At 39.2% G+C, this 57,671-nt stretch carries 49 protein-coding genes and 8 pseudogenes (2 of these 57 only partly in view); 29 read left to right on the top strand and 28 right to left on the bottom strand.

Going from position 1 to position 57,671, the window contains the following annotated elements; genetic code table 11:
- Positions 1 to 266: the 5' portion of a phospholipase D family protein gene (locus AMD27_RS08115; RefSeq protein ID WP_416202816.1), read on the bottom strand. It extends 1,249 nt beyond the left edge of the window; only the first 266 of its 1,515 coding nucleotides appear in the window; its start codon is at positions 264 to 266; the stop codon falls past the left edge of the window.
- Between the two features lie 163 nt (positions 267 to 429).
- Between AMD27_RS08115 and AMD27_RS08110 the strand changes: the two genes are divergently transcribed.
- Positions 430 to 1,539, top strand: coding sequence for an S-(hydroxymethyl)glutathione dehydrogenase/class III alcohol dehydrogenase (locus tag AMD27_RS08110; protein ID WP_067658771.1), 1,110 nt, complete (start codon positions 430 to 432; stop codon positions 1,537 to 1,539).
- Between the two features lie 116 nt (positions 1,540 to 1,655).
- Here AMD27_RS08110 and AMD27_RS08105 read toward each other — a convergent pair whose 3' ends face one another.
- On the bottom strand, positions 1,656 to 2,861 hold the full coding sequence (locus AMD27_RS08105; protein WP_067658768.1) for an aromatic amino acid transaminase: 1,206 nt from the start codon (positions 2,859 to 2,861) through the stop codon (positions 1,656 to 1,658).
- A 287-nt stretch (positions 2,862 to 3,148) separates the two neighbouring features.
- On the opposite strand from AMD27_RS08105, the gene AMD27_RS08100 reads away from it, so the two are divergent.
- From AMD27_RS08100 to AMD27_RS08065, 8 genes and pseudogenes are all read left to right on the top strand, one after another.
- Positions 3,149 to 3,916, top strand: coding sequence for an alpha/beta fold hydrolase (locus AMD27_RS08100; protein WP_067658765.1), 768 nt, complete (start codon positions 3,149 to 3,151; stop codon positions 3,914 to 3,916).
- A gap of 530 nt (positions 3,917 to 4,446) precedes the next feature.
- Positions 4,447 to 6,570 (top strand): bifunctional diguanylate cyclase/phosphodiesterase, encoded by a 2,124-nt coding sequence (locus tag AMD27_RS08095; protein ID WP_067658762.1) that lies wholly within the window; start codon positions 4,447 to 4,449, stop codon positions 6,568 to 6,570.
- Positions 6,571 to 7,086: 516 nt separating this feature from the next.
- Entirely contained in the window at positions 7,087 to 8,160 is a 1,074-nt protein-coding gene (locus AMD27_RS08090; RefSeq protein ID WP_067658759.1) for a 3-deoxy-7-phosphoheptulonate synthase, read from the top strand.
- 311 nt (positions 8,161 to 8,471) lie between these two features.
- Positions 8,472 to 9,123, top strand: a pseudogene (locus AMD27_RS08085) (ATPase, T2SS/T4P/T4SS family); the annotation flags it as partial.
- Positions 9,118 to 9,648: pseudogene (locus tag AMD27_RS18715) on the top strand (hypothetical protein); the annotation flags it as partial. The pseudogenes AMD27_RS08085 and AMD27_RS18715, both read left to right, overlap by 6 nt.
- 35 nt (positions 9,649 to 9,683) lie before the next feature.
- Positions 9,684 to 10,634, top strand: a complete 951-nt coding sequence (locus AMD27_RS19135; RefSeq protein ID WP_228140746.1) for an RHS repeat domain-containing protein — start codon at positions 9,684 to 9,686, stop codon at positions 10,632 to 10,634.
- A 2-nt stretch (positions 10,635 to 10,636) separates the two neighbouring features.
- Positions 10,637 to 11,008, top strand: a complete 372-nt coding sequence (locus AMD27_RS08070; RefSeq protein WP_067658756.1) for a hypothetical protein — start codon at positions 10,637 to 10,639, stop codon at positions 11,006 to 11,008.
- A gap of 194 nt (positions 11,009 to 11,202) precedes the next feature.
- Positions 11,203 to 11,529 carry a hypothetical protein gene (locus AMD27_RS08065; protein ID WP_067658747.1) on the top strand — a complete coding sequence of 109 codons (327 nt, stop codon included), beginning with the start codon at positions 11,203 to 11,205 and terminating at the stop codon, positions 11,527 to 11,529.
- Between the two features lie 81 nt (positions 11,530 to 11,610).
- On the opposite strand, the pseudogene AMD27_RS18115 reads toward AMD27_RS08065, so the two are convergent.
- Positions 11,611 to 11,817: pseudogene (locus tag AMD27_RS18115) on the bottom strand (helix-turn-helix domain-containing protein).
- A gap of 371 nt (positions 11,818 to 12,188) precedes the next feature.
- Here AMD27_RS18115 and AMD27_RS08060 point away from each other — a divergent pair.
- Complete coding sequence (locus AMD27_RS08060) at positions 12,189 to 12,389, top strand: hypothetical protein (protein WP_067658744.1); 201 nt, start codon at positions 12,189 to 12,191, stop codon at positions 12,387 to 12,389.
- A gap of 72 nt (positions 12,390 to 12,461) precedes the next feature.
- Positions 12,462 to 13,409, top strand: a complete 948-nt coding sequence (locus AMD27_RS08055; RefSeq protein ID WP_081406010.1) for an IS5 family transposase — start codon at positions 12,462 to 12,464, stop codon at positions 13,407 to 13,409.
- A gap of 276 nt (positions 13,410 to 13,685) precedes the next feature.
- Here AMD27_RS08055 and gcvH read toward each other — a convergent pair whose 3' ends face one another.
- The 14 genes and pseudogenes from gcvH to AMD27_RS07985 all read right to left on the bottom strand — a co-directional run bounded on the left by gcvH (position 13,686) and on the right by AMD27_RS07985 (position 27,329).
- Positions 13,686 to 14,060 carry a glycine cleavage system protein GcvH gene (gene gcvH, locus AMD27_RS08050; RefSeq protein WP_067658741.1) on the bottom strand — a complete coding sequence of 125 codons (375 nt, stop codon included), beginning with the start codon at positions 14,058 to 14,060 and terminating at the stop codon, positions 13,686 to 13,688.
- An 87-nt stretch (positions 14,061 to 14,147) separates the two neighbouring features.
- Entirely contained in the window at positions 14,148 to 15,179 is a 1,032-nt protein-coding gene (locus tag AMD27_RS08045) for a helix-turn-helix transcriptional regulator (protein ID WP_067658738.1), read from the bottom strand.
- 131 nt (positions 15,180 to 15,310) lie between these two features.
- Positions 15,311 to 15,748 carry a MaoC family dehydratase gene (locus AMD27_RS08040; protein ID WP_067658735.1) on the bottom strand — a complete coding sequence of 146 codons (438 nt, stop codon included), beginning with the start codon at positions 15,746 to 15,748 and terminating at the stop codon, positions 15,311 to 15,313.
- A gap of 1 nt (position 15,749) precedes the next feature.
- Entirely contained in the window at positions 15,750 to 17,612 is a 1,863-nt protein-coding gene (locus AMD27_RS08035) for an ABC transporter ATP-binding protein (RefSeq protein WP_067658732.1), read from the bottom strand.
- A 43-nt stretch (positions 17,613 to 17,655) separates the two neighbouring features.
- Positions 17,656 to 18,882, bottom strand: coding sequence for a mechanosensitive ion channel family protein (locus AMD27_RS08030; protein WP_067658729.1), 1,227 nt, complete (start codon positions 18,880 to 18,882; stop codon positions 17,656 to 17,658).
- A 194-nt stretch (positions 18,883 to 19,076) separates the two neighbouring features.
- Complete coding sequence (locus AMD27_RS08025; RefSeq protein ID WP_067658726.1) at positions 19,077 to 19,613, bottom strand: DUF2058 domain-containing protein; 537 nt, start codon at positions 19,611 to 19,613, stop codon at positions 19,077 to 19,079.
- A gap of 12 nt (positions 19,614 to 19,625) precedes the next feature.
- Positions 19,626 to 20,303 (bottom strand): YoaK family protein, encoded by a 678-nt coding sequence (locus AMD27_RS08020; RefSeq protein WP_067658723.1) that lies wholly within the window; start codon positions 20,301 to 20,303, stop codon positions 19,626 to 19,628.
- A gap of 40 nt (positions 20,304 to 20,343) precedes the next feature.
- Positions 20,344 to 21,546: a serine/threonine transporter SstT gene (sstT, locus tag AMD27_RS08015; protein WP_067658720.1), complete on the bottom strand. Its 1,203-nt coding sequence runs from the start codon at positions 21,544 to 21,546 to the stop codon at positions 20,344 to 20,346.
- Positions 21,547 to 21,725: 179 nt separating this feature from the next.
- Positions 21,726 to 23,453, bottom strand: coding sequence for a SulP family inorganic anion transporter (locus AMD27_RS08010; RefSeq protein WP_067658716.1), 1,728 nt, complete (start codon positions 23,451 to 23,453; stop codon positions 21,726 to 21,728).
- Positions 23,454 to 24,143: 690 nt separating this feature from the next.
- Entirely contained in the window at positions 24,144 to 24,527 is a 384-nt protein-coding gene (locus tag AMD27_RS08005; protein ID WP_081405951.1) for a hypothetical protein, read from the bottom strand.
- A 4-nt stretch (positions 24,528 to 24,531) separates the two neighbouring features.
- A pseudogene (locus AMD27_RS08000) lies at positions 24,532 to 24,781 on the bottom strand (hypothetical protein).
- A 199-nt stretch (positions 24,782 to 24,980) separates the two neighbouring features.
- The gene (locus AMD27_RS07995; protein ID WP_067658713.1) at positions 24,981 to 25,928 is read right to left on the bottom strand and encodes an IS5 family transposase; all 948 of its coding nucleotides are present in this window, start codon (positions 25,926 to 25,928) and stop codon (positions 24,981 to 24,983) included.
- A 58-nt stretch (positions 25,929 to 25,986) separates the two neighbouring features.
- Positions 25,987 to 26,307, bottom strand: a pseudogene (locus AMD27_RS07990) (contractile injection system protein, VgrG/Pvc8 family); the annotation flags it as partial.
- Positions 26,308 to 26,393: 86 nt separating this feature from the next.
- Complete coding sequence (locus AMD27_RS07985) at positions 26,394 to 27,329, bottom strand: hypothetical protein (RefSeq protein ID WP_067658707.1); 936 nt, start codon at positions 27,327 to 27,329, stop codon at positions 26,394 to 26,396.
- A 483-nt stretch (positions 27,330 to 27,812) separates the two neighbouring features.
- Between AMD27_RS07985 and AMD27_RS07980 the strand changes: the two are divergent.
- Positions 27,813 to 28,759: pseudogene (locus AMD27_RS07980) on the top strand (IS5 family transposase).
- Between the two features lie 135 nt (positions 28,760 to 28,894).
- Here the strand turns inward: AMD27_RS07980 and AMD27_RS07975 are convergent.
- The 3 genes from AMD27_RS07975 to arsC form a co-directional block, all read right to left on the bottom strand.
- Positions 28,895 to 29,446, bottom strand: a complete 552-nt coding sequence (locus tag AMD27_RS07975; RefSeq protein WP_067658704.1) for a hypothetical protein — start codon at positions 29,444 to 29,446, stop codon at positions 28,895 to 28,897.
- Positions 29,447 to 29,896: 450 nt separating this feature from the next.
- Entirely contained in the window at positions 29,897 to 31,015 is a 1,119-nt protein-coding gene (locus tag AMD27_RS07970; protein ID WP_067658701.1) for a Fic family protein, read from the bottom strand.
- A 193-nt stretch (positions 31,016 to 31,208) separates the two neighbouring features.
- Positions 31,209 to 31,637, bottom strand: coding sequence for an arsenate reductase (glutaredoxin) (gene arsC, locus AMD27_RS07965; RefSeq protein ID WP_067658697.1), 429 nt, complete (start codon positions 31,635 to 31,637; stop codon positions 31,209 to 31,211).
- A gap of 84 nt (positions 31,638 to 31,721) precedes the next feature.
- On the opposite strand from arsC, the gene AMD27_RS07960 reads away from it, so the two are divergent.
- Genes AMD27_RS07960 through arsH form a run of 4 tightly spaced genes read left to right on the top strand, consistent with a single transcriptional unit; the run spans position 31,722 to position 34,278 of the window.
- Positions 31,722 to 32,051 (top strand): metalloregulator ArsR/SmtB family transcription factor, encoded by a 330-nt coding sequence (locus tag AMD27_RS07960; protein WP_067662895.1) that lies wholly within the window; start codon positions 31,722 to 31,724, stop codon positions 32,049 to 32,051.
- On the top strand, positions 32,051 to 32,524 hold the full coding sequence (locus AMD27_RS07955; RefSeq protein WP_067658692.1) for an arsenate reductase ArsC: 474 nt from the start codon (positions 32,051 to 32,053) through the stop codon (positions 32,522 to 32,524). Before AMD27_RS07960 ends, AMD27_RS07955 begins: the two co-directional genes overlap by 1 nt.
- A 4-nt stretch (positions 32,525 to 32,528) precedes the next feature.
- Positions 32,529 to 33,569 carry an ACR3 family arsenite efflux transporter gene (gene arsB, locus AMD27_RS07950; RefSeq protein WP_067658689.1) on the top strand — a complete coding sequence of 347 codons (1,041 nt, stop codon included), beginning with the start codon at positions 32,529 to 32,531 and terminating at the stop codon, positions 33,567 to 33,569.
- A 4-nt stretch (positions 33,570 to 33,573) separates the two neighbouring features.
- Positions 33,574 to 34,278, top strand: a complete 705-nt coding sequence (gene arsH / locus AMD27_RS07945) for an arsenical resistance protein ArsH (protein WP_067658686.1) — start codon at positions 33,574 to 33,576, stop codon at positions 34,276 to 34,278.
- Positions 34,279 to 34,775: 497 nt separating this feature from the next.
- Here the strand turns inward: arsH and AMD27_RS07940 are convergent, their stop codons facing one another.
- Complete coding sequence (locus AMD27_RS07940) at positions 34,776 to 35,336, bottom strand: lipocalin family protein (RefSeq protein WP_067658684.1); 561 nt, start codon at positions 35,334 to 35,336, stop codon at positions 34,776 to 34,778.
- A gap of 207 nt (positions 35,337 to 35,543) precedes the next feature.
- Between AMD27_RS07940 and AMD27_RS19385 the strand changes: the two are divergent.
- Positions 35,544 to 35,778 (top strand): annotated as a pseudogene (locus AMD27_RS19385) (TIGR03643 family protein).
- Positions 35,779 to 35,875: 97 nt separating this feature from the next.
- Here the strand turns inward: AMD27_RS19385 and AMD27_RS07930 are convergent.
- Positions 35,876 to 36,778: a LysR substrate-binding domain-containing protein gene (locus AMD27_RS07930; RefSeq protein WP_067658682.1), complete on the bottom strand. Its 903-nt coding sequence runs from the start codon at positions 36,776 to 36,778 to the stop codon at positions 35,876 to 35,878.
- A 129-nt stretch (positions 36,779 to 36,907) separates the two neighbouring features.
- Between AMD27_RS07930 and AMD27_RS07925 the strand changes: the two genes are divergently transcribed.
- The 4 genes from AMD27_RS07925 to AMD27_RS07910 all read left to right on the top strand — a co-directional run bounded on the left by AMD27_RS07925 (position 36,908) and on the right by AMD27_RS07910 (position 40,187).
- Positions 36,908 to 37,810 carry an NADP-dependent oxidoreductase gene (locus tag AMD27_RS07925; protein WP_067658680.1) on the top strand — a complete coding sequence of 301 codons (903 nt, stop codon included), beginning with the start codon at positions 36,908 to 36,910 and terminating at the stop codon, positions 37,808 to 37,810.
- 26 nt (positions 37,811 to 37,836) lie between these two features.
- Positions 37,837 to 38,751 carry an SMP-30/gluconolactonase/LRE family protein gene (locus tag AMD27_RS07920; RefSeq protein ID WP_067658677.1) on the top strand — a complete coding sequence of 305 codons (915 nt, stop codon included), beginning with the start codon at positions 37,837 to 37,839 and terminating at the stop codon, positions 38,749 to 38,751.
- Positions 38,752 to 38,859: 108 nt separating this feature from the next.
- Positions 38,860 to 39,669, top strand: coding sequence for an SDR family NAD(P)-dependent oxidoreductase (locus AMD27_RS07915; protein WP_067658674.1), 810 nt, complete (start codon positions 38,860 to 38,862; stop codon positions 39,667 to 39,669).
- A 41-nt stretch (positions 39,670 to 39,710) separates the two neighbouring features.
- A complete protein-coding gene (locus tag AMD27_RS07910) occupies positions 39,711 to 40,187 on the top strand; it encodes a hypothetical protein (protein WP_067658665.1) in 477 nt (158 codons plus the stop codon).
- 137 nt (positions 40,188 to 40,324) lie between these two features.
- Here the strand turns inward: AMD27_RS07910 and AMD27_RS07905 are convergent, their stop codons facing one another.
- The 6 genes and pseudogenes from AMD27_RS07905 to AMD27_RS07880 all read right to left on the bottom strand — a co-directional run bounded on the left by AMD27_RS07905 (position 40,325) and on the right by AMD27_RS07880 (position 50,184).
- Positions 40,325 to 42,529, bottom strand: coding sequence for an OsmC domain/YcaO domain-containing protein (locus AMD27_RS07905; protein WP_067658662.1), 2,205 nt, complete (start codon positions 42,527 to 42,529; stop codon positions 40,325 to 40,327).
- A 313-nt stretch (positions 42,530 to 42,842) separates the two neighbouring features.
- Positions 42,843 to 44,210 carry an amino acid permease gene (locus AMD27_RS07900; RefSeq protein ID WP_067658659.1) on the bottom strand — a complete coding sequence of 456 codons (1,368 nt, stop codon included), beginning with the start codon at positions 44,208 to 44,210 and terminating at the stop codon, positions 42,843 to 42,845.
- Between the two features lie 244 nt (positions 44,211 to 44,454).
- Positions 44,455 to 45,261, bottom strand: coding sequence for a thioesterase family protein (locus tag AMD27_RS07895; protein ID WP_067658656.1), 807 nt, complete (start codon positions 45,259 to 45,261; stop codon positions 44,455 to 44,457).
- A 703-nt stretch (positions 45,262 to 45,964) separates the two neighbouring features.
- Positions 45,965 to 47,260 carry a DcaP family trimeric outer membrane transporter gene (locus AMD27_RS07890; RefSeq protein WP_067658653.1) on the bottom strand — a complete coding sequence of 432 codons (1,296 nt, stop codon included), beginning with the start codon at positions 47,258 to 47,260 and terminating at the stop codon, positions 45,965 to 45,967.
- Between the two features lie 245 nt (positions 47,261 to 47,505).
- A pseudogene (locus AMD27_RS07885) lies at positions 47,506 to 48,875 on the bottom strand (MFS transporter).
- 394 nt (positions 48,876 to 49,269) lie between these two features.
- The gene (locus tag AMD27_RS07880) at positions 49,270 to 50,184 is read right to left on the bottom strand and encodes a LysR family transcriptional regulator (RefSeq protein ID WP_067658650.1); all 915 of its coding nucleotides are present in this window, start codon (positions 50,182 to 50,184) and stop codon (positions 49,270 to 49,272) included.
- A gap of 115 nt (positions 50,185 to 50,299) precedes the next feature.
- On the opposite strand from AMD27_RS07880, the gene AMD27_RS07875 reads away from it, so the two are divergent.
- The 8 genes from AMD27_RS07875 to benE form a co-directional block, all read left to right on the top strand.
- Positions 50,300 to 51,409, top strand: a complete 1,110-nt coding sequence (locus AMD27_RS07875) for a muconate/chloromuconate family cycloisomerase (RefSeq protein ID WP_067658647.1) — start codon at positions 50,300 to 50,302, stop codon at positions 51,407 to 51,409.
- 40 nt (positions 51,410 to 51,449) lie between these two features.
- The gene (gene catC / locus AMD27_RS07870; protein WP_067658644.1) at positions 51,450 to 51,740 is read left to right on the top strand and encodes a muconolactone Delta-isomerase; all 291 of its coding nucleotides are present in this window, start codon (positions 51,450 to 51,452) and stop codon (positions 51,738 to 51,740) included.
- Positions 51,741 to 51,942: 202 nt separating this feature from the next.
- Entirely contained in the window at positions 51,943 to 52,863 is a 921-nt protein-coding gene (gene catA, locus AMD27_RS07865) for a catechol 1,2-dioxygenase (RefSeq protein ID WP_067658641.1), read from the top strand.
- 81 nt (positions 52,864 to 52,944) lie between these two features.
- Positions 52,945 to 54,342, top strand: coding sequence for a benzoate 1,2-dioxygenase large subunit (gene benA, locus AMD27_RS07860; RefSeq protein ID WP_067658638.1), 1,398 nt, complete (start codon positions 52,945 to 52,947; stop codon positions 54,340 to 54,342).
- The gene (benB, locus tag AMD27_RS07855) at positions 54,339 to 54,848 is read left to right on the top strand and encodes a benzoate 1,2-dioxygenase small subunit (protein WP_067658629.1); all 510 of its coding nucleotides are present in this window, start codon (positions 54,339 to 54,341) and stop codon (positions 54,846 to 54,848) included. The genes benA and benB overlap by 4 nt, the downstream gene beginning before the upstream one ends.
- A 131-nt stretch (positions 54,849 to 54,979) precedes the next feature.
- Positions 54,980 to 55,996, top strand: a complete 1,017-nt coding sequence (gene benC, locus AMD27_RS07850) for a benzoate 1,2-dioxygenase electron transfer component BenC (protein WP_067658626.1) — start codon at positions 54,980 to 54,982, stop codon at positions 55,994 to 55,996.
- A 36-nt stretch (positions 55,997 to 56,032) separates the two neighbouring features.
- On the top strand, positions 56,033 to 56,818 hold the full coding sequence (gene benD / locus AMD27_RS07845; protein ID WP_067658623.1) for a benzoate diol dehydrogenase BenD: 786 nt from the start codon (positions 56,033 to 56,035) through the stop codon (positions 56,816 to 56,818).
- A 56-nt stretch (positions 56,819 to 56,874) separates the two neighbouring features.
- Positions 56,875 to 57,671 carry the 5' portion of a benzoate/H(+) symporter BenE gene (gene benE, locus AMD27_RS07840; protein WP_067658619.1) on the top strand. 433 nt of this gene lie beyond the right edge of the window, so the window shows 797 of its 1,230 coding nt (coding positions 1-797); it begins with the start codon at positions 56,875 to 56,877; its stop codon lies off the right edge, out of view.

Raw genomic sequence — 57,671 nt, 5'->3', positions numbered from 1 at the left:
TCATGCAGCAGCATATGCCCAATAAAATCATCTTTCCAAATATAATATTGTAAATCAACACTGTGTTTTGCATTTCTAATCAGATGAATACGACTGGCGATACTCATAAAAGCATCATCCAATGGTAAATAAGCGGTCAAACCTAGTTTTAACTGGGAGCTTGAGAGCGTGTCTTGTAACCAATGTGCTGCATGTTCAGATGAAATACGATCTGGAGGGGATTGATTCATCGGCAAGCTACATCCTGTCAACGTGATGATGGTCATATATAAAGCAATACGTTGATATTTTTTCACAGGCATCATTTTTTGAGATCAACCGAATTTTTATATATCTCTATAAATAGCATGTTAATGGTTGAATCTGTGAATAAAAAGAGGTTACTGTAATCTATCTTTAAAATTGAACTTGCAAAAGGACGTTCTACACATGAAATCACGTGCGGCGGTAGCATTTGGTCCAGGACAACCACTAAAAATTGTCGAATTAGATGTTGCTCCACCAAAAGCGGGTGAAGTGTTGGTGAGAATTACCCATACAGGTGTATGCCATACAGATGCTTTTACCTTGTCTGGTGATGATCCCGAAGGTGTGTTTCCAGCGGTACTGGGTCATGAAGGTGCAGGCATTGTTGTGCAAGTCGGTGAAGGCGTCACCAGCGTTGCCGTAGGCGATCATGTGATTCCACTGTATACAGCAGAATGTGGTGAATGCTTGTTCTGTAAATCGGACAAAACCAATCTTTGTGTTGCCGTTCGTGCAACCCAAGGTAAGGGTGTGATGCCAGATGGTACAACACGTTTTTCATATAAGGGCGAGCCAATTTATCATTACATGGGCTGTTCTACTTTTAGTGAATATACCGTGGTTGCTGAGGTGTCTTTGGCCAAAATTAATCCAGATGCCAATCCTGAGCATGTATGTTTATTGGGCTGCGGCGTCACCACAGGTATTGGGGCTGTTCATAACACTGCAAAGGTTCAAACGGGTGACACGGTTGCGGTATTTGGTTTAGGCGGCATCGGACTGGCTGTCGTCCAAGGGGCTAAACAGGCCAAAGCGAGCCGTATCATTGTGATTGACACCAATCCTGAAAAATTCAAATTGGCAGAAGATTTTGGCGCAACAGATTTCTTAAATCCAAAAGATTATGATCAACCGATTCAGCAAGTGATTGTAGAAATGACCGGTTGGGGTGTCGATCATTCATTTGAATGTATTGGCAATACCAATGTGATGCGTTCAGCTTTAGAGTGTGCACATCGTGGTTGGGGACAGTCTGTCATTATTGGCGTGGCAGGTGCAGGTCAAGAAATCTCGACGCGTCCATTTCAACTCGTGACAGGTCGCTCTTGGAAAGGCTCAGCATTTGGCGGGGTGAAAGGTCGTAGCCAACTGCCTAAAATGGTGGAAGATGCCATGAAGGGTGATATTCAGCTAGAGCCTTTTGTGACGCATACCATGGCTCTAGATCAAATTAATGAAGCTTTTGATCTCATGCATGAAGGTAAATCGATTCGTACGGTAATTCATTTTTAATTGAAGTCGTTCGTTGAATAAATCTGAAATGATTTAAATTGAAAAAAATTAATTCGATAAAACTTTAATCCATAAACAAAAAAACGGGCTTTGGCCCGTTTTTTTGTTTATCTTTTTTAAGCTGTCGCTTTAATCACTTCGGCAAACGCTTTAGCAACAAGATCAATATTTTTAAGATTAAGGCCCGCTGCGCACATACGACCACTACGCACCAAGTAAATACCGTATTTATCTTTTAAAATATCCACTTGTTCCGCGGACAGGCCTGTATAGCTAAACATCCCTTTTTGTTTCACCAAATAACTAAAATCATGTTGAGGTAATTCAGCAGACAATTTTTGCTCAAGCAATTTGCGCATTTGAATAATACGTTCGCGCATTTCTTTGAGTTCAAGCTGCCATGATGCAGTCAGTTCAGCATCATTCAGAACATTATTCACCAGTAAAGCACCTGTGGTTGGAGGGCTTGAGTAAATACGGCGAACGGTCGATTTTAATTGTCCCAAGACTTTTTGAGCGGTAGCTTGATCATCACAGACGAAGGTTAAACCACCGACACGTTCACCATAGAGTGAGAAAATTTTAGAAAATGAATTACTGACGATGAAATTCAAACCCGCTTGATCTAAAGCACGAATCAAATATGCATCTTCATCCATGCCTTGACCGAAACCTTGGTAGGCGATATCTAAAAATGGAATGAGGTCATTGGCTTTCAAAATCTCAATCACCTGATCCCATTCAGTAGCGGTTAAATCTGCACCTGTGGGGTTATGACAACACGGATGTAACAGCACAATGCTTTTCGGCTTTAGCGTGTTCAGACATTCCAACATTGCGGCAACATTAACACCGTTAGTTTCGGCATCAAAATATGGATAGAAATGTGATTTAATCCCTGCACCATTAAAAATGGCAATATGATTATCCCATGTTGGCTGACTCACCCAAATATCTGATTCAGGAAAATATTTCTTAAGAAAATCTGCACCGACTTTAAGCGCACCCGATCCGCCTAAAGCTTGAATGGTCACAGCACGACCTGTTTGACGTGCTGGACTGCCTTGGCCCAAAAGGAGCACTTGAGTAGCATCGTTATAAGACTTTAGACCATCCATAGGCAAATAAAGCTTAACGGTTTGATTACCTGCTTCAATATTTTTATAGGCTGTTTTTACAGCGTCTAGCTGAGGGACGATATTGTCTTCATTATAATATAGACCAATACTTAAATTAACTTTTTGAGTGCGTGAGTCTTTGCTAAATTCTTCCATTAAAGACAGAATTGGGTCGCCTGCATACGCATCTACATGATGAAACATGGTCTACATTCCTAAAATATTCAAAGGGTATAAGTTTGCTTAGATAATATATAGAAAATTAAAGCAGACTCAACAGGCAAACCAAGGACTAATTTTTATCAGTGGGTACACTTTTACTTATATGGGTTGAAATATAGCGCAATTCACACTCATCTAGGATAAAACCAAAAGATCCACTATTTCCGCTACAAACAAAAGACAAGTATTTGAATACTTTAAAATGACTTAATATGCCTTTGATTGTCGACATAATCTTTTCTGATAGCTAATTCAATAAGGAGCTGCCTATGCAACTGCATGCAGAGCTAAATCCAGCAACGAAACCCAGTCAAAATGAAACCTTAGTGCTTATACACGGTTTATTTGGAAGTTTGAGTAATCTCGGGATGTTGGCTAGAGCGCTGCAACAGGATCATGACGTACTGCAAATTGATTTACGCAATCATGGCAAATCTGCACACACAGACAGCATGACCTACGAGGAAATGGCGCAAGATGTTTTAGATACTTTAGATGCCCTAGAAATTGATCAATTTTCAGTGATTGGTCATTCCATGGGGGGCAAAGTTGCAATGCGATTGACTCAGATTGCACCGGAGCGCTTACAAAAACTAATCGTATTAGATATGGCACCCTTTGCTTATACGGAAAATCATCATGATTTGATTTTTAAAGCACTGTTTGCCGTCGATCAAGCTCAGGTTTTAACACGTCAACACGCCACTGAAATCATGAAAAACGATATCAATGAAAACGGCGTAATTTTATTTTTATTAAAATCTTGGAGTCAAGGGAACTGGCTGTTCAATCTGAACGGATTGCATCAGGCTTATCCTCATATTATTGCTTGGAATGCTATATCCACATGGACTAAATCAACACTCTTTTTAAGAGGGGAAAATTCAGATTATATAGCGAAGCAGATACATTTAGATGCTATATCCGCACAATTTAGTGATTCAACAGTAAAAACCATTGAAGATGCAGGGCATTGGTTACATGCAGAACAAACTGAGCCAGTTTTAAACGAAATTAAAAGATTTCTATCCTCATAATGTGTAGATTATCTTAAGTAAAAGAACAGTTATTCAAATTTTACTGTTCTTTCATATGAACTTTATTTTAAATAAGTAAAACAATTATTAAGAATAATTAATGATTCGCGATTCATTATTCTATCGAATAGAATAAGACATATAGCATGACATACGTATCTTAGTCTCAGAAAAAAGCTAAAATACTCATTGAACGTGAACATAATTCATTCAAGATACAGCTTTTGTTTGTCGATCGATTAGATTATAGGCAGCTGAAATATATTAAAATTCAGTCAAGATATGTTAGTTATCTATTCATTCTTAAGAATAGTGCTGTATGATAAATTTTAAATAGAAGCCTTTTTTTAAAAAAAATAGTTGTTATAATAGTCAAAGTTTTTATAAAATGTGAATTTACTCACAATACCTAGTCGTTCGAAAATAGAAATTTGTAAAATTAGTATTATGTTGCCGATAAAACGAACAAGTGTATGAGCTGTTTAAATTGTTTTTAAAACTTCATTTTAATGAATTGAACAGGGTAGATTATGGGCATTCTTGATGTGCAAAATGGTTCAATTGTGAATCAAGGTGAGTCTTCGTTAAACAAGAGGATTCACCAAAAGGCGCAGTTCAGCGATGACTTTAAAATTGCCTTGGACTTGCTTCCTCATATGGTTTGGATGTCTAAAGCTGGTGTTGGTTATGCTAATCTTGCCTTAAAAAATTACATTGGCGCAAAAAGCGGGAATATCAGTGAGCGTGAATGGTTTAAGTTTTTGCACCAAGACGATGCTGAACATTTTTATACGATATGGACGCAAGCTAAAAAAAATGGTCACAAATTTGAGAAAGAATGTCGGATTAGAACCAAGAACAATGAGTATTCTTGGTTTCTAGTGATTGCACAAAGTCATTCAAATCATGCACAGTTTTTTGATTGGACCATTACCTGCACCAATATTCATGAACGCGCCTTGAAATTACGTGAAACGACTGAGATGCTTCGTGCCAATACGGATATGCTCGACGTGAGTGTGGATTGTATAAAAATTATTAGCCCTACTGGGCAAGTCTCACATATGAACCGTTCGGGTTGTATGGCTTTATTGGGTCAAGAGCGCGTACGTCGTTTTGGTATGCAGTGGTTGAGTTTGTTACCTGCAGAAATCCGTGATCAGGGTAAAAAAGCCATTAGAGCTGCAGCCAAAGGAAAAAATACGCGCTTCGCAGGCAAAAGTGTTTCGGGTAATACCACGATGTACTGGGACAATATTTTGACGCCTGTGGTGGATGATGAAGGACAAACCACCAGTATTTTGTGTGTTTCCCGCGATATTACCCATCAGCGTGTAGCTGAGCAGAAACTTAAAATTTCAAGCGAATATGATGAGCTTACGGGGCTGATGAATCGTCGTGCTTTTAAGCGCACCCTGAAACAATCAATTCAAGAAGCAAAGATCAAAAAGACCAGTCTAGGCATGATGTTTATTGATCTTGATCATTTTAAAAATATCAATGATACCCTGGGACATCCTGCAGGAGATCATTTGCTACGTGTACTTTCCAAGCGTTTGTCTAAATGTCTCAATGAAAATGCCTACGTAGCACGTCTAGGGGGCGATGAATTTGCAGTGATTGTGACCGGCATGAAAAATCTCGCTGAGCTTCAGATCGCCACGCAAAAGATTCTAAAACAAAACGATGCGCCTGTAACCTTTTCTGGAAAGTTGATCAATGGTGGTATGAGTATTGGCTGTGCGGTATATCCGCAAGATGCGACAGACGTGCTCGGTTTAATGAAATGTGCAGACACCGCCCTCAATGATTTAAAAGAACGAGGTCGTGGTGGTATGCGCATGTATAACAACGACATGCTTCAACTCGCGCAAGAAAAAAGCCAACAATTAGAAACGGCGCGTTTCATTCTACGTGAAAATCGCATTGTACCCTTTTATCAGCCGAAAGTTCGACTCGATGATCGTTCGATTGTTGGCTTTGAAGCATTGCTACGTTGGCATGACGACGAAAAAGAAATTCATTTTCCAGCGACTATCGTTGATGCTTTTAATGACTATGAACTGGCGAGCAAAATCAGTGAGGTCATGCATGAGAAAATTTTTACAGATATGGCCAAGTGGTTAAAATCAGGTGTTAATGTTGTGCCGATTTCTATCAATGCCTCACCTGTAGAGTTTATGCGCGATAATTATGCTGAACTTTTGATGAAGCGCTTGGAACAGCATGCTATCTCAGCAGACTTGATTGAAATTGAAATTACTGAACATATTTTGTCAGATCGTGGCTCTGAATTCGTGATTCGAGCATTACGAAAGTTAAAAGATTTTGGTATTCGGATTTCTTTAGATGATTTTGGTACGGGATATTCTTCTATGACCCATTTACGTGACTATCCTGTCGATTGTTTGAAAATAGACTATGCTTTTGTCAAGCGTATGAATGAGGAAAAGTCGATTAATTCAATTGTGGAAGGGATTACACATCTCGGTCCTATTTTGTCTTTAGATGTAATTGCGGAAGGGATCGAAACCGTTCAACAACTCGATAGTCTGCAATTGGTCGGCTGTGTGTATGGGCAAGGGTTCTTGTTTAGTCGTGCCATTTGTGCAGATGAAGTAGAACGAATGTTGATCAATAAAAAACGTTGTTAAGGTCGACTTCCCGTTTTTTTGGAATCGTGTCTGCAATACCAAACTCAATTCTTATATATCATTTATTTAAGTGTTTTTTTTATTTTTAATTGATGAAAAAAAATCATGAATCGTATAAATATATATATTATTTAAAATACTTGTAAAATGGAGCAATAGTGCGTATTGTGAATCCATATTGATTTATTTGATTGAATACTTCAGATGAACACACAGATTTTGATTTCAAACGCATATTATTATTTTTGGCAATTTAAATTCTAGTTGCCTAGACGGGTTCGGGCAGCATATTGATTGCCCATCAAAGTTTATACCTGATCGGCAACCCCGATCAGGTTTTTTTATGCATTTTTTTTAATTTTTGGAGCAAAACATGAATACTTATAATTTCTCTTATTTTAGCGCGTCTTATTGGTTTTATTTTAGTCAAGCGATGACTCTGACCCATCACGCCATTAGACCCTTAACGCTCAAATAAAGGATCGGACTTGCACATACAGTCCAAAGGAAAAAATCATGAATGCTTTAAATCTTAGCTTAGAACATCATCAAAATAAGCAAACAAAAAAACAGAACGAAAAAACCTTAGTTTTACCTATCGAGCTCAAAACACAATTTCCTTTGAGTCAAACTGCTTCTGAACATGTAGCACAGCAGCGCCAGACCATTCAAAACATATTAGAAGGCACAGACCCTCGTTTGATGGTGATTACAGGCCCATGCTCAATTCATGATCCGATTGCAGCGCTCGAATATGCAGAAAAATTAATACAATTACAAAGCAAAGTTCAAGATCAAATTTTCTTGGTTATGCGTGCATATATTGAAAAGCCAAGAACAACTGTAGGCTGGAAAGGCCTATTATATGATCCATATTTGGATGGTTCATCCGACATGCAAGCAGGTTTAGAACGATCACGCGAGTTATATATTAAAATGATTGAAATGGGATTACCCATTGCATCAGAAATTTTAAGCCCAATGGCAACCGCATATTTTGACGATCTACTCGCGTGGGGTGCAATTGGCGCTAGAACCAGTGAGTCGCAAATTCACCGTGAAATCTCAAGTCATATGCCTTATAGCATTGGCTTTAAAAATGGCACAGATGGATCAATTCAAATCGCGATGGATGCGATTCAGTCGGCATCGCATGCGCATCAATTCTTAGGAATGGGGCAATCGGGCTTGCCGTGTGTTTTGGAGTCAACAGGTAATCCTTGCGCACATCTTATTTTACGTGGTTCAAATACAGGGAGTAATTTCGAATATACTGAGATTCAAAAGATTCAAGCGCAGTATCTAGGTAAGCTTCCTGCACTTGTGATTGATTGCAGCCATGGCAATAGCAACAAAAATCCACTGAATCAAATTTCAGTGCTTCAGCAAATTATTCAAGAACGCGTCCAATCCCAAGTGCGCGGTGTCATGTTAGAAAGCTTCTTGGTGGATGGCAATCAAAAAATTTCAGATAAGATGACCTATGGTCAATCCATTACAGATGGCTGTCTAGGTTGGGACAAAATGGAGCAACTGTTGTTAGGTGCTGCAACGGCATTGAGATCACAAATTTTTGAGCAAAGTGCTTAGGTTAAAAGTATCTAAGCAATAAAAGCTTAGTCAAAATTAAGCCCCTATTGATTGGGGCTTTTTTGATGATTTTATTTTCAGTCGCTCATTTGGTCTGATTGCCTGAATTTAAAACAGTCTTTCTATGACTGTGTATACATTATTTCTGAATTATATTAATAACTTAAAACATTGAGATTTGAGCTAAACCTCCAATTTGTGCATTATAACTTTATTCAAGATGGGACATACATAAAGCTGTCATCCATCAGATTACTTATAAAAACAGATCAAAAACAAACCAGTTAATAATGCATGGGTTGGGGCGAAAAATGTATACCGTAGAACTTTTGAATGAAGCAAAGAACTTCATGTTTCGTTTGCTTAAAAATGTCTTTGATCATGAAGGCTCAGATTTGTTTATCTCTGCAGATTTCCCACCCAGCATGAAACATCAGGGCATGATGAAGCCGCTCAGCTCACAAGCACTGTCTGCTGAAAAAACCAAACTTTTTGCCTATAGTCTGATGAATGAAAAACAACGGACTGAATTCGAATGTGATCTAGAGTGTAACTTTGCGATTAGCATTCCAGAAGTATCCCGATTTCGGGTCAATGTGTTTCAGCAGCAGTTAAATGTGGGTATGGTCATTCGAACCATTACCTCAGAAATTCCTAATTTCACTAAACTCAAATTACCGCCCTCGCTTAAAGATGTAATTATGCAAAAAACGCGGTCTAATTTTAGTGGTGGGCGGAACAGGTTCAGGAAAATTAACTTCACTCGCTGCCATGATTGACCATCGCAATGAAAATTCAGCAGGGCATATCATTACGGTTTAAGATCCTGTTGAATATGCACATAAACATAAAAAGTCGATGGTGACACACCGTGAAGTGGGGGTCGATTGTCACTCTTGGCACAATGCGCTAAAAAATACCTTGCGCCAAGCATCAGACGTGATTTTGATTGCTGAGATTCGTGCACTTACTTATGATGCTTACTATCGTATCAGTAAAAATGGTAATGAAACTTATATCTACAATGCAGATGGTTTGCGTGTTCGTGATGATGGTATTACTGACTATATTTATGATTCAGCAGGTAATCTGGTTTATGACATTAATCATCAATCAGGCTATAGCAAGGCTTATGTCTATGTTGCTGGGAAATTGGTCGCAACCTTAGAAGATTATCCAGATGCCAATAGTTAAGGCTTTGATCTGATGAATGATTTTGAAGGTGCAGAGTTTGGTATTAATAACTTATTGGATAGCTATACCGACAGTGATGATGATGGTTTACCTGATTATATCAAACACTTTATAGGTTCTGATCCAAATAATCCTGACTCAGATGGTGATGGTCATAAAGATGGTTATGAGTATAAATTATTGGGTGCGAAAGGTGTTTTAGACCCGCTGATTCAACCAAGTGAGCCTGATCCTGATGAAGATATGGCAGCATGGTTGCCTGCAATCTTAGATATGATCTTGGAAGATGACTAAGGGGATGAATCATGAGAATTATAATGAAAAGCTTAATGAAAAATAACAAGTTAAACTCTAAAAAACTTTGGTCATCTGCTGTGCAGTTTGTGGTATTGAGTTTAGTTCTACTTCTTAGTCAGCTTACGCTGGCTAAGGACAGGATTCAGTATCATATTCAAAGCTTTGATGGCTCTACCTTAAAAGTGATCAATGAACAAGGTGTGGTGAGTCAGTCGTATCAGTATGCGCCTTTTGGTCAACAGCTTCAGTATAAAAAACCAAGTAACTTAAAGAATCCCAATGCTTTTGTGGGTGGAATTCAAGATACAGGTGACTTGGTTTATTTAAAGCAACGTCACTATAACCCTGTATTGGGACGGTTTTATCAGCCTGATCCAGTAACATTTTTGAAAAATGGGGATGGTCAGTTAAATAGATATCAGTATGGATGGAATGATTCATATTCCTTTAAAGACCCTAGTGGTCAAGCAGCACAGTTAGCTTTTATTCCATTAGTATTATGGATTGCTGATAATTTTAGATCAGATGTACCTAACGCAAATAACCCTCCACCAAGTGGTATTGGTGATGCTACTGTTATGGGATATGGCTTTGGCTCTTTACTATTCTCAGCAAAACTTGCTTCGCTGTCCACAGCTGAGTTGACTTACTATCAAGCTATTCAAGGGACAGCAGCTCCATCATCATTATTATTCTTGAATGGAGCAAGAAACAATTTTTTTGAAAATGCAAAATATACAGACAAAGTCATAGCTCAAATGAGTAAGACTAATGATTTAAGACATGGTTTTCCTAAGAGTGTTGACACATTTGCAGCACAGTATGGGCAAGTCTCATTTAGAGTTGGTGGTGATGGGAGAAAATATCAGTGGTTGGAAATTCCTGGAACACTTCCTAATGGTAAAAAAGGAGTTTATGAATTTACTAAAGATGCAAATGGGAATATTAACCATAGATTTTTTAATGAGGTTCCTAAAAAATAGTTATGATAAATATTAGTTTATACAATGAATTATTGGAAAATAAAGGGATTTCATTATCTACTATTAATTATGGAAGTAGTGAAATTGCTTTGGCATATGCTGATATTGGGTTAGGTTTAGAAATATTAAAAGATAATAAAGTGATAATATTGGGAGGAGATATACTCACTCAAAATATTGATGGTGAATTAGTATATGCTTATCAAGTATGGGGAAGTGAATATATAACCCTAAATTGGTTTTTTCAAAAACATTCAAAAAGTCATGATAGTAGCTATATTGATAGTTATATTTTGGCAAAAATAAGCATTGAACAAGCCAAAAAAATAGGTGATAGGCTAAAAAATGACATATTTATTGTTTTAGTTATTTAAAAATCTAAGAAAATCCCTCTTAGTCTTACAACTTAGAGGCGTTTTCAACTAAATTCAGTGGATACAGTTATTTGATGCTTCGATCCTCATCATTTAAATCCAAAATCGTTAAATAGATTCAATAGTTTATATCCGTTACTAACAAGATTAGACTTAAGAAAATAATTCAAAAATATGAAAAATAAGGAAAATTTATGAAAAAAATTTTAATCGCTTGTTTTTTTGCTACTGTATTAAGCAATTCTGCTTTTGCAAATACACCGTTTTCTAATACTAAAGTTGGAAAATTGATCGTACATGATAGTGGTGCCTATATAATTGTTGTACTAAAAAGTCCTGTTGCAGTTGGTGAAGGATGTGCATCCTCTAGCGAAATAAAACTAAAAGTAAACCATCCATTATTCAAAATCATGTATGCAACACTTTTAGCTGCTTTGCAAGGTCAAACACTTGTTGAAGGGTGGGTCAATGGCTGTGATGGTAGAGAACCTATATTAACGCGCTTGGATATATCAAAATAAACTTCTATAAGCAGATAGTCATTTTCAATTTAGAAAAAGTTTTAATTTTATTTATCGAATGCTTTTAATTTGATAAGAGCGTTAAGGTATTAAATCTTTGGTGCTTACGCCTAAATGTTGAGCGATCACATCTAATTTTGTGACAGTGATATTTACTTCACCTCGTTCTATTCGTCCCAAATAACTTCGATTAATACCACATTGTAAAGCGAGACTTTCTTGACTTATTTTCTGAAGCTCTCATGAAGTGCGTATGAATTGTCCAATAGATACAGCCAATTCATTCATAAAAAATCAATAGCCCAAAAAATAGAACTATCAAATTTTGATATTTATAAATCCACGGCTTATAATCCTCTTCATGTGAGTTTAGGATTTTGTAATATCAAATCATTCCTTGCCTTTTTATTCAAAGTTTTTTGGTACATTCGAAAAGTACACAATTGAGGAGTGGGAAGCGAAGGATTTCATTGCCAATGTCTTAGGAAACCACCTCAACACTGGAAAAAATAAACAAAAGGTTTATCAATGTGGCTATCTAAAAAGGACAATAAACGCGAATAAAAAAAGTACATTCCTTTATTCTGAAACAAATAAAATTACTGACTATAGATGTTTCAAAGAATCAAGAAAATATAGCAAAAGCTTTAAACGAAAAAATGGATGCCGTGCAAGGTAGCATCATAAAAAAGCACATCGAGGTTAACTTTATTACTGGATTAAAAGATGAATATCCCAATATAGCGAGTCAACTTATTACCTTTGAGAAAGAGCACATCAAGAACTTGGATGATCTAACAACACAGCAAAATGTTATCAAAAACTTAATGAATCGTTTTGATATTAAAAAGGACCAATAATTAGTTTGAGTTGTTTAGGGCTTTGTTGCACAAACCTACCATTAGATGCTTATTCAGCAATATAATTTCGGAATGAATAAGCCTACACCTAAACTCTACCGTACAACGAATTGGTCTTCTTATAATCGAGCCTTAATCAATCGAGGAAATATCTCCATTTGGTTTGATCCTAACACTCAGTGGTATGCTCAGCCAAAAGCTAAACACGGTCGAAATCACACCTATTCTGATACCGCTATCCAATGCTGTTTGATGATCAAATCTCTATTTCGCCTGTCTTTACGTATGGTCACAGGCTTTGTTCAAAGTCTGATTAGACTCTGTGGATTAGATTGGACAGCACCAGATTATTCGACCATATGCAGAAGACAAAAGCATATTGATATCGCAATTAGCTATCAGAAAAGTAGTGATGGACTACATCTACTCGTCGATTCTACTGGTCTGAAATTTTTAGGTGAGGGTGAATGGAAACGTAAGAAACATCAGCCTGAATACCGTCGTCAATGGCGCAAACTGCATATTGGTATAGACGCTAAAACCCTACAAATACGGGCTGTACAACTCACTACAAATGATGTCAGTGATTCACAAGTATTAGAAGATTTACTTGCTCAAATTCCCTTGGATGAGCAAATTGATTCTGTCTGTACAGATGGTGCTTATGATACAAAGCACTGCCGACAAGTCATTTTAGATCGAGATGCACATGCGGTAATACCACCAAGGAAAAATGCAAAGCCTTGGAAAGATCAGCAAGCGATGTCTATAGAGCGGAATGAGTTATTGAAAACAATCAATCTTGCGAAGCAGTGCTTCTCAGGAAGATCCCTTTGGAAAAAGTGGTCTGGTTATCATCGTCGAAGTTTGGTGGAAACCAAGATGCATTGCATCAAATTATTAGGCGATAAATTAACGGCAAGGAGTTTCCCTAGTCAGGTGAATGAGATTCATGCACGCGTAGCAGTCTTAAATAAATTCACAGAGCTAGGTCGCCCTCATACCCATGTTGCCACTTAAATTTGGCTCAATTAGGGTAGCTCTGCCTTTCAAACCTTTGTGCAACAAAACCGTTGTTTAGCAGTTCTAAATTCTGATAATGGATTTAGAACGATTTTGTATTGTTGTCTATACATCAGAAGTAAACATTGTGAGAATATTAGATTGAATTAAAGGTGAAGATTAGTGTTCACTAATAAATGCCACTGAGTGTCCATTTGAATAAGAATATGCAATACGAAGGAATAGAATGGAAAAAATCAGCCCGAAGACTGATTTTTATCATGCTATAAAAAATTATAAACCTGCTGTGTATGCATCACTTGTTAAAAGTTGTTCTACGTCTGCCATATTATTTGGCTTAATTTTATAGATCCAACCTTTGCCATAAGGGTCGTCATTGACAAAATCAGGGTCGTCTTCCAAGTCTGGGTTAATTTCAACCACTTCACCTGAAATTGGTGCATGTATATCAGATGCAGTCTTCACCGACTCAACCACACCCGCTTGTTCACCTGCAGTCAGCTGTCGTCCAAGTTCTGGTGCTTCCACATAAACCAAGTCGCCTAAAGCATCTTGTGCATGATCTGAAATTCCAGTCACCACAAGATCACCTTCAATTTTTACCCATTCATGTGTATTGGCATACTTCAGCTCTGAAGGATGATTCATAATGACTCCTTGTTATTTAACAAATGACTTAACAAACTTTTTCAGTGTTATACATGTTTTTTTTTAAAAGCGAAAGTTCTTAACATCTTACAAATAAGGATCTTTGCGCCAACTACTCGGGCTACGTCCACTCCAGCGCTTAAATGCACGACTAAAATTGGCTACATCTGAATAGCCGAGTTCGTCTGCAATTTGCTCAAGTGTATAGTCGGTACGAGAAAGCAGCGACGTCGCGTGACGATAACGAACCTCATCCACTAAGGTTGAAAAAGAGGTGCCTTCGGCTGCCAGTTGACGTTTGAGTGTTCGATCTGACATGTGAAGCCGATCTGCCACATGTTCAATGTTTAGATAATGCTGCTCAGAATGAGTTAAAATATCGCGTACACGCATTGAGATACGGCGACGTTCACCTAATTCAGACAGCTCTGACTCACACTGATTGATCGCAATTTGACTGGCGATTGGGTCTGCATTGACCATTTTTAGAGCCAAATATTTTTTGTCAAAACTTGCCAAATAGTGGGGTTGATCAAAATGAATTGCATGTTGTGGATGTAAACGACTCAAATATTTATCAAAACCTTCAGGCTTTGGAAAGTCAAAATTGATATCACCATGTAAGTCATTTACGCCGGTGAGCGCACGTGCCATGGTCATGACCCCAAACGTCAAGGCCATTACAATTTCAGTTCTTAAGGGTTCAATGTCGATATCACACTGCAGTTGTAAAGACACCTGTTCAGTGAACGTCGAAAAATGAAATTGCAGAAAGGGCATTCGCAGCTGAATAAAACGATTGGCTAAAATCAGAGCGTCCACAATTTCATTGGAAGTCATGATCGCATACCCAATAAATCCATGGATTGAGATGCGCATTTGATTGCCCAAATGATAGCCCAAGGAGTGTTCACCTGTCATTTTGCGCGCAAGAATAATCATTTCATTGGCGGTATGAAGCGGAATACGACATTCAGGGTCTGCAAGTTGTTCGTTACTATAACCGAAGGGCGCAAACAGCGACTCTGCGCTATAGCCCCAACGAGAAACGACATCTAAAAGTAAGAGTCCATATACACCTGGAATTCCAAGATCTGGGCGACCAGAGACTGTTTTCATGTGCGATCCAATGCTATGCGTCATTATTGTAATTTTTCAAATTGATAGTGACATAAAAATGCGTTTAAAACCGTAAAATTGTCGGACAAAGCCTAGGCCTCATCCGAAGCGGATTAAGACATAGTTAGGCGTCAGGTTTTTTTAAACACCACAATTTTAGTGGTTGAAATAAGTAAAACATCACCATGCTGATTTTTGGCTTGGGTCACATAGCTCACAATACCACGATCCATTTTGGTTTTAGACGGATTAACTGCCACAATTTCAACTTCAACATGAATCCGATCACCAGCGCGTGCAGGACGTGGCCAGCGCAAGCTAGATTCTGAGCCAATTAGCCCATGTGCGGTCGGAAAGCATTCTGTCCATAGGCGCATGGTGACTGCTGAGGTATGCCAACCACTGGCAGCAATGCCTTGAAAAATAGGGTGATCTTTCGCTGCTTCTTCGTCGGTATGAAAGACTTGGGGGTCATATTTATGAGCGAACTCTTTAATCTCTGCTAAAGTCATTTCATATTCACGACTTTTAAACTGATCACCAATTTTTAAATCTTCAAGATAAAGCATTTTAATTGTCTTCCTTCTCTAACGCGGGATGTGCCAGTTTTTGTTCGACTAAAAATCCACCCGTTTGTCGTTGCCACAACTGCGCATAAATGCCATTTTGCGCAATCAGTTCATCATGCGTACCTTGTTCTGCAATATCCCCTTGATCTAGTACAATTAAACGATCCATTTGTGCAATTGTAGATAAACGGTGCGCAATTGCAATCACTGTTTTACCTTGCATTAAATCATCCAAACTGGATTGGATTGCAGCTTCAACTTCTGAGTCTAAGGCACTGGTAGCCTCGTCTAAGACCAAAATCGGCGCATCTTTTAAGAAAACACGAGCAATGGCAATACGCTGACGCTGCCCCCCGGAGAGTTTTACACCACGTTCACCCACATAGGCGTTATAACCAGTTTGACCCCGTAAATCAGTCAACTGTGGAATAAACTCTTCCGCTTTGGCTTTACGTACTGCTTCGTACATATCTTCATCGGACGCATCTGGACGACCATATTTAATATTTTCAGCGACAGTTCGATGGAGTAGTGAAGTGTCTTGTGTCACCAGTGCGATATTTTTTCGCAAACTGTCTTGGGTCACATCTTGAATATCTTGCCCATCAATCAGGATTTGCCCCTGATTTAATCTATAGAAGTTAAGCAACAGTTGAATTAAGGTTGACTTACCTGCACCTGAACGCCCTACAATCCCAATTTTTTCACCTGGGCGAATAGTCAGGTTTAATTGATCAATCACATTTTTATCATTGTAGGCAAAACTTAAATCTCTAAATTGAATTTCACCCTGCGTTAGCGCCAGTGGTTGTGCATCAGGCTTATCTTCAATATGCAGCGGTTTACCCAGCGTCATCATACCGTCTTGAATGGTGCCGATATTTTCAAATAAAGCCGAAGTTTGCCACATCATAAATGCAGCCATGCTGTTGAGTTTCAAAATCATAGCGGTGGTTGCTGCAATCACACCAATATTGGCGTCACCTTGTAGCCACAGCCAAACCGCTGTTCCTAACACGCCAAAGAATAAAATCGCTGTAAGCAGGTTAATGCTGATTTCATAGAGTGTACCCAAGCGCATTTGCTTAAATACAGTGCGCATAAACTCTTGCATCGACTCTTTGGCATATTGGCTTTCACGACCTGCATGCGCAAATAGTTTTACAGTTTGAATGTTGGTATAAGCATCCGTCACCCGTCCAGTCATGACCGCACGTGCATCTGCTTGTTCTTTGGATATACGGCCTAATCTTGGAATAAAAAAACATGCAGCGCCCACAAACAAGATCAACCAAAGCAGAAGCGGAAGCAATAAAATGGTAGAAATATTCCCTAATACAATACTAATCGTAATGAAGTACACGATGACATAGGTGACCATATCGCCCAAAATGACCCAGAACTCACGTACGGCAAGAGAGGTTTGCATTACCTTAGCAGAAAGTCGTCCTGCAAAATCATTATGAAAGAAGTCTAAACCTTGTCTGAGCAGTAAATTATGAAATCTCCAGCGCAGACGCATGGGAAAGCTACTAAACAAAATTTGATGACGAATGATCGACTGCATACTGGCAAAGAAAATATTGCCCATTAAAATCAAGGTGAGAACGATCAATTGCTGGCGATGATTGTCCAAAACGGTTTCAGGTGTAGATTGACTCAGCCAGTCGACCAAATGTCCAATTTGTGAAAAGAACACGGCTTCAAAACTGGCTGTTGCTGCAGTAAACAACACCAAAATAAGTAAATAACGCTTAATGCCTGAAGCTGCTTGCCACACAAATGGAAAGAATTTTCGCGGCAATGGTTCATTCAATCCTTGGGTAGGATAGGGGTCGACTAACTTTTCAAACCATTGCAACATAATAAAACTCTAAGCGCCTATAAAGAATTGAGTGTACTGCTTCTTAATGCATCTTAAAATCATTCCCAGAAGGAATTTGGAATATTTTTAAACCAAATTCCGGCAAAATCGCCAGTAAATGATCAAAAATATCCGACTGAATCGCCTCGTATTCTGTCCATGCCGTGGTGTTGGTAAAGGCATAAATTTCTAAAGGCAGGCCTTCACTGGTCGGCTGTAACTGACGAATAATTAAGGATTGATGGGTTGCAATGCCAGCGTGATTTTTAAGATAAAATTCGACATAGGCTCTAAACGTACCTAAGTTGGTCAAACGTCTCTGATTGTTTTCGGCATCGTTCGCATATTTTTGATTAAACGCTTTTAATTCATTTTGTTTTTCACTCAAGTACTGATCAATCAATAAAAACTCTTTGAGTTTGCGCAGCTCTAAAGCAGAAATAAAATGAATACTGTTCTGATCAATAATAATTGAACGTTTAATGCGGCGAACACCCTGTTCCTGCATGCCACGCCAGTTTTTAAAAGTGTCTGTCACCAAACGATTGGTGGGAATAGTGGTAAAGGTTTTATCAAAGTTTTGGACTGTCACCGTATGTAATGACATATCAATGACATCACCATCGGCATTCAAAGTTGGCATTTCGATCCAATCACCAATACGCACCATGTCATATGAAGAAATCTGAACCGAAGCCACCAGAGACAAGATGGTGTTTTGGAACACGAGCATCAGTACCGCTGCCATTGCACCAAAACCTGCAAGTAAGGTAAACACATCTTTTTTAAGGAATGTTCCTAAAATCATTAAACCGCAAACCACGAAAATGATGAGTTTGACCAGCTGTAGATAGCCTTTAATCGGTTTATTATAAGATTTTGGATTACGTTGATAAATGACATTAAATACAGTTAAGAACTGACTAATCGCTAAAGCAAGGGTAAAGAAAATAAACGCTTGTGAGAGCATTTGTACCAGTGTAATCATTTTGACAGACAAATGCGGAACACTGGGAATTCCGTTCATAATCACGATTGCAGGAATAATATTAGAGATACGTCGAATCACACTATGTTCAGCGATGACATCGCTATTGCTAAATTTTAAACGCGTAATGAGGTTTCGTATCCCACGAACCACCACTTGTTTTGCAATCAAATTGGCAATAAAAGCAACCAAAATCAGAATGCCTAAAGAGCTAAGCATTTCTAGCCACGGGAATTGATCTGCCCAATCACGTATTTGTTGTATGAACTGAGTGTTCAGCAAAAGAGTTGACCTATAAGATGATAAAGCTCAGTATTTTATAAGTTTTTTGTGTAAAGAGGCTCAGAATTAACTTTTTCACAACAGGAATATAACGCTTTATCCGCCAAAACCATTGGGTCAGTCACTTTTAACCCTTAAAAGATCAGACATAAAAAAGCCAATCCAGAGATTGGCTTAAATCATCAGAATTCAACTCACCACATCAGATCATCAGGAATGACATACGCTGCGTAGGGATCTTCCTCATCGGTCACGGCTTGAGTATTTTCCGAATTATTGACAATAATAAAGCCTGTCAATTTTTCATTAATACGATCTGCCAAAGCTTTCGGCAAAATTGCATAACTGCTTTGATCTTTAGCAATGACTAGACTACCTGACACCAATGCATTATAAATTTGCTGATTGATATAGATTTTTTTGATTTTACTGTCATCAATAAACTGGTAGGTCATCTCACCATCAGTATCTTTGATTTTATGCTGACCAATCATTTGCACAACAGCGGCATGTAATGCTTTTTCATCCAGTAGACGCTTTTTTTCAAGATCCAAAGATTGATCTTTAGCAATTTTTTGCTGTAAGTCTTTTTCAATCTTGGCTTTGATTTCAGCATCGCTACTTTGACCTGTGCGCTGCTCATGAACCGCTTGTTTAGACAGTTTCTTTGCTTTCTTATTATCCACTAAGCCTGCTTTGAGCAATTGCGCCTGTAATGCATTTTTAACCATTTGAAATACCAACTATGACATTTGAAGTCGTGAATAACGGAAATAAATAAACCAATATGCCAGTGTAAGCGCTAAGCTTAAACTTGCGGGCATTAAGAATGCGTGTAATTGTAAATAAGGATGGGCAAAAGCAGCAATAAGGCTTCCCAAAATAAAGCCAAATAATATCAATAAATGCAAAATGATTTTCTTTGGTTCATTCTTTAAACCACGAAATGCATAGCCCAAAGCCAAGCCTAAGTCCGTCAACACACCAGACAAATGCGTGGTTCGAATAATTGCACCTTGATAATGACTGACCATGGCATTTTGAACACCCATTGCAGCACAAGCCCAAAGCAGTGCATAGTGGGGATAGCCAGCGATAAACACCCAACACAGCACAATAAAAAGAGTGACTAAACTTAAGGGAATACCATAGCGTCTACCCAGTTTAAAAGCGCTATTTCCTAAAATATAACCACTCAAGCTCGAACCGAGTACATAGCTGATTAGAATTAAAATGAGGAAGGAGACACTTGCAAAATCATGTTCAAAGACGCTAACCGCAATCAGACTGGCATTTCCAGTCATATGCGATACAGATTGATGCAATAAAGAAATGAGTCCTAAAACATTGATCATGCCCGCATTTACAGCGAGCATGAAAGCCCCAAACTGAATCCATTTGGGTAGAATTTGAAATGGCATATCTTTTTACTAACGTTAAAAGTATATGCCTTTCAATATATTATTTTGAAGGAGCGCGATCAACAGCAGCGGTGAATAAAACATCTGTAGATGAGTTTAATGCGGTTTCAGTTGAGTCTTGTAGCACACTGATGACCATACCAATGGCAACCACTTGCATCGCTACATCGGTTGAAATATTAAATAGACCACATGCAACAGGAATCAGTAACAAAGACCCACCAGCAACACCTGACGCACCACATGCAGACACCGTTGCCACTACAGACAAAATCAACATGGTGGTAAAATCAACAGTCATACCTAAAGTATTGACTGTTGCAAGGGTAAGGACCGTAATCGTGACCGAAGCACCTGCCATGTTAATTGCAGCGCCCAAAGGAATCGCAACACTCGCAGTTGATTCAGGCACACCCAAACGTTTAGCCAAATCCAAGTTCACTGGAATATTTGCCGCTGAGCTACGAGTAAAGAAAGCGGTAATACCACTTTCACGTAAACATTGGAGGACCAATGGGTACGGGTTGGCACGCGTGACGAATGCCACCATAATCGGGTTAATGACCAATGCCACAAAAAACATCGTACCTAACAATACCGCAAGTAAATGCGCATAACTGCTTAATGTTTTTAAACCTGCATTTGCAAAGGTTACCGCGACCAAACCAAAAATACCAATCGGTGCAAAATTAATCACCAAACGAATCACTTTATTCACCGCATTGGCAGCATCGGTAAGGAATGCTTTACTGGTATCAGTTGCATGACGAAATGCAATACCGAGCACTACAGCCCAAGCTAGAATACCAATAAAGTTTGCTTCACTTAATGCCACAATCGGGTTTGCAACGAAACTCAAAAGTAAATTCTTTAAAATTTCTACTAAACTACCCGGTGGTTGCAAATTGGCTTGTGAGCTCGCATCCAGTAATAGGGTACTTGGAAAAACAATACTGACAAATACAGCAGCCAGTGCTGATAAGAACATGCCAATCGCATACATGTACATGATGGGTCTGATCTTTGCGCTATGCCCACCGCCCACACTGAAGTTTGCAATAGAGGATAAGACCAGTACAAAAACAAGAATAGGCGCAACAGATTTCAACGCCTTAATGAATAAGTCACCCAGCAGACTTAAATAAGGTGCAACTTGCGGAAAAAAGACAGCAACCGCTACACCTAAAATGATGGCAATAATAATTCTGGTAACTAAACTCATACGTGCTAGAGCAGCGAACATAACTGAACCTAAAATGCCTAGACTGGCTTAAATCGAATAAATTGGGGAGTATTCTATACTTAAATAGAATCGCGAAAATAAAACTATTTCACAATAAAAATTAAGTATTTAAAAAAAAACAATTTTTTCATTAAATTTACTTAAAAAAATCGTGTAAACCGTTCATATATAGCAAAAAATTAATGAAAAGTGACCGCATCTAGTTCTTTAACCGCTTGGTAATGGGTCAAGTATACCTGTCCACTGAGTTTTCGAACCAAATCAGATTGCTGTAAACGATCCATCACAGGACCTTTGACTTCAGTTAAATGCAATTGAATGCCGAGTTTGATCAATTCACTGTTGATTTCATCTAAGGTTTCAAGCGCGGACAAGTCAATATTACTGATACTCGAGCAATTGATAATCACATGACGAAGCTCGGCATGCTGGCTGACCTCTGTAATAACAAATTCCTTTAAAGTATAGGCATTTAAAAACGTTAGGTTTTCATCAATTCGAATGGAGACTAGGGCAGTGCTGGTCAAAACATCATGTCTGGATATATTCCTAAAGTGTTGTGTATTTTCCACCAAACCAATCACCGCCATGTGCGGACGGCTAATGCGCCACAGTAGTAGCACAAAGGTAGACACAATACCTATCATTAACCCTGTTGAAATATCAATACAGAGCACACCGAAGAAGGTCACCCACATGGCTATACCATCTGCTTTGGAATAACGCCAAGCTTCAAAGAAAGGTTTAAAGCTGACCAACTTCCAAATAGAAACAATAATGGTCGCTGCTAAAATTGCTAACGGCAAATCTTTGAATAGACCCGTAAAATAAAGACTGACCACAATAATAAATAAGGAGGAAATCACGCCTGCCATGGGGGTTTTGGCACCAGCATCTGCATTTACTACAGTTCTAGACAAACTGCCTGTCACAGGAAAAGCAGAACTCATACCTGCACTTAAATTCGCTAAACCCAAAGCCATCAGCTCTTGATTACTGCTCAGTTCAGTTCGCTGTTGAAAAGCTGTGGCTTGCGCTATAGAGATCGATTCAACAAAACTCACCATGGTAATCATGGTTGCACCCGGTAATAAAGTCTTAACCAAATCCCAGGTCCAAAAAGGCATTTGAATGGGCGGAAAGCCACTTGGAATTTGACCCACAGTTTTAATGCCAAGATTATCCAGATTTGCAAAATAGACCAGTGTAATCGACAGCAACACCAACATTAAAGGTAATGCTTTATGAAAGAGTTGATTTGAACCATTTAAAAACTTAATTTTTGATTGTTTTAATATTTTAGGTGCATAAACCAAAAAACCAATCGCACACAAGCCCAAAACCAAGCTCCACCCATGACTGAATCTCAGGTATTGCCATACGCTTTGTACAAATTCAATTAAATTACTGGTTTGAAGCGGAATATCAAGCAAAAACTTCACCTGACCTAAAGCAATCAGCAAGGCAGAAGCGATAATAAAACTTTTGATCACTGGATGACTAACCAGCCGAATCAGAAAGCCAAAACGACAAAGACCGAGTAAAAAAGAAATAAGACCGACCAAGACTGCCAATAAACACGCCGCTTGAATATAAACGGGTGATCCGACCTCATATAAAGGTTCTAAAGTGGCAAAAGTCATCATGGAAATGAGTGCCACAGGACCAATGGAGAGCGTTGGACTTCCACCAAACCATGCATAAATAATCATGGGTAAAATACTGGCATATAATCCCATCATGGGAGGTAAGCCTGCAATCATTGCATAAGCCATGCCTTGTGGCACAAGCATCGCGACAACGATGGCTGCGGCTAAAAGATCTTCTTTAAATGCAGGCTGACCATAGTTTTTCAGCCATTTCCAAGCTGGGAAACAGGCGTGAAATACAGGATTTGGGGATGACATATGAGCGTATAAATCTTAATTTGAGATATATTATGCTAAAAAAGTGCTATTAAAGCATCTGTTGAATTAAGACCTATAAGAATATGAATGCATATAGTGAGATATATAGGCGTTAATTAACCCGAATCGCGCATAAGAAATTGACTTGAAAATAGCAGGACTGGAGCTATGAGTTAAGTGACTACACTAAACTTAAAGCTTTAGTCCTTATGTTTAATAGCATCCAATAATTCTGCGTAACTGATGATTTCTTCTTAAAATCTAAAGCGACCATAGGGCAATAAGTTACTCGAAGTTAAGAGTTAAATTAAATTCAATGAATTTGAAAAAGCTAAAGATATTATGGCTCTGATGCAGGACGGTTTATCTGTCATGATCTTGAACGATTAGAAAGTATGCTTTATATGAATTATTGCAAGGTTTGTGGATGGTAACAGTTATTTTAATGAACATGATCCTTGAGTTCGCATAATGTATATTATGTTAAATAGGATATCTAGGGACAGCACCCTAAACATTACTTGTTGTTGGTGCTGCACTTGACGGTTTCGATAATAAATAATCTTACCGTCAAGTGTATCCCAAGTAACATAATATAAGTTATGCAGAAATCAGATCGCTACTCGACTTGCGTATTAGTCTAAGCCTACGCAAGTCTGCGTGGCTATGACCTTTAAATCTTGTGAAAGCTCATTGTTCAGATGCCTGTTGTGAATCCATTACCCGCATATTATAAATCGGGGGTTGAAGTCCTTCTTTTGCAGTCAGATTATGAGTGCCTGTGTTTTTACAAGCATTGGCTATTTTTCGTTCAAAGGTTTCAAGGACAGAATTATCTTTAGGTTTAGTTTGTTTTTTAGTGATCAGCTTTTCGCTTTTATTCAGCTTTGCTTTTACAACACCATTAAGAAAGTCTTTTAGGTTTTGACAGATGCGAAGATCTATTTCTGAATATGTTGCAGCTAGGACGATTTCTTCCATGATGCAATTGGACTGCTCATAAACTTCTGCAAGCTGATGAATATTCTGATCGAAGTCTTGAATTTTATTGATGAGTTCACATGCCTTGTCCATTGCCCTACTCTCCTAAATATTCACGAATTTCAGCATTCGCTTTTTTTATAAGTTTCTAGGTGAGCATCAATCAATGAATAGTCATAAGACCAATCACTGGCAACGACTGCTAAATGCTCAAGGCATCTTTCTGTAGATTCTGCTGGGCAACAAACTTCCAAGCATGGATTACCGTGTTCGGCAACAATCTTGGCAACTTGATTAAAAGCAGCTTGAATGAAATCGAGATGATTTTGAAACGATATAGCAGCCATAGTTACCTTGTTTAAAAGTTACCAACATGCGTGTTTGAATTAAATCATTTTAAAAGTAACTTTACAACTTAAATTTAAGTTTAAAATAAAACGAAGTTACTTTTAAAAATGGATTCAAAGTTATGGCAAAGGTTTATAAAATTCGAGGGCTTTGTTGCACAAATGCTTGAGAGGCAGAGCTATCCCAAAGGATCCAAATTTAAGATACAATTTGGGTATGAGGGCGGCCTAATTCCGTGAATTTATTCAAGACTGCTACACGTGCATGAATCTCATTCACCTGACTAGAGAAACTCCTTGCCGTTAATTTATCTCCCAATAATTTGATGCAATGCATCTTGGTTTCTACCAAACTTCGACGATGATAACCGGACCATTTTTTCCAAAGGGCTCTTCCTGAGAAGCACTGCTTCGCAAGATTGACTGTTTTCAATAACTCATTCCGCTCTATAGACCTCGCTTGTTTGTCTTTCCAAGGCTTTGCATTCTTTCTTGGCGGAATCACAGCATGCGCTTGTCGATCTGAAATGACTTGTCGGCAGTGTTTCGTGTCATAAGCCCCATCTGTATAGACAGAGTCAATCTGCTCATCCAATGGAATTTGAGCAAGCAAGTTGCCAAGAACCTGAGAGTCACTCACATTGTTCGTCGTGAGCTGAACAGCACGTATTTGCAGGGTTTCAGCATTTATACCGATATGAAGTTTACGCCATTGGCGACGGTATTCAGGCTGATGTTTCTTACGTTTCCATTCACCTTCACCTAGAAACTTTAAGCCAGTGGAGTCTATAAGTAGATGCAGTCCATCACGGCTCTTTTGGTAACTAACCGCAATATCAATGTGCTTTTGTCTTCTGCAGAGGGTAGAGTAATCTGGTGCGGTCCAGCCTAATCTACAAAGTTTAATGAGGCTTTGGACAAAGCCTGTGACCATACGTAAAGAGAGTCGAAATAAGGATTTGATCATTAAGCAGCATTGAATAGCTGTATCGGAATATGTTTGATTTCGACCTTGTTTACCTTTTGGCTGAGCATACCATTGAGTGTTAGGATCAAACCAAATGGAGATATTTCCTCGGTTGATTAAGGCTCGATTATAGGAAGACCAATTGGTTGTCCGATAGATTTTAGGTGTTGGCTTATTCATTTAGAAATTATATTGATGAAGATGCCTTTAAGAACAGCTTTGTGCAACAAAGCCCGTTCAGGCGATAAATCGTCAGTGATCCATCACTAGCACCGATATCCACCTGAGTCACTATGCCTGAGATTCGTGTTAGTTCTGATTGGTCAGTAACGATATCGACCGCGACTTGACAGCCGATGAAATTTTTTAAAGCAATGTGGGCATCTGTAGATAGGCAAATGAGCTGTAAATTTATGCCTTGGTTGAGGGCATGTGTCCCATCAATACGTTGTAGGAATACTTTATCGTTGAGTATGCTATTGCTGAACTGTAGGTGTATGGCACGCTTTTGTGCAGTTAGTCCGAGTTGTTCTAATGCAGCGTAAATATGATTTGCCATAATTTATTATTTGATTTTAGATTGTGATGAATTATACAAAATAAAAGCTAAAATTGTCTAACTTTAGCCTTTATTTAAACAACACTTTATGTCTCATTTTGTTGCAGTCTTTTTAAAAGCATACGACGATACTTTATCTGTCCTGTGGTCATTTGATATTTTTTTTGTAATTCACTTATCTTGAATGTTGTTAATTCAGTTGCATGTTGCAACACCCATTTTTCTATACCCACCACTCCGATGATTTCTTTAATATTTAATCTGCGTCGCAAGGCTTTACGGGCATTGTAGATTTGGTCTGTAGAGGTGTTCAGTTGACTAGCAATTTGCAGAATAGTGATATCTGGATTTAAAATCGTCTCTCGATGTTGGTAACGCCACTGCCATGTTTCATTCAATTGTTTTAGATGAATTTCACTCATCGCAGGTAATTGCAATTCGGCACAGGCAAGTTCGTGAAATTTTCTTGCGGTGTAATCATCGGTTTGTAAGATTTTTTGTAGTTCTTTAAAATTTTTGCATTGTGCAATTTGTACTTTATGGCTTTGGTAGATTTTTTCAACTGCATACTGATGTTCATGAATGCGCGTTTTTTTATCTTTTATACTGAGCTCGCTGACTAAGTAATTGGAATAGCTTTTTACTGTACCTTTGCTCAACCCATATTTTTCAAATAACATCGGGTAACTGTAGTTCAATATTTCATGTTGGTGTTGAATGATCCATTTATAGTTACGTCGAGACACGGCTTTTTGCAGATTGAGTTCTCGTCTAATTTTTGATGTGGTTGAACTTGGAATACCAAACACATCAATCATTTCATGCCATGAATATTGTTTAAAAGTTTCAGCTAATTCAGCTGTAACAATAAGTGCTTTTGTGCCTTTTCTCGGCTCACCATAACGCCAGCCATACTGTAGAGTTATCCCGATTGAAAGTTTTTGCTCTTCGTAGACATCCCAATCTTCCCCTTGCCAATCCTTGAGCGTTTGAATTGGATAAAGCACATACTTACTCACCATCTTAACTTAGACTTCATTTATTGATCAACGTTGTTTGTTTTATCAAGTTCAGCTTAAAATTTGAAGTAATTTTTGCAAAGTTTTACACGTGTTAATGGGTATGGTTAGATTATTTAAACAAACTTGTTTTAATCAAATTCCTCAAGACCCTAAAATTGATCCTCCTTCTCAGCTCAGTCAACCTCATAGATGATCGTTATTTCCTTATGTTAGAAAATTCACTTAAATGCGTCGGTGGAATACTTTATGGATTAAACCATTCCTCTGAGGTTGATACGCTTATCTATGCTGATACACATACTCGAATTACCACCAAATACACAAAAAGAATACTACATGGTCAGATGTTTTTTGTGGTAGACCATATCAATCCAAATTTTGCTGAACAATTGAGTTTGCAATTATTGAAATAGAACGTAGGGTCAGAAGGGCTTTGTTGCACAAACCTATTCTTGAAGGCTTATTCAGCAATAAAATTTCAGAATGAATAAGCCTACATCTAAAATCTATCGTACAACGAATTGGTCTTCTTATAATCAAACCTTAATCAATCGAAGAAATATCTCTTTTTGGTTTGATCCTAGCACTCAATGGTATGCACAATCACAAGGCAAGCAAGGTCGAAATTAAACCTACTCCTATACAGCTATTCAATGCTGCTTAATGATACAATCTCTATTTCGACTCTCTTTACGCATGGTTACAGGTTTTGTTCAAAGTCTGATTAAACTTTGCGGATTAGATTGGACAGCGCCAGATTACACCACGCTTTGTAAAAGACAAAAGCATATTGATATTGCATTAGCTACCAAAAAAGTAGCGATGGGCTGCATCTACTCGTGGATTCCACTGGTCTGAAATTTTTAGGTGAGGGTGAATGGAAACGTAAGAAACATCAGCCTGAATACCGTCGTCAATGGCGCAAACTGCATATTGGTATAGACGCTAAAACCCTACAAATACGGGCTGTACAACTCACTACAAATGATGTCAGTGATTCACAAGTATTAGAAGATTTACTTGCTCAAATTCCCTTGGATGAGCAAATTGATTCTGTCTGTACAGATGGTGCTTATGATACAAAGCACTGCCGACAAGTCATTTTAGATCGAGATGCACATGCGGTAATACCACCAAGGAAAAATGCAAAGCCTTGGAAAGATCAGCAAGCGATGTCTATAGAGCGGAATGAGTTATTGAAAACAATCAATCTTGCGAAGCAGTGCTTCTCAGGAAGATCCCTTTGGAAAAAGTGGTCTGGTTATCATCGTCGAAGTTTGGTGGAAACCAAGATGCATTGCATCAAATTATTAGGCGATAAATTAACGGCAAGGAGTTTCCCTAGTCAGGTGAATGAGATTCATGCACGCATAGCAGTCTTAAATAAATTCACGGAATTAGGTCGCCCTCATACCCATGTTGCCACTTAAATTTGGCTCAATTAGGGTAGCTCTGCCTTTCAAACCTTTGTGCAACAAAGCCTTTTTAAAGTGATTTTAAAACAGGATGTTTTTAATTAGACTTATTTTCCTCCATTATATAGTCCTTATATTCAGTCAAACAATTTATTTAAAATATCTTCGAATTTCATTCATAGCTAAAATTGCCGCAAAAAAAACAGTAAAAACGTAATATATAAAGAAAGCATAAATAAAAGAAAAATAAATATAGCTATGATAAAACCACCCAAATCTTGAGTGTGCATTTGGTTGAATAGAAAAAATAGCAATAAGAAAAATAAAGTAAAAAACAAATATAATTGAAAAAAATTTAGAAAATGAATATTTAGGTTGTTTAATTGCAATATAATTTCTACCGTATTCAGTAAGTTCTCTAACCAATTGGCTTGAAAAGCCTTTTATTTTATAAAAAGCAAGCAGATAAATATTAGTAATAATTATTAAAATATTTAATGTGTCAAAAAGTAACCTATGAGGAATATCTAACTTATCAGATTGACCAACCAATGTTATTCCGTAGTATTCATTGAATGGAATTTGAATTGATAAAAAAAGAATAAAAAATCCAACCACAAATAAAAAATATTTATATCTAAATGGTGATAGCTCACTAAGAACTGCATTATAGTTTTCACTTTTTTTTAAATTCAAATTCATTGAAAATCTCAAATACTAATCATAGGTTTAAAACTTAAAATATTATTATTTATCTTATCAAATTTAATCAAGGCTATTAGAATGAGTAAATCATTAAAAAATTATTTTAAGTTTCATGCGATTCAAATATTACTCTAATTGGTAGTGCATGAATACGACGTGATAAAAATAATAAGTTATTGATATTAAAATATATAAATGAATTATTACACGTTGGTATTTAGCACTACCCTCTAATTATCTTATTTAGGCTCGTTTTTTAACTCAATCAAACCTGCATTTTATCTAAAAATTTGTGAAATCAATCACTATTGAATTGATTTTTATATTAAATATTTGGTAGTGCATGAATACGACGTGATAAAAATAATAAGTTATTGATATTAAAATATATAAATGAATTATTACACGTTGGTTTTTAGCACTACCATTTTTTTTATGTTTATTGATCTATAACCGAGTATTGATCTGATAGCGTGTATTACGGCCACCACCTTCTAATTTGACGATACATTCTTTCTCAAGTAAGTCTGATAAGTGGCGAGTAGCGGTTGCTTTACTGACTTTAGCAACCTTCTGATATTGTGAAGCACTAATACCATGTTCAAAGCCATTTTCTCCACCGTCAAATAAACGATTTAAAACTTTGCGTTGCCCTTCACTCAAGGATAAATTTGAATATTTATGCCAAAACTGACTTTTAAACAATGTTCGATTAATCTGAGTTAAGGTTTTTTCAAGGCTATCATTTAAGGTGTCTAAAAACCAAACTAGCCAAGTCGTGATATCAGAATCAGTTTTTTGCGTTTGTTCTAAAATGTCATAGTAACTTTTACGCTTGCTTAATATCGTAGTCGACATCGCATACAAACGGATACTTTGTTCATCCATTTGAGCAAGAGCAAGGTCGGTAAGTGTACGTGTAATACGTCCATTACCATCATCAAAAGGATGTAAAGTAACAAACCATAAATGGGTCATGCCTGCACGTAATAAAGGATCAAGCAATGAATCATTCAAACTATGGTTAAACCACTCGATGAAGGTATTTAGACGTTCCTCTAGTCCTTCTCTTGGAGGAGCTTCAAAATGTACTTTAGGGTAATCCAATCGCCCTGAAACGACCTGCATAGGTTCTGATCCTCTAAGTTGACCAATGCGTAAACGTTGCATTGTCCAATCTGGATCATTGAAAAGCCAACGATGCCATTGCATGAGACGTTCAACGGTTAATGGTTGCTTAACATCATTGAGCGCATCTAGCATAATATTGGCTAAGCCCTCTGATCGATCTGAGCTTGGATAAGGCTGTTCAAGCGTGACACCCAAGCGCTGTGCTAGAGATGACCTCAATGAAAAAACATTGAGAGTTTCATTTTCAATTGCAGATGAAGCAACAAGATTGGCAAGTAGAGTATCTAGAGTGAATTGTTCTTTCGCTAAATCATGCTGACTTTGTCCAAGAAGAATTCCTATTTTTTGATGTATTTGTCTAGTCTTAGGTAGGATGGTTGAATCTTGCCATGTGAAATTTGTCCAGTCTCCTGCTTGCCAAATCCATTGCTGCATTTTCAATCTCCCACTACACAATCTAAGATGAGTCGAATATAACACATATTTGGCTCATAAATTGAGCCAAATATGATGTTTAATTAGCTCATCTATTTTTCAATATATCCAAACCCATTCCTTACATTAATCCCCGATCTTGTTTAAGCCCATGATTTCTTAATCCGAAAAGATATTCATCCGATGGTGAAATTTAGTTAATTCTCTTGCCATCTTGATCAATAATTACTTCGCCATCCTCTTTGCTAAATGCATTGAGTTGAGGAGCAGATAATAGATCCAGTACTAATTCAGAAGGTCTGCATAATTTAATACCAAGATCTGTCACTACAAATGGACGATTAATTAAAATTGGATATTCAAGCATAAAATCAATCAACTGATCATTAGTCCAGTTCTGTTGATCTAAGTTTAAATTCTCATAGGGTTCAACATTTTTACGCATTGCTTTACGAACTGAAAGGCCTGATTTTTCAATTAAATGAATCAGCTCTTCTTTATTTGGTGGTGTTTTTAAATACTCAATCACTTCTGGTTCTTGTCCTGTATTTCGAATCAGTTCCAGTGTATTTCTTGACGTTCCACAGGCAGGGTTATGATAAATCTTAATCTTTTGTGACATGACTTTTCTCGGTTCAAAACAGTATTGCATTTATATATGGATATGCGTATATTCGCAATAGGCAATATATTGAGTAATCGTAAAATGAATCAAACAGATTTCTTTAAGTGTCTATCTGACACTACGCGTTTGGACATTTTGAAGTTAGTTATAGCCAAACAAAACGTTTGTGTATGTGAACTGACGGAACAATTAGAACTCAGTCAACCAAAGATTTCTCGCCATTTGGCTTTGCTTAGAAATCTTTCCATTCTGCTTGATCAAAGACAAGGACAATGGGTGTATTACCGTTTGAATCCAAATCTTCCTGAATGGGCAAATGAGGTTTTAAAAATCATCTCAAAACAAAATGACGACATGATGAATAATCCTCATGTTAATTCGTCCATTACAATTCATTGCGAGTCATACTAATGAAATTCTTATTTTTATGTACTGGAAACAGTTGCCGTAGCATTCTTTCAGAAGTGTTATTCAATAGCCGTGCGCCTAAAAGTTGGAAAGCTTACAGTGCAGGAAGTCAGCCTTCAGGTCAGGTTCATCCCTTAACCATCAAGACATTACAAAACTTAGGTTTATCAACCGATGGCTTATCTAGCAAGAGTATTGATGAGTGTGAACAATATCAACCTGATGTGGTGATTACCGTTTGCGATTCGGCAGCTCAGGAGGCTTGCCCTCTTTACTTAGGCGGTGCAATTAAGGCACATTGGGGATTATCTGACCCATCTCACTTAGACCTACCTGAAGAAGAAAAGCTCAACGCTTTTTTATTGACTGTTGATCACATTAATAAACGTTTGGATGCGTTATTTGCATTGGATGTAAACAGTCTTTCTCGTTCTGAGCTTATTACAGAAATCAATAAAATTTCAAATATTGAGTAAGATTATGTCTACTTCGAGACTTTCATTTTTAGATCGTAATTTAACGCTATGGATTTTCATTGCGATGGCATTGGGTGTGGGGATTGGGGTGTTCTTTCCTCAAGCATCGATTGCTTTAAATAAGATGAGCATTGATTCAGTCAATATTCCAATTGCGATTGGTTTGATTTTGATGATGTATCCACCACTTGCCAAAGTGGACTATGCGACATTGCCACAAGTCTTTAAAGATAAACGAACACTTACATTATCCTTGGTTCAGAACTGGCTGATTGCGCCTTGTTTAATGTTTGCATTGGCAATCATTTTTCTACACTCCTATCCTGAATATATGACTGGTGTAATCCTGATTGGCTTGGCCCGCTGTATTGCCATGGTCTTGGTATGGAATGGTTTGGCTTGCGGTGATAATCAGTATGTTGCAGGCTTGGTCGCGTTTAACAGTATTTTCCAAATTTTATTCTTTAGTACCTATGCTTGGCTGTTTTTGACCTTCTTACCACCCTATTTTGGTGTAGAAGCACAAGTCATTAATGTCAGCTTTTGGACCATTACCCATGCAGTTCTGGTTTATTTAGGGATTCCCTTTTTATTGGGTTTTTTAACCCGTTTTATTCTTGTGAAACAAAAGGGATTGCTTTGGTATCAAAGCAAATTTATTCCTAAAATTAGTCCGCTGAGCCTTTTTGCGCTGTTATTTACGATTGTTGCCATGTTTAGCTTAAAAGGCGGTGAAGTCGTTAGTTTGCCATTAGATGTGCTCAGAATTGCAATTCCATTGACCATTTACTTTGTGGTGATGTTCTTCATTAGTTTCTTTATGAGTAAGTGGATGGGGAATGATTATCCTAAAACTGCTGCCATCTCTTTTACTGCGGCAGGTAATAATTTCGAATTGGCTTTAGCCGTTGCGATTGCAACCTTTGGGCTTGCATCGCCTGTTGCTTTTACAACAGTGATAGGACCATTGGTTGAAGTGCCTGTGTTGATTGCCTTAGTGAGTGTTTCACTCTGGCTGAGAAAAAAAGTATTTAAAGAGGTATAAAGCTATGACTCTCCCCCATGTAGATTTAAATCTTCTTAATAAACCTACGTTTGACGAAGTACAAGCCAAAGTTCTTGGACATGCACCACGTATTTTACTGCTTTATGGGTCAAATCGTGAAATATCTTATAGTCGATTCGCTATTCAAGAAGCTGCTAGAATATTGGAATATTTGGGGGCTGAAATAAAAATATTTCATCCTAAAGGCTTACCTCTACCGGAAGATACTGCTACAGACCATCCTAAAGTAAAAGAGCTGCATGAACTTCTAGCATGGTCCGAAGGGATGGTGTGGTGTTCGCCTGAACGTCATGGTTCAATGAGTTCGATTTTAAAAGCTCAAATTGACTGGATTCCGCTTGCTGCAGGGGCAATTCGTGCGACCCAAGGTAAGACCCTTGCAGTCATGCAGGTATGTGGTGGTTCTCAATCGTTTAATGCTGTGAATCAATTGCGTGTTTTAGGACGTTGGATGCGTATGATCACCATTCCAAATCAATCCTCTATTCCAAAAGCTTTTTTAGAATTTGATGAAAATGGACGCATGAAGCCCTCTTCTTACTACACAAGAATTGTGGATGTGATGGAAGAACTGTATAAATTTACGCTTTTAACCAGAGGGCAATCAGATTATTTAACTGATCGTTATTCTGAGCGAGTCGAAAGTGCAGAAGAGTTGTCGAAACGTGTAAATCAAAATCGTATTTAAATGCGAATCGCGGATAAAAAACTGATTTGAGGAATAGAGGAACTAGCGCTATGAGTTCAGTGACTACACCAAACTCAAAGCGCTAGTCCGTATATTCGATAGTACCGAATTATTCTGAGTAATTGGTGATTTCATCTTGAAACTTGAAGTGACTTATTGGGAGTTTCTTAAACAAGTAATCAACCTGAGTTTGACAGAAAAAATACACATAAAAAATCCTTGGAATTTGTAACATATTGGTTATCAAGATAAAACCATTAAGATCAAGGCTTTGCATGAATCGTATTATGGAATTGTTTTGTATTTTGGACGATTAAAAAATCCAAGACCTAAAGTCTCTCTCAGTTGGTCTGAAGCAATGACAATCGTCATTTTCATCAGTTTAAGGATGAAAAAATGGAATTTGTATGAAGTACATTGAAAAAAATAAAAAAACCGAACTGAAAATTTTAACAGTTCGGCAGAAAGTGACGCTGAGTAGTTATTGATTTTGCAGCTTAAGGTTGCTGTGGCGTTTTAATTAGCTTTTCAACATCATAGCCATATTTTTTTGCAGTATCTAAATAAGACTGATAAGTCGCATCATCAATTTGAGCATCACGTGACAAAATCCATAAGTATTTATCGCTTGGGCCACCTACAAGTGAAACTTTATAATCAGGATCGATACGAAGTACCCAATAGTGACCTTTGGTGAAGGGTAACCATCTTAAACCTTTAGGCAAAAAACTCACTTTCAGTTTGCTGTTACCTTCATTTTGAGAATAAGCCAGCCCCTCAGAACTAATTTTTCCACCATCCGCTGTACTACAACTGTTGAGCACCGACACAGTTTGATCAGGATTCAGGCTGTACTGTGCTGTAGTATTTGCAACACACTTACGCTGAAAATACATCGGTAAATGTGCGATCTCGTACCATTTGCCTGCATAACGCTGAATATCAACTTTATCGACTGCTTGTGGTGCAACTGTCTGAGCTTGTGCGCCTACAGAAAGACCAAAACTACCGAGTGCTAGTACTGTGCCCGCCACTATTGATTTTAATGTTGTATTCATAATGTTATCCCTAAATGAAGATAATTCTAGATCAATTCTATTTTTCAATTTAATCGTGTGACTGTGAAAAAAGCGTGAAGATGATTTGATTCAATCTATTACATAACATATTTTTCTTAGAATTCACAAAAAATTGATGTACTGCATATTATATTTTGAATCATATTTATTTTAAAACTTAGTCTGAATGAACTATAAGGATGAGCGATGCCAAATGTGAACGAAACCATAGGGGCTGAAATTTCACGCATTATTGAAATGGCTTGGGAAGATCAGATTCCATTTGAAGCTATTCAACGTGAATACAATCTCGATGAGTCTGCTGTGATTAGACTTATGCGTAATGAGCTTTAAACTGTGGCGTAAGCGAGTGACGGGACGTAAAAGCAAACATTTAGTCCTTACAAAAAATTTGGGAGTCGGTAATCAAGATGATGGCTAAAAAATTTGTTTAAGGTACTGAACAATGCTACACGTCTCAATATTCTGAATCGCTCGTAATCTTTTATGTAAAGCCATCTACTCCCCCCTCTCAGCGCTTACCTTAAACTGACAGTCACATCTTTGAGCCAATTCAATAAGTGTCGAACTGCGGGTCGCATACCTTTGTGACCCAGATGGACTACATGAACTAAGCTTTCAGGAATAAAGAGGTCATGATGTTGAATAAGTATGAGTTGTCCCGAAGCCACATCTTCTTGTACATAAATTTTTGGAATCATGATGAGGCCTAATTGATTCAAAGCTGCCTGTCTCATCATTTGCATATCATCTACAATCAGTTTGGGTATCACTTTATAGTGAACTGCTTTATTTTGTTTATCTAAAAAAGACCACTGGCTATGATCAAATTGCCCTTTCCATACAATGGCTGGAATTGAATTTAGAGTCTGTTCGAATTCAGCTGTTATTGAGTTTTTCCACATAGGATGTACCACAATACACATCTGCATTTTAGCCAAAATCACAGGTACAAAATCTAAAGGATAGTCTAGTTTTGAGCGAGCACGAATAACGAAATCGAAGCCTTCGTGTTGGATATCCACCTGTCGATTGGTGACTTCAATTTGTATCGAAACTTTGGGGAATTCTCCCATATATCGAATAATTTCACGACTAAAATCATGAAAATGTAATAAAGATGGTGGAATGGCAATACGAATGTGACCACTCGGCTCTTTTTGCATCCCTTCTAAGGTGATTAATGCATCATCAAGTTGATCGAAAATCTCGACACAGCGTTGATACAGAATTTGACCTTGCTCAGTCAGCTTAAAACTGCGGGTACTTCTTTCAATGAGCCTTGAACCTAATCGTTCTTCTAACTCACTTACATGACGACTTAAAGTCGCTCTAGACTGCCCAGTTTTTCGATGTGCTGCCGAATAACCGCCTGCACTCACCACATCTTTAAAAATTTTGAGGCTATTTAAATCCTGCATTTGGCTCTCTTCTCAATCAGTCTTATTGTATCGTTTTTGGAATAATGTGATTTATTTTACGCTCTTCTGCTTTTGATTTGAATATTCATAATACAAATATTCCATAGATAAGTCGAAAAGCAGATCGATATGAAAAGTTCAATTTTAATGGCACGCCAATATGGTCAAGCCGATGTTTTAGAATTTATCCATCATGAACTCGTGCCTGTACCTAAGGATATGGCCAGAATTCAAGTCAAGGCTGCAGGCATAAACCCGATTGATGCACGCCGTATGACAGGTGAATTTAAACACTCCCCTATGCCTCAAGCCTTTGGTACAGAGTTTGCTGGCGTTATTACAGAGATTAATTCAGAAAATACGGGTTGGGTCATTGGTGATGAAGTTTTAGGCTCTGGTGGCGCATATACCCATGCCAGTGTCATCGATGTTCCCATCAGTAATTTAGTCAAAAAGCCTAGCCGAATGTCATGGTCTATTGCAGGAACTCTAGCAGGTGTTGCTCAGACTGCCATGACCATTTTAGATGAAATTGGTCCTGTCCAATCCTTACTTGTACATGGCGGTTCAGGTGGCGTCGGTTCAATCACCATTCAATTGGCTGTTGAAAAAGGAATTAAAGTCGTAGCCACTGCCTCGGCTCAAAACCAAGATTATATTCAATCTCTGGGAGCAACCGCAGTAGTATATGGCGATGGACTGATTGAACGACTTAAAACAAATCATCCAGATGCTTTCGATGCATCGATTGATTTGGTCGGCAATGAAGAGGCCACGCAAGCTTCACTAGCGACAGTAAAAAAAGATGGATTTATGGGCTCTACCTCAGGTAAACGCTTATCTTCAAGCAAAATTCGAGCGGTTTGGGTCAAGAAAGAACCGTCAAATTTGAAATATGTCGTGGAGCGTGTTGCAGATCAACGTTTTAGCTGGGTTGTCAGCCGTGAATATCCTTTTAATCAAGCCCCGCAAGCCTATACCGACATTTTAGTGGGTCATACCAAAGGCAAAAGCGTTTTGATTTTTGAATAAGACTTCATTTTAATCAGGAGCAAGTTATGAAATTTGAAGTATTTGCTGAACATTTAGACTTTCCAGAAGGCCCGATCGCACTACAAGATGGTTCAGTTATCGTGGTTGAGCTGAAAGGTAAAAGTTTAAAACGTCTGTATCCAGATTTTCATTCAGAAGTGATTGCCCAAGTTGAAGGTGCTCCAAATGGTGCAGCATTAGGCCCAAACGGTATGATCTATATCGCCAATAATGGCGGCATGTCTTGGGAAGAAAAAGACGGTTTGATCGCACCCGGACCGCAGCCCTCAGATTTTATAGGGGGGCGTATTCAAACGATTTCACCCCTTGGTGAAGTCAAAGACTTATATACCGATTATGCAGACGGTCCTATTCTTGCACCCAATGACATTGTCATGGATGGTTTAGGCGGCTTTTATTTTACAGATCACGGACAACGCCGTGAACATGCCATGGATTTAGGTGCTTTGAGTTATGGACGTTTAGATGGAAGTCATGTCGAGCGTCTTGTATCGCCTTTATTTACCCCAAACGGTGTTGGACTTTCACCCGATGGCACGCGGATATATGTTTCTGAAACCATTACGGGGCGTATTTGGTGGTGGGACATTACTGCACCAGGCCAGCTTGATCTGTCTGGACACGGGGCACATTTATTGGTGGGTTTAGGCGATTTTAGCTTCTTAGATTCACTCGCAATCGATGCTGAAGGCAATGTGCATGTCGCAACAATGCCTAAAGGTGGTATTACCAGTATTTCACCCCAAGGTGAAATCCTTGGGTTTGTAGAGGTTCCTTTAAAAGATCCTACTGTCACCAATATTTGTTTTGGCGGCTCGGATTTAAAAACTGCTTTTATTACAGCATCAGGTACAGGGCGCTTATACAAAGCCGATTGGCCATACGCCGGTTTAAAACTGCATCATGCGGATTCACTGTAATTTCAGTTTATGTCGATTTATCTCAATTCGACTTAGTTTCCATTTTCCAAACCTGCTGAAAAATTGTAGGTGGAAGGATAAAAATATCAAACCCAGAGGTATATAAAAATGACGAATTCAACTCAATTTAAAGATCAAGTAGTACTGGTCACAGGTGCAAGTTCAGGTATTGGTAAGGCAGCGGCAATCGAGTATGCCAAACGTGGCGCGCGAGTGATTGGCGCAGCACGAAGCATTCCCAAAGAACTTGAGCAAGAGATTCAAAATTTAAATCTTGATATTCAATTTTATAAAATGGATGTCAGCATTGAAGCGGACGTAAATACACTGGTTGACAGCATTGTCGAAAAATACGGTCGACTCGATATTGCATTTAACAATGCCGGAATTTCAGGTGTGCATGCGCCGATTGTCAATGCTGAGCTTAAAGATTGGGACAATATTATCAGTGTGAATCTAACCAGTAATTTCTTGCTTATGCGCGCTGAAGTTCGACAAATGCTCAAACAAGGCTCAGGTTCAATTGTAAATACCTCATCGATTGGTGGTTTAACCGGTGCATCGAATCTTGCAGCCTATGCAGCGTCTAAATCAGGTTTAATTGGTTTAAGTAAAGTTGTCGCGATGGAATATGCTCGTTTAGGCATTCGTGTCAATGTTGTGGTGCCTGGTTATACTTTGACGCCCATGACAGACAAAACTTCAACCATTATTTCAAATTTTGCCGAACACTCTAAAGAAGCGACCCCTATGCATCGCGGTGCAGATCCGCTTGAAATTGCACATTTGGCGATTTGGCTCAGCTCAAGTGAGGCGTCCTTTGTTACAGGTCAAGTGGTTGCAGCAGATGGTGGCTATTTATTAAATGGGATGCCACTGGCAGAAAAACCAACGGTACAGCCATTAGCTTTGCATTAAATACATTAGCTTTACATTAAATACAGAGGAGAAAAATAACCATGTCTCATCACATTCATAACCCCCTATTTGCTAAGCATTTAATATCTGGTCCTTATGAGCGATTATTTCTTAACCCTGGACAAGAACATGCCTATATTCGAAATTATCAGCGAATTTTAAAAGGTGAAATTGAGTATGTATTTCGACTTGAAGAATATTTTAATCTGATGGTGGTCGGCTTGACCTCCAAGCTGGGCAATGTCTCATTGGTCGTGATTGAACCTACTCAGCTTGAAAAGCTTCCAGATTTTATTCAACACACCAAAACCATGTATGTGGTGGATGATATTGAAGCCGTGTATAGAAATGCTGAACAACTCGGCATTCCAATTTTGCAAAAAAGAACCCCAAACATCATGGGGGCTCAAGGTCGGTTGGAACTTGCGCCAGGTTATATTATTGAACTGGCTGAAGCCACCAATGAAGCATTGTTTCATCCAAATTTAGAAGACTTTGGTTTGAATGATCTGGTCTAATTAATGAAATATTAGCATCACCCATATGAGTTTCCAAACGTAAAAGGCTTACTCCGCAGAGTAAGCCTTTTACGTTTGTTGATTCGCATAATTCCTACACGCATCACCCGATGAAGTATCCAGTCTATTTCAAAGGATCAATCTTTTAGTGCAACAAACTTAGCGCGTGCAGCATGCAGTTTCTTATAACTGTCAATTAACCGTAAATGACGGTCTAAGCCTTCAAGCTTCATACTGGTTTCTGTTAAGCCATAGAAGCGTACTGTTCCTTCAACTGAACCCAGCGCCACATCCATACGTTCATCACCAAACATACGACGGAAATTATGCGCATAGTCTGCAAGTTCCATATCGTCATCTAAGGTGACTTCAAGCACCACATTTAAGCACTGATAAAACAAGCCACGTTCCACGGTATTGGTGTTGTACTGTAAAAAGGCCTCAACCAAATCTTTGACTTCTTCAAACTGCTGTAAAGCCAAATAAATTTGTAGCTTTAACTCTAGTATCGTGAGCTGACCCCAGACCGTGTTGTCATCAAACTCAACCCCGATGAGCGTCGTAATGTCTGTATAGTCATCAGAATCGCATTCTTCTAAACGCTCAACCAAGGCTTGTAGTTCATCTTCATCTAAACGATGCAGATTTAAAATGTCTTTACGAAATGGCAAAGCTTTGTTGGTATTATCCCACACCAAATCTTCAACTAAATAAATTTCAGAATAACCCGGCACCAAAATACGACATGCCGTTGCACCTAAGTGCTCATAAACCGCCATATAAACATCTTTGCCCATGTCTTTAAGAATACTAAACAAGGTGTCCGCTTCTACTTTGTTCGCGTTTTCGCCGTGTGCTGAAAAATCCCATTCAACAAAGTCATGATCCGCTTTGGCACTAAAGAAGCGCCATGACACCACACCACTTGAATCGATAAAGTGCTCAACATAGTTATTCGGCTCTGTCAACGCATGGCTTTCAAAGGTTGGGCGTGGTAAATCATTCAGACCTTCAAAGCTACGACCTTGCAGTAATTCAGTGAGACTGCGCTCTAAGGCCACTTCCAGTTTTGGATGCGCACCAAAGGATGCAAAGACACCACCTGTACGTGGGTTCATCAGCGTCACACACATAACTGGGTACTGCCCCCCTAAAGAGGCGTCTTTGACCAGTACAGGGAAACCTTGCTCTTCCAAACCTTGAATGCCTGCCACAATGCTTGGATACTGGGCCAAAACCTCTTCTGGCACATCTGGAAGTGCAATCTCACCTTCTAAAATTTCACGTTTCACCGCACGCTCAAAAATTTCAGATAAACATTGTACTTGTGCTTCAGCTAAGGTGTTGCCTGCACTCATGCCATTACTTAAATACAAGTTTTCAATCAGATTGGATGGGAAATACACCGTTTCACCATCTGACTGACGGACAAATGGCAATGAGCAAATACCACGCTCAGTATTACCTGAGTTGGTGTCAAATAGATGCGTACCGAGTAACTCATCATCTGGGTTATAAATATCTAAGGTGTATTCATCTAAAATTTCTGTCGGAAGTTCGCCTTTTGGCCCAGGTTGAAACCATTTTTCATCTGGATAATGCACAAATTCCGCATGAGCAATCTCTTCACCCCAAAACTGATCGTTATAGAAGAAATTACAGTTCAAACGTTCAATGAATTCACCCAGTGCTGACGCCAAAGCGCTTTCTTTGGTTGAGCCTTTACCATTGGTAAAGCACATTGGAGACTGTGCATCACGAATATGCAGTGACCACACATTTGGAACAATATTACGCCATGACGCAATTTCGATCTTCATGCCCAGACCTGCCAAAATTTCTGACATATTGACAATGGTTTGTTCTAAAGGCAGATCTTTACCCGCAATAAATGTACTATTTTCCGAGGTCAAACTGGGCATTAGCAGAGCTTGAGCATCTGCATCAATACTTTCAACTTCTTCAATAATAAATTCTGGACCGGTTTGGATGACTTTTTTAACCGTGCAGCGGTCGATTGAACGCAAAATACCTTGGCGGTCTTTTTCAGAAATATCGGCAGGTAATTCGACTTGAATCTTAAAAATTTGTTTATAGCGATTTTCAGGATCGACAATATTATTTTGTGATAGACGAATATTATCCGTTGGAATATCACGCGTAGCACAATACACCTTAACAAAGTAAGCTGCGCAAAGCGCAGATGAAGCAAGAAAATAGTCAAACGGGCCTGGCGCAGAACCATCGCCTTTATAGCGAATCGGTTGGTCAGCAATGACCGTGAAGTCGTCGAACTTGGCTTCCTGTCTAAGGTTGTCCAGATAATTGACTTTGATTTCCATGCGGGAACCTCATTGTGCTTATGCTTCATAACGAATGACACAAGATTTAAATAAACATATAAGCCGAATCAAGCAGAAATAGACTTAAAAAAGAGAGACTAGAAGCATCGTCAATAAAATGCTGACGAATATGCGATTAAAGTTGGGCGCTATTATAAAGCTATTTACTCAAGATGATCACTTTTGTCTGTATTTCTCATTCATTTAGGATAATGACTGAAAATTGTATTGTGTATGGATTGAATTTCCCTAGAAACTTTAAAAATGAACGACATCATTCATTGATAATCCAAAATTTAGATGACATAGAAACTTAATCTGTATGCTTCTGCTTTGAAGTCACCCTAATGCCGCAAATGATCACCAGCACTGTCACACCCAAAGACAGTGTGGTTTCATAACGATAACTGGGCGAAAAAAACATATATCCCAAGACACTGACAATGGTCAAAATCACAGCCCACGTCAGCCATGGAAATAACCACATCTTAAAAGGAATCTCTACACCCTGCTGCTCCAGTTTTTTTCTTAAAATTAACTGGGAAAAGGCAATGACCAAATAAACCAGTAGCGCAATTGCCCCAGTGGTAGAGAGTAAAAAGCCAAAGACATGCCCCGGAAATACATAATTCACCACACAACAGATGAGACCTACCAAAGTCGATGCAGAAACTGCATACGTGGGTACGCCGTTTGAAGTCAATTGAGTCACTAAATGCGGGGCTTCTTGACGGGAACCTAAAGCGTAGAGCATACGCGATGAGGTATACACGGCAGCATTCATACAACTTGCCACGGCAATAAAGACCACCGTATCAATCATGAGTTTGGTGCCCGGCACGTTCAGCGTCATTAAAACATATTGAAAAGTGCCCAGTTTTTGTAATTCAGAAGAACGCCAATCGACCAGAGCCACGGTGAGGAAAATCGATAACACAAAAAATAAAATAATGCGATACAGGACTAAATTGGTGGCACGTTTAATCTTGCTTTGTGGATTTTTAGATTCGGCGGCCGCAATTGATAAAATTTCTACCCCAAAAAAAGAAAACGCCGTAATCAAAATGGCCGCGAGGACACTGCCCGCACCATTGGGCATAAAACTGCCATTGGCATACAGGTTGGCTATGCCACTGACGTCTTGCGCCAAAGGCCAGAGTCCGAATACGGCCAATGTGCCAATCACAATAAAACTGACAATTGCCAGGACTTTGACCAGCGCAAACCAAAACTCAAACTCACCAAAACTTTTGGTACTGGAAAAATTGGCTGAACTTAAAAGGACAATAAAAGCCAATGCATAGACGGCACTGGGCAACTGTGGAAACCATGCATATAATATTTCAGCACCTGCAATTGCTTCAATGGGGATCACTAGGACCCAAAACCACCAATACAACCAACCAATGCTAAAACCTGCCCAAGGGCCAATCGCTTTTCTTGCATAGGTTGAAAATGAGCCGGTGTCGGGTTGCATCACTGCCATTTCACTCAACATCCGCATAACTAAAAACACCAAAATACTGGTTATGATATAGGCCAGTACTGCCGCAGGTCCCGCCTTAGCAATGGCTGCAGATGAGCCTACAAAAAGCCCTGCACCAATGACACCCCCAATACTGATCATCGTAATATGACGGTTGGAAAGTCCCTGTCCGAGTTTATAGGTTTCTTTATTCATGCTTCGATTCCTGTCAAGGGCAATTTTACATGAAACTTAGACTTGTGTCTGATGCTCAATTCAGCGTTTTGACGGTTTTAAGCGCTGGAGTCAGCTTGAATAAACTGAACAAAGAAAAATGTATAAAAAGATATGGGCGATATTGGCGAAGAAATGATCCATCTAGACAAAAAAAGGAAAAATGATGTTTTCCTTTTTTTGTTTATCAAATCAAACATCTCATAGCTTGAGTGTTTTATTTAACTTAAGCTGGGGATAAGGGTCTCAAGGTTAAAATTTGTTCGCTACGCCCAAATGCACCTTGTGTATCATGTAACACCGCACTGGTAAGCCCAATACCATCATCACCATACTGCTGTATCGCATCTATACCCAGCCATTCTCCTTTAGGTAAGCGGTGCATATGGATTTGTAAGTCCAAATTCGGATAAGCCCAATCGGCTTTCGGATCTTGGCGCGGGACAATCCCATTTGCAGTATCGACTAATCCCATAATATGGACAAAGTCAGAACAGTGTTGACCTTCGACCATATTATTTAGACCTTTCATCCATACCACGCCTTTTCCTGCTCGGCGAGATGCATCGGCACGTGTTTCTATACTCTGAATAAAGCCGCCTGGCCAGTCTCGCATCCCTTCCCAAACCGGCATATGTTCAGGACCTTCTAAGGCATGATCTTCAAGTCCAGCAATAGCAGATGTATCTTGAGTCATCATTCGCCATGCACGTGCCACGATACAGGTTTTGTCATGCGCGCGCATTTCTGCTTCGATCAGCTCTATAGTTTTTCCTTTACGAATCATTCGTGTGGTAATACTAAAATCCCCAAAGGAGATTAAACCAAAGATATCTAAACTGATTCTGCCGATACGAACATCATCTCTGTGTTGGAACAGCTCCAACTCATGACATAAAATACCAGTAGCAGGTGCCATATGTTGTTCGTGTGGATTCCATGCACCTTGTGCATGAATTTCAGCGCGATAAAATGTAGTTATACTACCGTCTTCATGCTGTTCGCGGTTTAAAAATGAATAATAGGCGGACATTCTTTTTCCTTAAATACTGACCATAATGCGTTCATTGTCCTAAATTTATAGCATATTTCGCTGAAAAATGACTTTAACTTAAATGAGAACTTAGTGCATTATAATTTTTTATTTGCTTGTCTTTGAGCAGTAAGGGATTGCATTAATTTTTGTACTTATTTTTTTAATCAGTTATTTTAATTTGAGAGTTTTTTTTGGTGAAAAATCTTTTTTTTGCTTAGGCTATTTTATCCAAATATAAAGACAATGGTTCTGCTTGCCCATTGATATAAGCACTCGTAATAGCAATCATTTGACTACTTTATAAACTTCATTTTAAGTTTTGTTAAGCCAATATGAAATGGATTATCAAACGTGGATTTCAAGTTTTCAAACCCAAATATAAATCAGTTCTGAAGGTGGAGTCAGCGTGCCATTGAGCCGAGTAAATAATTCTCTTAGGCTAATTAATCATAAAACTACACTTATTCGATTATTTTGAAGAAAAAAGCTCTCCGAAATTCGAGTTAGAGCGTGAACATTTCTTCTCCTTTTAAGAGAAGCGAATTTACATAAAGCCCCCCTCTTTAGGAACCACTGTTCTATTGTTTTTAAGAAAAGGAAATGATTAAGATGATTTTTAATCATAAAGAAAACCTCAATAAAAAAGAGAACAGACGAGCTGTTCTCTTTTAAAGTTAATCTAAGAAGCTATAAAAGATCCTTAAAAGTTATAAATTGCCACGGCGTTGACTCGATTATCTTCGCCTTTAGTAGAAGCATTTGGTGCTGCGCCAAATGCTTCACGTTCACCATAAACATATTCCACACCTAGGCTAATCGGCTTGGTTGGACTGTAAAACATATTGGCCCAAGCTTGCCATAACTCTTTGTTGATCGCTGTTTGATTGACTGAAGCATTAATATAGTCTGAGTCTTGATCAAATTTCATAAAGCCATAGCCCAATGTACCGCGTAGTTTGTCATTAAATTGTTGGGTCACACCCACAGTAATCGAATCAAACTTATTCTGTGCCACAATTTCGTTGTTTCGTGCAAGGACGCCAGTATTTGCCCATGAGACAAAACTGCTATCGCCTTTGACATGGTAATAATCTGCTTTAATCGACGTCTTTGGGAGTAGATCGTATTTGGCGCCTAAGCCCACGCCCCATGCCCATTTTTCATCCTGATCGATACGCTTCTCATGCGCCATTACACGTCCGCTTAGTGCCAATGTATCAGTCACTTTATGATTTAAACGCGTGGTAAATGCAGGCATACGCGTACTGATGGATGTGTCTTTTGGATCTTCAATACTGCTGATCAAATGGGTTTCAGGATTAAAACTGTGGCTGTAACGGACTTGTGGTGTCCGTTTCACTGCACCCCCGACAAAACCTAATGCATCTACACTTTCAGGCATATAATCGGGTACAGCAAAGTTAGACCAAGTTTGACCCAGTAACCAATTGCCATAATTGACATAAGCATGACGTATACGCAAATTATCAAAATTTGCACCGCCTAAAAAATCAACCTCAAGCTTACCTATGACTTCTTTGCCCTGTGTCGGGGTCTTAAAATCAAGTCCTAAGCGCGTTGCTGAAAGCGTAGATTTAAATTCATCGCTGCGCTCATTCACACCTTGTAAAGGTACACTACTAATTTGGTTATATAAACGAGCGGCTGCACCTCCTTCTGCTTGATATTGGGCATCCATACGCACATTACCATACAATTTCACTTCTGAGCCTGCTACAGTTAAAGCTAAACCATTGGGTTTATGAGTTTTAGTTTGATTGGGCTGAGCTATAGCAGCATTGGATACTTGAGTCTGTACTTGCTGTATATGTTGACTTTGCTGCTGTTGAGTCTGTGTATATTGCTTGATCAAGTCTCTTAATTCTTTAACTTCTGCACGAAGCTGATCAATATCTGTATCGGATTGTGCATGAACTATGCCTGTCATGCTCACAGTTAATCCAATCATGAGTGTGGTTTTTTTAAAATGATTCATGGTTAACACATCCTATGTTATTTAAGTCAGTCCTGACTTTGCTGATTTAAAAACTCGATTTAATTTCCGTTTAAAATGGTCTAATGAAAAGAAGTTAATTCCAATAATACTTATTGCCTACAAATATTGATTCAGTATTGATCAAAGTCTAATCATTCAAAAAATGAACCGAATTTGGTTTTAAGTTTTTTATTCGCTCATTTGAATACATAAGCCTACACCCTATCGATGTAGGCTTATTTTTCTCAACGCGCAGTCTGTTCCACATTTGCAACTAAATGGGGCTGTCTAATTTTCTCGCCTTCAACTGACGCTTTCAAGTTCACCATGAAAATTGCAATCGCGGCAATCACACCCGGTATTGCAATTACCAAGAAGTTCATTTGATGCGGTAGCTCTAACGTGAGTAATGCACCTGTCAGTACAGGTCCGACAATGGCACCAATTCGACCAATCCCTGATGCCCAGCCCATACCTGTAGAACGTACTGCCGCTGGATAGAACTGTGCCATAAAGGTATAGAGTAAAATTTGAGACCCAATGGTCGCAGCACCCGCAATTCCAATCAATCCGTACAATACCGCTTGAGGACTATTGAAACCCAAGAGTATTAAAGCAATCGCACCGACCGCAAACATGGTGGTCAATACAGGTTTTAAATGGAACTTATCCGCCATTGCACCACCACCAATCGCGCCGACCATGCCACCAATGTTTAAGGCAAACAGGAACAACATACTTGCACCGAGTGAATAACCTGCCTGAAGCATCAGTTTGGGTAACCAACTGCCCAATGCATAAACCATGAGTAGACACATAAAGAACGCCACCCAAAACATCATGGTGCTGAACATACGACCTTGCTGGAACAATGCTTTTAAAGGCGCCTCATCCCCTGCCACAGGTTCATCCAATTTAAAGCGAGTACCAACAGGTAGATTCATCTCAGGCGCAATTTTTTGTACCACCTGACGGACTTTCTCAATTTCGCCTTTTTTGGTCATAAACATCAGTGATTCAGGTAAAAATTTCCATATTAAAGGCAGTGCTAAAAATGGTAATCCTGCGATATAGAACATCATTTCCCAGCCATAATCAACCACCAGAAATGCCCCCACAATAGTGCAGATGCCATACCGCCAATGGCATAGCCACTAAACATCACTGCAACCAAGGTACTTCGAATGCGCTTCGGTGCATATTCTGTGGTCAAAGCCACCACGTTTGGCATGACGCCACCAATGCCTAAACCGGCCAAGAAGCGTAAAATACCAAATTCTGTGGGATTGGATGCAAATGCACCCAAGAAGGTAAAACCACTGAAAATACCAACGCAAATCATAATGGTTTTTTTACGACCAATTTTATCTGACAGTGTGCCAAAACTCATTGCACCAAACATCATACCGAACAGTGCTGTGCTGGCGAGAAAGCCTGCTTGAACAGTAGATAGTCCCCATTCTTGCATCAGTAGTGGTAAAGCCACACCATAAATGACCAAGTCATAACCATCAAAGATAATAATCAATAAGCACCAAATCAAAACGCTCCAATGAAATGGTGTAAATTTCGCTTCATCAACCACCGTGTTGATATTGATTGTTTCTGTATTCACCTTGCTCTCCTGCTCGTGAATGTTTATCTACCGCGAACAATGACGCAAAGCTTTTTTAATGTCCAAAACCGAATAACTCTATATTTATACCTTTAAAGTGTGTAACTGAAATTAATAATGCGAAAACAATACCTTATATGTTTAGTATCGGTGGTATTTCGCAAAAATATTGAGATTTATCTAGTCTGACTTAACGATGAGTGGAAAAAAATCCGAATCTTTGACCACATAATCAAATTTTCGGATCTATAAATAAAATTAAAAACAAGTCTGGTGAATTTTAAAAAAATGCTTGAGTAGATGGCTTAAAATAGGGTTGATGATGCTGTTTTAAGTATCGCATACGACCGTACAGAAAACCCTCTATGACCAAAGTCTAAGACTTAGGCTCTGACTAGATCACGGCCCTGTCATATTTGATGGCTTCTAAATCATAGACTTGATAAATACAGTCAAATAATGAGCGAATATCTTCACTTTCATCCATCGAGCGAATCGCTAAAAAGATCGGACTGGTTGCCGCATCATCTAAAATGGGAATGTAGTGTAAGTGCGGTAGCTGAATGGTTTTGGCACTCTCTGGCACTACACAAATACCTTCGCCCGCAGCAGTTAAACCCAGTGCCAACTGAATTTCGCGCACTTCACGCATACTTTTTGGATCTAAACCATACTCTGAGAATAGACTACGTACTTGCGTTGAAAAATTGGGTTTGGGATGACTTGGGTATAGAAAAATACTTTCATCAGCAATATCAGCCAGATATACACCTTGCTTTTGACTCGCCAGTGAATGGCTCGAATGTACCGCCACCATTAAAGGCTCTTCACGCAACAGGACTCGGCGCACAGCAGGGTCTGAAATACGTAAGCGACCAAAACCAATATCAATTCGTCCTTCTTTTAAAGACTGAATTTGCTCTTTGGTGCTCATCTCAATGAGTTCAATTTTTAAATGCGGTTGCTGCTGTCTAAACAAGTAGACAATTTTAGGTAGTAGTCCATAGAGCAATGACCCGACAAAGCCCATAGTGACTGTTTTCTCAACCATCCCTACACGTATGGTCATGGCTTTAATTTCTTCAGCATTAGACAAAAGTTTAACCGCATGCTGATAAAAAAATTGACCTGCCTCTGTGGTCTTAAGTGGGCGACTGCCTCGCTCAAACAATTGAATTCCGAGTTCAGCTTCTAAATTTTGGATCTGACGGCTTAAAGGTGGTTGTGCAATGAACAATTTTTCAGCAGCTTTGGTAAAACTTTGTTCCTCTACAACGGCCACATAGTAGCGAAGGTGTCTAAGTTCCATAATACTTCATACCTTTTTTATATATTAAAATGCAAATTAGGTCTTCGACAGCACATAATTATTCTTTTAAGGTATATCACAACAGGTACACAAAGCAAGGTTGCGAAGGCTCAAGATGTATAAATCCATAGAAACGCTACTTGTCGAAATTCCAACGATTCGCCCGCATAAGATGGCAGTCGCGACAATGCAAACACAAACACTGGTTTTGGTTAAAGTCACAACCGATGACGGATTTATCGGTTGGGGTGAAGCAACCACCATTGGTGGCCTAGGTTATGGCGATGAAAGTCCAGAAAGCGTTAAAACCAATATTGATACCTATTTTGCACCTTTGCTTAAAAACTTAAAAGGTTTGAACGTTGCGCAAACCTTAAAACAAATCAAACGACATATTAATGGTAACCGCTTTGCGAAATGCGCCATTCAAACTGCACTGCTTGATATTCAAGCACAGCGATTAGGTTTACCTGTTAGCGAATTACTGGGTGGGCGTTTACGTGACAGCGTACCTGTCCTTTGGGTATTGGCATCAGGTGATACCGATAAAGATATTGCTGAAGCACAAAAAATGATTGCGACAAAACGCCACAACATTTTCAAACTCAAAATTGGTTCGCGTGCAGTTGAAGCCGATGTTGAACACGTTTTAGCAATTAAAAAAGTATTGGGAACAGACGTGTCTATTCGTGTGGATGTGAATCGTGCATGGTCAGAACTTGAAGCAATTAAAGGCATTCAACTGTTACAAGATGGTGGTATTGATCTGATTGAACAACCCTGTGCCATTGATAACATCGATGCGATGCAACGCTTAACCCGCAGATTTGATATTGCGATTATGGCAGATGAATCCTTGATGGGTCCAAACAGTGCTTATCAATTGGCTAAACGTCATGCAGCCTCTGTATTTGCGGTTAAAGTAGCTCAGTCTGGCGGTCTGATCGAAGGTTGTGAAGTGAATAAAATTGCACAACTGGCAGGGATTGACCTTTATGGCGGCACTATGCTTGAAGGTTCAGTCGGAACGATTGCTTCTGCTCATGCGTTCTCGACCTTTGAAAATTTAGCCTATGGCACTGAACTTTTCGGTCCACTGCTGCTCACTGAAGAAATTTTAAAAAACCCCCTTCAATACCAAAACTTTGAACTGACTGTTCCAAACACAGCAGGCTTAGGGATTGAGTTGGATGAAGACAAAATTGACCAACTACGCCGTCGTTAATACGCCGACATGATATTGATGTAAATCAAAGGAGTTTCACATGCTTTTTCAAGTCAGAATGGATGTCAACATCCCAGTGGATATGTCAGTGGAGAAAGCCAACGAAATTAAAGCTGTAGAAAAAGCTTATTCGCATGAATTACAGCGTCAAGGCAAATGGCGTCATATTTGGCGTATTACGGGTCAGTACTCAAATACCAGTATTTTTGATGTAGAAAGTAATGAAGAACTACACAGCATTTTGCAAGGTCTTCCGCTTTATCCATATATGAACATTGAAGTGATGGCTTTAAATCGCCACCCTTCTTCAATTCATGAAGATGACCGTTAATTTAAACGTTCAGCACAAATAGAATATTTTTTTAACATGAAAAAATTGAAAATGATTCCGATCATTTTCAACACAGACAAGGATACTTAGTCAAGGTCTGTTGCAACACACATGGATTCAAACAAGGAACGTGGCAGCTAAAAGCTTTCTACACAAAGCACAACAGCCACCCAATGAGCATGCATACTTAAGGAGAATTAGTATGAACCGTCAACAAATTGATGCACTTGTAAAACAAATGAATGTAGATACCGCAACAGGTCCTGTGGACGCGCGTGTACAACAAATCGTGGTTCGTTTGTTAGGTGATTTTTTCGAAGCGATTGAAGATTTAGATATCTCTCAAAGCGAGCTATGGAAAGGCTTAGAGTATTTTACAGATGCAGGTCAAGCCAATGAATTGGGCCTTTTAGCAGCAGGTTTGGGTTTAGAGCATTATTTAGATTTACGTGCAGACGAAGCTGATGCTAAAGCAGGGATTACTGGTGGTACACCACGCACCATCGAAGGTCCACTGTATGTCGCAGGTGCGCCTGAATCAATCGGTTTTACGCGTATGGATGATGGTTCTGAAACAGATAAAATCCCGACCTTATTCATTGAAGGAACTGTCAAGGATACCCAAGGTAATATCATCGAAGGTGCTAAAGTTGAAATCTGGCATGCCAACAGTTTAGGTAACTATTCATTCTTTGATAAGTCACAATCTGACTTCAACTTACGTCGTACAGTTTTAACAGATACCTCAGGTCAATATGTTGCTCAAACGACGATGCCTGTTGGTTATGGTTGCCCACCAGAAGGCACTACACAGTTGGTGCTGGATAAATTAGGTCGTCATGGTAACCGCCCTTCACACGTGCATTATTTCGTATCTGCACCGGGCTACCGCAAATTGACCACACAATTCAATATTGAAGGCGACAAGTATCTTTGGGATGACTTCGCATTTGCAACACGTGATGGTTTAGTGGCTACAGCTGAAGATGTCACGGATGAAGCTGAGATTGCGCGTCGTGGTTTAAACAAACCATTCAAACATATTCAGTTCAATGTTGAACTGGTTAAAGAACAAGCTGCTGCACCAACGACTGAAGTTGATCGTCGCCGCGTTAGCGCTTAATTAAAGAATCTTAAGAAACCGAAGTGTCAATTTGATGACATTTCGGTGACTTGCCCAAATTTGGTCAGTCGGAGAACGGACATGCCACGTATTCCAGTCATTAATACAAGCCACCTTGATCGTATAGATGAACTTTTAGTTGACGATTATGAAAGTGGCGAATTTAAACTTCATCGCTCTGTATTTACAGATCAAGCCCTTTTTGACTTAGAGATGAAATACATCTTTGAAGGCAACTGGGTGTACTTGGCGCATGAAAGCCAAATTCCAAACAACAATGACTTCTATACCACACACATGGGGCGTCAACCGATCATCATTGCACGTAACCGTCAAGGTGAACTCAATGCCATGATCAATGCCTGCTCGCACCGTGGCGCACAGCTCTGTCGTCATAAAAAAGGCAATAAAGCGACCTACACCTGTCCATTCCACGGTTGGACATTTAATAACTCAGGTAAGCTTTTAAAAGTTAAAGATCCAGTTGATGCAGGTTATTCAGACTGTTTCAATAAAGACGGCTCACACGACCTGAAAAAAGTCGCGCGTTTTGAAAATTATAAAGGTTTCTTATTTGGCAGCTTAAATCCAGATGTACCGTCTTTAGAAGAATTCTTGGGCGAAACCACCAAAATCATTGACATGATTGTGGGTCAGTCTGAGCAAGGTCTAGAAGTGCTGCGTGGTTCTTCTACTTATACCTATGAAGGCAATTGGAAATTGACTGCTGAAAATGGTGCAGATGGTTATCACGTGTCTGCTGTGCATTGGAACTATGCAGCAACAACGCAGCACCGTAAAGAAGCACAAGCTGCCGATAATATTCGTGCCATGAGCGCAGGTTCTTGGGGTAAACAAGGGGGTGGTTCATACGGCTTTGAACATGGTCACATGTTGCTTTGGACGCAATGGGCAAACCCAGAAGACCGTCCAAACTTCACCAAAGCAGAAGAATACACCGCAAACTTCGGCGCGCCGATGTCGAAATGGATGATCGAACGCTCTCGTAACCTGTGCTTATATCCAAACGTGTATTTGATGGATCAATTCGGTTCACAAATTCGTGTTCTTCGCCCAATTTCAGTCAATAAAACTGAAGTGACCATTTACTGTATTGCACCTGTTGGTGAAGAACCAGAAGCACGTACACGCCGTATTCGTCAGTATGAAGACTTCTTTAATGCATCAGGCATGGCAACCCCTGATGACTTAGAAGAATTCCGTGCGTGCCAAGCAGGTTATGCCGGCATTGAACTTGAATGGAATGACATGTGCCGTGGTTCAAAACATTGGATTCATGGACCAGATGAAGCCGCAGATGAAATTGGTTTAAAACCTGTTTTGAGCGGTATCAAAACTGAAGATGAAGGCCTGTATTTGGCTCAGCATCAATACTGGTTACACAGTATGAAAAAAGCCATTCAATCTGAAAAAGAGCTCGCTGAAACTGAAACGTCAACAACAGGAGAAACCGCATGAACACGCCTACAACGCAAAATGCTGTTTCATTAGAAAATATTTCACAGTTTTTATACAGTGAAGCGCGTTTTCTAGATGATGAACAGTGGGATAAGTGGGTCAATTGCTACGCCCCATCCGCTTCATTTTGGATGCCTGCTTGGGATGATGATGACCAACTAACAACTGACCCACAGTCTGAAATTTCACTGATCTATTACCCTGACCGTCAAGGTTTAGAAGACCGTGTATTCCGTATTAAAACAGAACGTTCTTCTGCAACCATGCCTGACACACGTACCAGTCACAACATTAGTAATATTGAAGTATTGGAACGTAATGGCGATAAAATCACTGTGCGTTTTAACTGGAACACTTTAAGTTTCCGTTACAAGACCAGTTATAGCTACTTTGGTATGTCACGTTATGAAATTGATTTTTCAAATGAACAACCACAAATTTTAAGTAAATATGTGGTACTCAAAAATGACTATATCAACCAAGTGATTGATATTTACCACCTCTAATCTAACCGGTTCCCTTTCAGACTGCGGGATGAATATCTCCCTCTCCTGCAGCGAGGTTAAACACCGCCTAGCCCTGATGGATCTGGGCTACTTAGGTCTAGTTCTACAAGATTGATAAAGGATATTCAGCCATGTCAAACCACAATATTGCACTTCAATTTGAAGATGGCGTTACACGTTTTATTACCGTCACTCAAGGTGAAAGTCTATCAGATGCAGCTTATCGCCAAAAGATTAACATTCCACTGGATTGCCGTGATGGCGCATGTGGTACTTGCCGCGCATTTTGTGAATCAGGTTCGTTTGATATGCCTGAAGAAACCTATATTGAAGATGCACTAACCCCTGAAGAAGCTGCTGAAGGTTATATTTTGGCTTGCCAATGTAAACCAACTTCTGATGCAGTATTTCAAATTCAAGCCTCATCTGATGTATGTAAAACTCAGATTCATGCTTTTGAAGGCAGCTTGACTCGTGTAGAAAAATTATCAGACTCCACCCTCACTTTTGATATTCAACTGGATGAAGGTCAGCCTGATATTCATTTCCTGGCAGGTCAATATGTCAATGTCGGTCTTCCAGGCACAACAGAAACACGCTCTTATTCATTTAGCTCTAAACCAGGTAATCGTTTAACGGGTTTTGTGGTGCGTAACGTGCCAAACGGCAAAATGAGTGAGTTCCTAAGTGCCAATGCACAAGTGGGCGATAAAATGACCTTCACAGGTCCATTTGGTAGCTTCTACTTACGTAATGTTATGCGTCCAGTGGTCATGCTTGCAGGCGGTACAGGTATTGCTCCATTCATGTCAATGCTTAAAGTCTTGGAAGAAAAAGGCTCAGATCATCCTATACGTCTGGTCTTTGGCGTAACCAATGACTTTGATTTGGTGGCTTTGGAAAAACTGAATGAACTTCAAGACAAACTACCGTGGTTCGAGTTCCGCACTGTGGTGGCAAGCCCTGACTCAAATCATGAGCGTAAAGGCTACGTGACAGGTCATATTGAAAATGACTGGTTAAACGGTGGTGATGTAGATGTATACCTATGCGGTCCAGTTCCAATGGTGGAAGCTGTTCGTGGTTGGTTGGATACTGAAGGCGTTAAACCTGCAAACTTCCTGTTTGAAAAATTCTCTGCCAATTAATGTCTGATTTAAAGGTCTAGCTTAGGAGATATTTCAATGTCAAATCCAAATCGATTTTCAAATAAAGTCGTGATCGTGACGGGTGCTGCACAAGGCATTGGTCGCGGAGTTGCTCTACAAGTGGCAGCAGAAGGCGCACAAGTGGTGATGGCAGACCTGTCTGCATACGTGAGAGATGTGCTGGCTGAAATTAAGACACAAGGTGGTGATGCAATCACCATCAATGCGGATCTTGAAACCTTTGCAGGTGCACAAGCTGTGGTTGCCAAAGCCATTGAAGTTTATGGTCGTGTGGATGCTCTAATTAACAATGTCGGTGGTGCCATTTGGATGAAACCTTTCCAAGAGTTTTCTGAAGAAGAAATTGTGAAAGAAGTCAATCGTTCACTGTTCCCAACACTATGGTGCTGCCGTGCAGTTTTACCTGAAATGATTAAAAACCAGAAAGGTACGATTGTAAACGTGTCTTCAATTGCAACACGTGGGATCAATCGAGTGCCTTATTCGGCATCTAAAGGGGGTGTCAATGCACTCACGGCTGCGCTTGCTTTTGAACACGCACAAGATGGTATTCGTGTAAATGCAGTTGCAACAGGTGGTACAGAAGCACCGCCTCGTAAAGTTCCACGCAATGCCACACCGCTTACAGACCATGAAAAGCAGTGGATGCAAGAAGTGGTTGATCAAACTATTGATCGTACCTTCATGGGTCGTTATGGCAGTATCCAAGAACAAGTCAATGCCATTGTGTTTCTGGCATCGGATGAATCCTCTTATATGACAGGAACTGTGGTTCCAGTCGGTGGTGGCGATCAGGGTTAAATCTGATTATAAATGAGTTACAGGTGTATTGATTTCTCAGCATGGAGGCAGTAGCAATGACGACCCTGTTTAAAACCTTGAAGCAAGATTGGTCACTTTCAGCAACAGTCGCAGGATTTTTGGCTGTGCTGATTTCCTATTCAGGACCCTTGATTATCTTCTTTCAAGCTGCACAAAAAGCCAATGTGTCTTCCGCCATGATGATTTCATGGATTTGGGGGATTTCCATTGGTGCGGCTGTGGCAGGGATTTATTTATCGATTAAATATAAAGTTCCCGTGATTACAGCATGGTCTGCACCTGGTACGGCACTATTGGTGAGCTTATTCCCAGATTTAAGTTTGAATGAAGCCGTTGCAGCTTACATTACCGCTGCAATTGCGATTTTAGTCATTGGCGTGAGTGGATATTTCGACAAACTGTTGCACTGGATTCCACAGTCCATTGCTGCCGGCATGATGGCAGGCATTTTATTTCAGTTTGGACTCGGATTATTTACTGCAACCGACAGCATGCCTTGGATTGTCTTTGGTATGCTTTTGGTTTTTCTGCTCTCTAAACGTATCTCCCCTCGCTATAGCATGCTGTGGGTCTTGATTACAGGTATCGTACTCAGTTTAGTTTTGGGCAAAATGAATCCTGTTGAAATGCAGTTTAGCCTAGCCATTCCACAGTTTATTTCTCCTGAATGGACACTAAACGGCATGCTCAATTTTGCCATTCCATTAATTCTGGTCAGTCTAAGTGGTCAGTTTTTGCCGGGCATGGCAATCATGAAACTCAGCGGTTATGACACGCCTGCCAAACCGATTATTACCACCACCAGTATCGCATCGCTCGCAGTTGCTTGTGT

This window comes from Acinetobacter sp. TGL-Y2 (assembly GCF_001612555.1).
Lineage (GTDB): Bacteria > Pseudomonadota > Gammaproteobacteria > Pseudomonadales > Moraxellaceae > Acinetobacter.
Note: the sequence above shows the minus strand (reverse complement) of the source record. Positions and strands in the feature narration are given on the sequence as shown.

Excerpts from the sequence above, each read along its gene's own strand:
- AMD27_RS08110 (WP_067658771.1), top strand. The coding sequence starts at position 430 with ATGAAATCACGTGCGGCGGTAGCATTTGGTCCAGGACAACCACTAAAA.
- AMD27_RS08105 (WP_067658768.1), bottom strand. The coding sequence starts at position 2,861 with ATGTTTCATCATGTAGATGCGTATGCAGGCGACCCAATTCTGTCTTTA.
- AMD27_RS08100 (WP_067658765.1), top strand. The coding sequence starts at position 3,149 with ATGCAACTGCATGCAGAGCTAAATCCAGCAACGAAACCCAGTCAAAAT.
- AMD27_RS08095 (WP_067658762.1), top strand. The coding sequence starts at position 4,447 with ATGGGCATTCTTGATGTGCAAAATGGTTCAATTGTGAATCAAGGTGAG.
- AMD27_RS08090 (WP_067658759.1), top strand. The coding sequence starts at position 7,087 with ATGAATGCTTTAAATCTTAGCTTAGAACATCATCAAAATAAGCAAACA.
- AMD27_RS19135 (WP_228140746.1), top strand. The coding sequence starts at position 9,684 with ATGAAAAATAACAAGTTAAACTCTAAAAAACTTTGGTCATCTGCTGTG.
- AMD27_RS08070 (WP_067658756.1), top strand. The coding sequence starts at position 10,637 with ATGATAAATATTAGTTTATACAATGAATTATTGGAAAATAAAGGGATT.
- AMD27_RS08065 (WP_067658747.1), top strand. The coding sequence starts at position 11,203 with ATGAAAAAAATTTTAATCGCTTGTTTTTTTGCTACTGTATTAAGCAAT.
- AMD27_RS08060 (WP_067658744.1), top strand. The coding sequence starts at position 12,189 with ATGGATGCCGTGCAAGGTAGCATCATAAAAAAGCACATCGAGGTTAAC.
- AMD27_RS08055 (WP_081406010.1), top strand. The coding sequence starts at position 12,462 with ATGAATAAGCCTACACCTAAACTCTACCGTACAACGAATTGGTCTTCT.
- gcvH (WP_067658741.1), bottom strand. The coding sequence starts at position 14,060 with ATGAATCATCCTTCAGAGCTGAAGTATGCCAATACACATGAATGGGTA.
- AMD27_RS08045 (WP_067658738.1), bottom strand. The coding sequence starts at position 15,179 with ATGAAAACAGTCTCTGGTCGCCCAGATCTTGGAATTCCAGGTGTATAT.
- AMD27_RS08040 (WP_067658735.1), bottom strand. The coding sequence starts at position 15,748 with ATGCTTTATCTTGAAGATTTAAAAATTGGTGATCAGTTTAAAAGTCGT.
- AMD27_RS08035 (WP_067658732.1), bottom strand. The coding sequence starts at position 17,612 with ATGTTGCAATGGTTTGAAAAGTTAGTCGACCCCTATCCTACCCAAGGA.
- AMD27_RS08025 (WP_067658726.1), bottom strand. The coding sequence starts at position 19,613 with ATGGTTAAAAATGCATTACAGGCGCAATTGCTCAAAGCAGGCTTAGTG.
- AMD27_RS08020 (WP_067658723.1), bottom strand. The coding sequence starts at position 20,303 with ATGCCATTTCAAATTCTACCCAAATGGATTCAGTTTGGGGCTTTCATG.
- sstT (WP_067658720.1), bottom strand. The coding sequence starts at position 21,546 with ATGTTCGCTGCTCTAGCACGTATGAGTTTAGTTACCAGAATTATTATT.
- AMD27_RS08010 (WP_067658716.1), bottom strand. The coding sequence starts at position 23,453 with ATGTCATCCCCAAATCCTGTATTTCACGCCTGTTTCCCAGCTTGGAAA.
- AMD27_RS08005 (WP_081405951.1), bottom strand. The coding sequence starts at position 24,527 with ATGGACAAGGCATGTGAACTCATCAATAAAATTCAAGACTTCGATCAG.
- AMD27_RS07995 (WP_067658713.1), bottom strand. The coding sequence starts at position 25,928 with ATGAATAAGCCAACACCTAAAATCTATCGGACAACCAATTGGTCTTCC.
- AMD27_RS07985 (WP_067658707.1), bottom strand. The coding sequence starts at position 27,329 with ATGGTGAGTAAGTATGTGCTTTATCCAATTCAAACGCTCAAGGATTGG.
- AMD27_RS07975 (WP_067658704.1), bottom strand. The coding sequence starts at position 29,446 with ATGAATTTGAATTTAAAAAAAAGTGAAAACTATAATGCAGTTCTTAGT.
- AMD27_RS07970 (WP_067658701.1), bottom strand. The coding sequence starts at position 31,015 with ATGCAGCAATGGATTTGGCAAGCAGGAGACTGGACAAATTTCACATGG.
- arsC (WP_067658697.1), bottom strand. The coding sequence starts at position 31,637 with ATGTCACAAAAGATTAAGATTTATCATAACCCTGCCTGTGGAACGTCA.
- AMD27_RS07960 (WP_067662895.1), top strand. The coding sequence starts at position 31,722 with ATGAATCAAACAGATTTCTTTAAGTGTCTATCTGACACTACGCGTTTG.
- AMD27_RS07955 (WP_067658692.1), top strand. The coding sequence starts at position 32,051 with ATGAAATTCTTATTTTTATGTACTGGAAACAGTTGCCGTAGCATTCTT.
- arsB (WP_067658689.1), top strand. The coding sequence starts at position 32,529 with ATGTCTACTTCGAGACTTTCATTTTTAGATCGTAATTTAACGCTATGG.
- arsH (WP_067658686.1), top strand. The coding sequence starts at position 33,574 with ATGACTCTCCCCCATGTAGATTTAAATCTTCTTAATAAACCTACGTTT.
- AMD27_RS07940 (WP_067658684.1), bottom strand. The coding sequence starts at position 35,336 with ATGAATACAACATTAAAATCAATAGTGGCGGGCACAGTACTAGCACTC.
- AMD27_RS07930 (WP_067658682.1), bottom strand. The coding sequence starts at position 36,778 with ATGCAGGATTTAAATAGCCTCAAAATTTTTAAAGATGTGGTGAGTGCA.
- AMD27_RS07925 (WP_067658680.1), top strand. The coding sequence starts at position 36,908 with ATGAAAAGTTCAATTTTAATGGCACGCCAATATGGTCAAGCCGATGTT.
- AMD27_RS07920 (WP_067658677.1), top strand. The coding sequence starts at position 37,837 with ATGAAATTTGAAGTATTTGCTGAACATTTAGACTTTCCAGAAGGCCCG.
- AMD27_RS07915 (WP_067658674.1), top strand. The coding sequence starts at position 38,860 with ATGACGAATTCAACTCAATTTAAAGATCAAGTAGTACTGGTCACAGGT.
- AMD27_RS07910 (WP_067658665.1), top strand. The coding sequence starts at position 39,711 with ATGTCTCATCACATTCATAACCCCCTATTTGCTAAGCATTTAATATCT.
- AMD27_RS07905 (WP_067658662.1), bottom strand. The coding sequence starts at position 42,529 with ATGGAAATCAAAGTCAATTATCTGGACAACCTTAGACAGGAAGCCAAG.
- AMD27_RS07900 (WP_067658659.1), bottom strand. The coding sequence starts at position 44,210 with ATGAATAAAGAAACCTATAAACTCGGACAGGGACTTTCCAACCGTCAT.
- AMD27_RS07895 (WP_067658656.1), bottom strand. The coding sequence starts at position 45,261 with ATGTCCGCCTATTATTCATTTTTAAACCGCGAACAGCATGAAGACGGT.
- AMD27_RS07890 (WP_067658653.1), bottom strand. The coding sequence starts at position 47,260 with ATGAATCATTTTAAAAAAACCACACTCATGATTGGATTAACTGTGAGC.
- AMD27_RS07880 (WP_067658650.1), bottom strand. The coding sequence starts at position 50,184 with ATGGAACTTAGACACCTTCGCTACTATGTGGCCGTTGTAGAGGAACAA.
- AMD27_RS07875 (WP_067658647.1), top strand. The coding sequence starts at position 50,300 with ATGTATAAATCCATAGAAACGCTACTTGTCGAAATTCCAACGATTCGC.
- catC (WP_067658644.1), top strand. The coding sequence starts at position 51,450 with ATGCTTTTTCAAGTCAGAATGGATGTCAACATCCCAGTGGATATGTCA.
- catA (WP_067658641.1), top strand. The coding sequence starts at position 51,943 with ATGAACCGTCAACAAATTGATGCACTTGTAAAACAAATGAATGTAGAT.
- benA (WP_067658638.1), top strand. The coding sequence starts at position 52,945 with ATGCCACGTATTCCAGTCATTAATACAAGCCACCTTGATCGTATAGAT.
- benB (WP_067658629.1), top strand. The coding sequence starts at position 54,339 with ATGAACACGCCTACAACGCAAAATGCTGTTTCATTAGAAAATATTTCA.
- benC (WP_067658626.1), top strand. The coding sequence starts at position 54,980 with ATGTCAAACCACAATATTGCACTTCAATTTGAAGATGGCGTTACACGT.
- benD (WP_067658623.1), top strand. The coding sequence starts at position 56,033 with ATGTCAAATCCAAATCGATTTTCAAATAAAGTCGTGATCGTGACGGGT.